Origin of the sequence: Jatrophihabitans cynanchi (assembly GCF_027247405.1) — a bacterium.
In the GTDB taxonomy this organism is placed as follows: domain Bacteria; phylum Actinomycetota; class Actinomycetes; order Mycobacteriales; family Jatrophihabitantaceae; genus Jatrophihabitans_B; species Jatrophihabitans_B cynanchi.
Map to the genome: position 1 here is coordinate 4,081,561 of NZ_CP097463.1, position 57,671 is coordinate 4,139,231.

Sequence of the window (57,671 nt, forward strand, 5' to 3'; positions counted from 1 at the left end):
CCGCCCGCCGATGTGGGCGCCGCGGGTCAGGCCGGCGATCGTCTGGGTCGCCACGCTCTTGCCCGAGCCGGACTCGCCGACGATGCCCAAGGTGCGCCCGGCGTCCACGTCGAAGCTCAGGCCGCGAACCGCCTCCACCACTCCGTCCGGCGTGTCGAAGGCCACCGTCAGGTCGGTTACCTCGAGCAGCGCCATGCGATCACCTCCTGTCCGGTCCTGTCCGGTCCAGCGACGTTGACGGGCCGCCGGTGCCCTGCGCCGGCGGCCCCGCCGCGTCAGCTTCCGGAGAGCCAGACGTTGGTGACGTCGCAGTTCTCGTTGAAGAAGTTGAAGTAGCAGCCCTTGACCCGCGAGGAGTGGAAGACGGCCACCTTCTGCGCGCCGATCGGCACGATCACCGCGTCGGCCATGGCGAGCTTGGCCGCTGCCTGCCAGTCGGCGCTGGCCGCGGAACTGCTCGACTCGGCGAGCGCCTTGTCGATCAGTGCGTTCATCTGCGGGCTGTTGTAGTCGCCGTAGTCGGTCGATCCAGGGCCGTAGCCGCGGCCGTCGAAGAGCGGTTCGATCACCGCACGGCCGTTGTTGCCGAGCCAGTCAGGGATCCACCCCGCCTCGGCGATGTCCCACGCACCGCTGCGCGACGCCGTCGGATTCTGCAGGTACTTCGTGTAGAACGTGTTCGCCGGGTTGACGGCGATCAGCTTGACCTTGAAGCCGGCCGCCTGCAACGCGGCCTGGTCCGTCTGCGCGACCTGCGGGTGCACGGTGGTCGTACGGTACGGCAGCTTCAGCGTGATCTGACCGGGCTGGTAGCCCGCCTGGGCGAGAAGTGACTTGGCCTTGGCCGGGTCGCCGTTGTTGCCGGGCGTCGGGTACGGATCGTAGTTCGGCACGTTGCCGACGCTGCCGCCCGGGATGATCTGGTTGAGCGGTTGCGAGATCAGCTTTCCGCCGTAGACCTGCGACACCGCGGTCTTGTTGAACGCGTACTCGAGCGCCTGGCGCACCTTGAGCTTCTTCAGCGCGCCGTTGTTGTTCGGGCTCTGCAGGTTGATGGCGATATAGGGGTTGATGGTGATGAAGTTGTCGCCCGACGGCCCGATCACCAGCCCCGCGTCGTTGCTTCGCGACAGAGCGGCCAGCTGTGCGGTCGGGACGTTCTCGTCCCAGTCCATGTCCTGCGTCCCGGCCTGGAGCTGTTGCTGGGTGCCCTGTTCGTTCCCGCCCATCGTGACGTCGATGGCGTTGACGTAGGCGTGCCGGATGGGATCGCTGCTCGCGTGCCACGCCGGGTTGCGGACGAGGTGATACGACTTGCCCGGGACGTAGCTGCTGATCGTGTACGGCCCGTCCGAGATCGTGTGCTGTGCCTGCTGCGCGCTTCCCGGCAGATAGTGGAGGTACTCGACCGGGGCCGGCGAGGAGAACGGCAGCGCCAGGATGTTGACGAAGTCCGTCGCCGGCCGCGTCAGGGTGATCCGCAGCGTGGTATCATCGACCGCCTTCAAGCCACTGACGTCATGCTGCGTGATGTAGTTCTTGATGGCGCTCACGCTGCTCGCGGACACCTTGGCGAAGCCCGCGCAGTAGGCCTTCATCCCGGCGATCGTGTTGGTGAAGTAGCCGGGCGCGCCTGTGGGCTGGGCCGGGTTGCACAGCCGCTTCAGGCCGCGGACGGCATCTTCCGCCGTCACCTGGCGGGCCGGCTGGGTGTCCCACTGCGCGCCCTTGCGCAGCTGGATCGTGTACACCGTGCCGTTGTCGCTGATCGTCGGCGCTGAGGTGGCCAGATCGGGCACCGGGTCGATCTGGGCCTGCAAGGTGGTGGCGTTCGGGTAGGTGTAGAGCTGCCGCGTGAAGGCCCGCATCAGGGTGTAGGTCACGTCGTAGTAGCCGTCGGCGGTGTCGAGGTAGTCGACGTCCCCCTCGCCGTACAGCTTCAAGGTGCCGCCCTTGGTCGGCGTGCCCTGGTTCGCGGCCGGCTTGTTGCCGCCACCGCTGCTGCCGCACGCCGAGAGCGTCAGTAGCGCGATCGCGGCCACGCTCACGGCCACGTAGGTGCGGTGGTTTCGGTGTCGCATGAGAAGCCCCTTTCTCGGCAGCTGTTGCTCGGTTTTCGGGCAGCGGGTACCGGCGTGACGGGACTCGACAAACGTGGGCGGAGGCAGCAGCCGTGCACTGGCCGCTGGCGCTTCAGGCGCTTGCCGGTTCTCAGCCGGCTGGTTCGCACGCTAGGAACCGAAGCTGGGAATCGCCGCAGTAGCAGGGCATTGTGGCGATCTTGTGTCGTGATGTTGTCCGGGCCGTGATCGGATTCCTTGCCCGCGCTTACTCTTCTCAGCCGCGCAGCCAGAGCCGGCTGGCCCCGCTACCGGTGGTGGCGAGCAGCAGCCGGTCGCCGAGCCGCGTGAGCGCGGCGTCCTGGGCGCGTTCGGGCACCGGGATCGACCGCCAGCCGGTGCAGTCGCGCGCAACGGTGTCCAGCCGGATCACCCGGTCTACATCACTGAGCACGTAGGCGCGGTCGGTCTGCGCGAGCACCTGGCGCACCTGCACCAAGCCCCGGCCGGGCCCACTGCTGGCCGGCGTCGCCCGCCCGGACGGATCGATCGACCAGCACAGCACGTGCTGCTCGGCGGTCGCGGTGTTACCGGCCACCACGCAACCGGACGCGTCGCACGCGGCGCGGGTGGCCGAGGCCGGGCCGGTGGACGGCAGCCTGCTGCGTGTCCACGCGCGCCCGGTCGCCGACGTCCAGGTGAGCGCGTCGGTACGGACGGTGCCGTCGCCCGCGCGCTGCGTGTTGCCGACCACCAGGAAACCGGACGGCGTCGCGGCGGCGCCGTAGGCCGCGGTCTGCTCGCCGGGTCCGGAGGCGAGGCCGGGCACGTCGGTGTAGCGCGTCCACGCCGCGCCGTCCGGTGACGTCCAGACCGCCGCGCCGTACCCACCGCCGGCCTCGTCCCACGAGCCGGCGAGCAACACCTGCCCGGGGCGCGCCGCCTCGTCGCTCGTCGCTATCGCGTGCTCGCCGCCGAACAGGGTGAACACCTGTTCGTGCTCGGTCAGCCCGCCGGTGCCGCCCTCCCACAGCGTCGGCCGTGCGTTGCTGTGCGCGCCGCCGAAGGCCTGGCCGTACGCGGCGATGTGCGTGCCCGCCACGCCGGCCATGACGAACTCGGCCTGCTGCCCGTAGCCGGTCACCGGGTGCAGCGCGAGACGGCGCCAGCTCCTCGCGTCCGTGGTCGTCCACGCGGCCGGCGCGCGCCCGACCGATGCCGGCACCGAGCCCAGCGCCAGCACGCCGCCGGCGAAGGGCGTCAGCACCATCACCCGCGCGCCGGCCGCCGGCAGGGCGAGCTCGTGCCAGCCGGTACGGGCCGCCGTCGGGGCCGGACGGCTCACCGACGAGGTGCACGCGGCGAGCGACAGCAGCGCGGCGAGCGCGACCACCGCCCGCATCTCAGGGCTCGACGACGAAGATGTGCGCCGGTCGGGTGTGCGGGTCGAGCCGGACGTAGTTGCGCTGACCCCAGCGGTACTCGGCACCGGTGAGCAGGTCGCGCGCCGTGAAACCGGAGTCCCATGTCATGCCGAGCGCGGTGAGGTCGAGCGAGACGGTGGCCTCGCGCCATTCGTGCGGGTTGACGGTGCACACCACCAGCACCGTGTCGCCGGTCGCGTCGTCACGCTTGCTGAACGCGATGAGGTCGGGGTGGTCGACCTCATGGATCACCAGGTTGCGCAGCTGCTGCAGCGCCGGGTGCTCGCGGCGGATCCGGTTCAGCGTCCCGATGAACGGGGCGAGCGATCGCCCGTCGGCGATCGCCGCGGCGAAATCGCGCGGCCGCAGCTGGTACTTCTCCGAGTCCAGGTACTCCTCGCTGCCGGGCCGCAGGTTCAGGTGCTCGTACAGCTCGTAGCCGGAGTAGACGCCCCAGGCCGGGGCCAGCATGGACGCGAGGACTGCCCGGATCGCGAACGCCGCCGGCCCGCCGTGCACCAGGTAGTCGTGCAGGATGTCCGGCGTGTTCACGAAGAAGTTCGGCCGCATGTAGTGCGCGGCGGCGACGAGTTCGCGCGCGTACGTCTCCAGCTCGTCCTTGCTGGTGCGCCAGGTGAAGTAGGTGTAGCTCTGGTGGAAACCCACCTTGGCCAGCTCGTGCATCATCGCGGGGCGGGTGAACGCCTCGGCCAGGAAGAGCACGTCCGGGTCGGTCTTGGTCACCTCGCCGATCAGCCACTGCCAGAAGTTGATCGGCTTGGTGTGCGGGTTGTCGACGCGAAAGATCCGGACACCGGCCGCGATCCAGTGCCGGATGATCCGCAGGCACTCGGCGTACAGGCCGGCCGGGTCGTTGTCGAAGTTCAGCGGGTAGATGTCCTGGTACTTCTTCGGCGGGTTCTCCGCGTAGGCGATCGTGCCGTCCGGCTTGGTCGTGAACCACTCCGGGTGGGACCGGACCCACGGGTGATCAGGTGCGGCCTGCAGGGCGAAGTCCAGCGCGACCTCCATCCCCAGCTCCCGCGCCCGGCTGACGAACGCGGTGAAGTCGTCCAGCGTGCCCAGTTGCGGATGGATCGCGTCGTGGCCGCCGTCGCGCGAGCCGATGGCCCAGGGCGAGCCGACGTCCCAGCTCGCCGCGGCGAGGGTGTTGTTCGGGCCCTTGCGGTTGACCTCGCCGATCGGGTGGATGGGCGGCAGGTACACGACGTCGAAGCCGAGCGACGCGACGTAGTCGAGGTGCGCAGTGGCGTCGGCGAAGGTGCCGTGCCGGGCCGGCTTGGCGGGCGAGACCGGGTCACCGGCCAGCGTCGCGCCGATTGACCGGGGGAAGAACTCGTACCACGACCCGAACAGGGCGCGGGAGCGGTCGATCCAGAGCGGGTAGCGCGGCGAACTGGTGACCAGTTCGCGGATCGGCGTGGCGTAGGCGAGCGCCTGCAGGTACTCGTCGAGCGCCGGCGCCACCCGATGCGCGACGTCCAGGCTGGTGTCACGCAGCGCGCGGGCGGCGGCGAGCGCGCGCGGCCGCTCGGCCTTGCTCAGCAGTTTGGCCAGCCGGTCGAACAGCCGGGCGCCACCCTCGAGGTCGTTCGCGAGGTCGTCGGCGCCCTGGCCGGCGTCGATCTTCGCGGTGATCGCGTGGTGCCACGTCGACATCGGATCGCTCCATGCCTCGATGCAGAAGCTCCACATGCCGGTGCGGTCGGCGCGCACGAGGGCGTGCCAGCGATCCGTGCCCGGTTCGCCCGGCGACATCCGCACCGTGCCGGCCTTGCGGCCGGCCGGGTCGCGCAGCACCACGCTGGCCGCCACCGCGTCGTGCCCCTCACGGAACACGAGTGCGGACACCGGCATCGGTTCGCCCACCACGGCCCTGGCCGGGAACTCCGCCAAGACGGTGGAGCCGACCACGGGCGAGACCCCGCTGAGTCCGAAACGTCCAACCATGAGCTCACCGTACCCAGCCGGTTGGATCGACTGTAAGCGGTTGCGGGAAGAGTGCTAGCGTGCGCCGGGTGAAGGCATTACGACGGCTGACGATTCGCGCTGCCCTGCCGGCGGAGCTGGCCAAGCTCGGCGAGATCGTCGAGAACCTGCGCTGGTCCTGGCATCCCGATTCGCTCGATCTTCTGGAATCGGTCGATCCGGACCTCTGGCAGCAGTCCGGACACGATCCGAACCGGATGCTCGGCGAGGTCAGCGCGGAACGGCTCGGCCAGCTTTCGCGCGAGCGCAAGTTCCTGCGCCGCCTGGAGGACGTCCACGACGACCTCACCGACTACCTCACCCAGCCGCGCTGGTACCAGCAGCTCGCCGACTCCCCGTCCTCGATCGCGTACTTCTCGCCCGAGTTCGGCATCACCGAGGTGCTGCCGCAGTACTCCGGCGGCCTGGGCATCCTCGCCGGCGACCACCTCAAGGCGGCCAGTGACCTCGGCGTGCCGATCATCGGCGTCGGTCTGCTCTATGGCGCGGGGTACTTCCGCCAGTCGCTCTCGCGGGACGGCTGGCAGCTCGAGCACTACCCGCCGCTCGACCCGCAGGGCCTGCCGATCCAGGCGCTGCACGCCGCCGACGGTTCGCCCAGCCGGGTCGCGCTACCGCTGCCGGATTCGCGCACCCTGCACGCTCAGATCTGGGTGGCCAAGGTCGGGCGCGTCCCGCTGCTGCTGCTCGACAGCGACGTCGAGGAGAACGACAACGCGGCGCGGCAGATCACCGACCGGCTCTACGGCGGCGGCGCCGAGCACCGCCTGGAGCAGGAGCTGTTGCTGGGCATCGGCGGCGTCCGGGCGATCCGCGCGTATTGCGAGGTCACCGGCACCCCGGCCCCGCAGGTGTTCCACACCAACGAGGGGCACGCCGGGTTCCTCGGCATCGAGCGCATCCGCGAGATCGTCGACGGCTACCAGCTGACCTTCGACGAGGCGCTGCAGGCGGTCCGGGCCGGCACCGTGTTCACCACGCACACCCCGGTGCCCGCGGGCATCGACCGGTTCTCGCGTGACCTGGTCGCCCGGCACCTGGCCGGGATGCCGGGGTTGCCGACCGAGCGGATTCTCGAGCTCGGCGCGGAGGAGGACCCGACCATCTTCAACATGGCGCACATGGGCCTGCGGCTCGGCCAGCGTGCCAACGGCGTCTCCCGGTTGCACGGTGAGGTGAGCCGGGAGATGTTCGCCGGCTTGTGGCCCGGCTTCGACAGCGCCGAGGTGCCGATCGGCTCGATCACCAACGGCGTGCACGCCCCGACCTGGATGGCGCGCGAGGCGCTGGAGATCGCCGAGCGCGAGGCCGGCAGCATCGCCGTCGGCCAGGGCGACGGGTTCCAGGCCGTGGACCAGGTGAGCGACGGCGAACTGTGGCGGCTGCGCAATGAGCTGCGCGAGCGCCTGGTCGACGAGGTGCGTCGCCGGGTGCACAACTCCTCGCTGCAGCGCGGGATGAGCGAGGCCGAGTTGGGTTGGACCGCCTCGGTGTTCGACCCGGACGTGCTCACCATCGGCTTCGCGCGGCGTGTTCCGTCGTACAAGCGGCTGACGCTGATGCTGCGCGACCCGGACCGGCTGCGTGCCCTGCTGCTCGACCCCGAGCGCCCGGTGCAGATCGTCATCGCGGGCAAGAGCCACCCCGCGGACGACGGCGGCAAGCAGCTCATCGCGCAGATGGTGCGCTTCGCCGACGACCCGGCCGTGCGCCACCGGATCACGTTCCTGCCCGACTACGACATCGGCATGGCGCGCTACCTCTACTGGGGTGTCGACGTGTGGTTGAACAACCCGTTACGTCCGCTGGAGGCGTGCGGGACGTCCGGGATGAAGGCGGCGCTGAACGGCGCGCTGAACCTGTCGATCCGTGACGGCTGGTGGGACGAGTGGTTCGACGGCGAGAACGGCTGGGCGATTCCCACCGCGGACGGCGTTTCCGACCCGGATCGCCGCGACGACATCGAGGCGGGCGCGCTGTACGACCTGGTCGAGAAGAGCGTCGCGCCGCGCTTCTACGACCGCGACTCCAGTGGCGTCCCGACCCGCTGGGTGCAGATGGTCCGGCACACCCTCAAGTCGCTCGGGCCGAAGGTGCTGGCCAGCCGGATGGTGACCGACTACGTCCAGCAGCTGTATGCGCCGGCGGCCGTCTCGTCGGCACAGATGGTGGCTGACCACTTCGCGGCTGCCCGCGAACTGGCCGCCTGGCGCCGCAAGGTGCTGGACGCCTGGCCCGGCGTGCGGGTGCTGTACGTCGACTCGCAGCTCGATGGCGACGCGCAACTCGGCGGGCGGCTCACGCTGCGCGCCGAGGTGGCGCTCAACGGGTTGTCGTCCGAGGACGTCGAGGTGCAGGCCGTGTACGGCGCCGCTGACACCGACGACCGGCTGTCCGACATCTCGACGGTAAGGTTGAAGCCGATCGAGCACCCGGACGGTACTTGCTGGTTCGAGGGCGAGCTGCCGTTGGAGCGGACCGGAGCGTTCGGCTACACGGTGCGGGTGCTGCCGTCGCACGCGAACCTCGCCACGCCGGCTGAACTGGCTGTGGTCGCGGTCGCCTGAGCGCTACGGTCCGGTGCATGGGAGCGCCGCCGGTGCCGACGGCGATGCTCACCGCGGTGATCAGACGGCGCGGATCCGTTGCTGCGTCGCGCGCCAGGTCATGATCGATCAAGTCCGGCGGCCGTCGCCCGGGCCCGGGTAGAGGTCGCGCAGCAGTGCCACCTCCGCGCCGTGGTGGGCGAGTTCGTCGTGGGCGTGCACCACGAGTGCCAGCCACGGGTCGTCGGCAAACGGCCCCCATCCCGGGATGACACGACCGTCGGTGTGCCTTTCACCACGGGCGGAAACGTGACCTGTACGCAGTTGCCGCGTGTCGCCGCTGGTGCGGACCTACGTGTGCCGTTCGGTGGCGGCGAGCGCCAGTTGGTCCAGCGCAGCGCGCGCCTCGTCCGCGATCGCGTTGCAGCCCAAGGCGGTCCGCGCCTCGGCGGTGCGCTGCGAGATGCGCTGCTCGACCTGATCGAGCGCGCCGCTGGACACGATCACCTCGCGTAGTGCGGCGACGCCGTGGTCGTCCATCGAGCGGTCGCCGAGTTCGTGCCGCAACAACTCGGCCTCCACCTGCGACGCCGACTGCATGGCGAGCGCGACCAGCAGGGTGCGCTTGCCCTCGCGCAGATCGTCGCCGGCCGGCTTGCCGGTGACCGCCGGATCACCGAAGACTCCGAGCACGTCATCACGCAGCTGGAACGCCTCGCCGAGCGGCCGGCCATACGCGGACAGCGCGGCGAACACCTCGTCCGGCGCGCCGGCGGCGGCCGCACCGATGTGCAGCGGGCCCTCGACGGTGTACTTGCCGGTCTTGTACTCGGCAACGCGCAGGGCGTCCTCGATGGAGAAGTCGCCGCGCGCCTGGACCAGGATGTCCAGGTACTGCCCGGCCATCACCAGTTCACGCATGTCGTCGTACACGGCCCGCGCGCGGGGCAGCGCCGAGGCGTCGAGTTCGGCCGCGGCGAACATCGTGTCGGCCCAGGCGAGCAGCAGGTCACCGACAAGGATCGCTGCGGCGGCGCCGAACTCGTGCGCAGCGCCGGGCCAGCCCGAGTCCAGGTGCAGCGCCGCGAACGCGGCGTGGGTTGCCGGACGCCCGCGGCGGAAATCGGAGTCGTCCATCACGTCGTCGTGCACGAGTGCGCAGGCGTGCAGCAGCTCCAGGCTGGCCGCCGCGGTGACGAGCGCTTCGTCGTCGTCCGTGCTCTCGCGGACGCTGCGCCAGCCCCAGTACGCGAACCGTGGGCGCAGCCGCTTACCGCCGTCGAGGACGAAGGTGCGGATCGCTTCGGTCACGGCGGCCAACTCGGGGCCTACCCGGGACAGCGACTTGGCGCGCAGGTCGAGGAAACTCGCGAGGGCCGTGTCGACGCGGTGGGTCAGGGCGTCGGCGGGCTCGCTCACCGTTCGGACACTACGCTGGGCGAATGACGCGGACGGTTCGGGAGTGCTTGGCCGAGGGCGGCCCCACGTTCTCCTTCGAGTTCTTCCCGCCGAAGACGATCGAGGACGATCGCCTGCTGTGGCAGACCATTCGCGAGCTCGAGCCGCTGCACCCGTCGTTCGTCTCGGTGACGTACGGTGCCGGCGGCTCAACCCGGACGCGGACCATCGAGATCACCGAGCGGATCGCGTCCGACACCACGCTGCTACCCGTCGCCCACCTGACCGCGGTGAACCATTCGGTCGCCGAATTGCGGGCACTCGTCGGACACTTGGCCGGCGCGGGCGTACGCAACATGCTGGCGCTACGGGGCGATCCGCCCGGTGACCCGATGGGGGAGTGGGTACAGCATCCCGAGGGCCTTTCCTACGCGTCGGATCTCGTCGGCTTGATGCGCGAGCACGGCAACTTCTGCGTGGGCGTCGCCGCGTTCCCCTACAAGCACCCGCGGTCGATGACGATCGAGGACGACACGAAGTGGTTCGTCCAGAAGTGTCGAGCCGGGGCGGACTACGCGATCACGCAGATGTTCTTCGACGCCGACGACTATCTGCGTCTGCGTGACCGCGTGGCGGCGACCGGATGCGACGTCCCGATCCTGGCCGGGGTCATGCCCGTGACGAATATCGGAGTGATCAAACGCTCGGAGCAGCTGTCCGGCGCACCGTTCCCGGCGAAGCTTGCCGCACGCTTCGACGCGGTGGCCCATGATCCCAAGGCGGTTCGCTCGATGGGCATCTACGAGAGTTCGAAGCTGGCCGAGCGACTGCTGGACGAGGGCGTGCCGGGCATCCACTTCATCACCTTCAACCGCTCGAAGGCCACGCGCGAGGTGTGGGCGAACCTCGCGCTGGGCGCGCGCATCTGAGCGCGATGGAACCGCCGGCCGCGGGCTGGTCGGCACTGCATCACGGTCTGGACCCGGCGGCGGTGCCGCTGCTTCGCCCGTGGTTGTCGCTGATCTGGCGACTCGCGCGTCCGCTGGCCGCGTTGCGCGTGCCGCCGACCGCGCTCACTGCGGTGGGGGTGGTGCTCGCAGCCGACGCTGTGCTGTTCGCCGCGCGGCTGCCGTGGATCGCGCTCGCGCTGGTGCTGCTGTCCGCGCTGTGCGACGGGCTGGACGGCGCGGTCGCGATGCTGTCGCGGCGAGTCAGCGCGTTCGGTTCGGTAGCCGACAAGACGGCCGACCGGATCGCGGACTGCGCGTTTGCCGCGGTGCTCTGGAGGTGTGGTGCGCCGTGGCCGCTGGCGCTCGCCGCCGGTGCGCTCTCCCTTGCGCACGAGGGGATTCGGCTAGTGCTGGGCGGTCGGCGGCTGGCGCGGATCACAGTGGCCGAGCGGCCTACCCGGGTGATCTGCGCGGCGCTGGCATGCGCGTGCGCCGGGGTCTCGCCGGCGACCTGGCCGCCGGCCGTCTGTGCAGGGGTGTGGGCGGGTCTCGCCGTGATCGGCCTGGCGCAGCTCGTTGTTCGCTAGGACTGCCCTGCACGAAGGCGGCGGCCGTGATCCGCGCTGCAGCGGCGATCGGTACGCGAGCGCGGTCACCGATGTCAGTCACGGTGCTGCCCGTGGAATCGGCGGCGGCCGATGATCAGCAGCGGCGTTCCTATTGCGAACAGCAGCGCCGCGAGAAGCAGCAGCGGCCCGCTGGGCACGGTCGGCCCGGTGGCGGCCAGTTCCGTTTCGGTTGCTGCCGGAGTTGGCGTGGCGGTTGCCGATGATCGGGCAGCCGCTGCGGCTGCCGCGCGCAAGGCTTCGGCGCTGGACCTTGCGGCCGCCGAGGCAGCGGAGGAGCGGGCGATTGCCGAGGATCGCGCTGCGGCGGAGGAAGCGGCGGCCGCCGAAGACGCGGCTGCGGCAGATGAGGCAGCGGCGGATGATCGGTAGGCCGCGGCCGCCGCGGACGCGGTCGCCGAGGTGGCAGCGCAGCCCGGTGCGCTGAAGGTGTTGTGGTCCAGGGTCACAGCACCGGTTCGGGCCATCGCCTGGCCTTCGACCGTGACGCCGGTGGTGACGGTCACCGAGGCCAGCGCCATGATGGTTCCCTTGAAGGTCGACCCGGTGCCGAGCGTCGCGGAGCTGGCGACCTGCCAGAAGACGTTGCAGGCTTGAGCGCCGTTGCTGACGATGACGCTGCTTGCCGAGTCGGTGACGAGGGTCGATCCGACTTGGAAGATGAACACGGCGTTCGGATCGCCTTCGCCGTTCAGGGTGAGTGGTCCGCCGACCCGAAGGGATGTGCTGGCCTTGTAGACGCCGGCGGTCAGTGTCTTGCCGACCAGCGCCGGCCCGATCAGCCCGCCGGTCGGCGGCCTGCCGGCGGCATCGCCGTAGGCGGCGGTCAGGTCGTTCTGCGCCAGCAGCGCGGCCGCGTTGCCCGCGTTCGTCACTCCTCCGACAATGCCGGGTGGGAAGCCGGTGATCGAACTCGCGGTGTTCGGGCTGAGCCCGAGATCGCCGCCGAGCGTAGTGGTCGGCGCCCCCGTCGTGAGCGTGTTCGTCACCGTGGTCGCGCCCAGGACCGAGTAGGTGCCGGCGGTGCCGAGATCGATCTTCGCGGTAGCCGCGTGGGCGTGGGTGGGAGCTGCCACGAGCACGCCGGCGAGCAGGGCGAGGCAGCCGGCGAGGAGCGCGGCAAGCCCGCCCAGTCGAGCGAGGTTCGAGCGAGATCCGGTGGTCAGTACAGCGCCGTCGGTCATTGTGGGCCTTTCCGTACGCTCAACCGCCCCCGACGGCGTGGTCACTACTGGTCACCCAGAGTGCTGGAACGTCCAGTGGTGTTGGACGTCAACTGCGTTTCAGGCATCGTCACTGCGCTGCGAGCAATGCTCGATGGGGGCGCCGCAGTGCCAGGTGCCCCGGCGCGGGAACCGTTACGGGCAGTCGCCCCGGCCGCCCGTAACCGAAGCCCTGCGCATGCGTGGCTCCCAGCCGTTTGGCGCGGTGTGCGTCCGCGATCGTTTCGATCCCTTCGGCAAGGATGACCGCCCCGGTGCGGGCGGCATACGCGCGTACCGCGGCGGCGATGCTGCGCCCCGTCGCGCGCAGTGGCGACTGGATCAGCGACAGGTCCAGCTTCACGACGTCCGGACGCAGTGACTCCAGCATCGCCAGCGCGTGAGAGTCCGCGCCGACGTCGTCCATCGCGATGCCGCACCCATCGCGGCGAGCCCGCTCGCTTCCGCGCATCAGTGCGCTCATCGACGTGCCGTCGCGCCGCTCGACAACCTCGAACACCACGTGCAGCCGGGCCAGCGTTTCGGTGAACGTGGCCATCAAGGGCGGAGGGCAGGTGGCAGCGAGGCCGGCGTGCTCGACGTTCACGAACCAGGTCAGCTCCGCGGGCAACGCAGCATCCGCCGCCAACTGCAGCGCCTGAACCCGGCACAGCCAGTCGAGTTCGACGCGCCGGCCCACCCGCTCGGCCGCCGCCAGCAACGCGACGGGAGCTTCGAGCTCGGTCCCCGCCGGGCCGCGAGTCAGCGCCTCGAAGCCGATCACGGTCGCCGATTCCAGATGCACGATCGGTTGAAAGACGGTGCGGATCCTGCGCGCGTCGATGATCGCGTCGATGATCCGGTCCTGCGCAGTCGTGCCACGCACCGGAGGTGCGAGAACGTTCAATTGGGTCACGGCCTACGCCGATCCAAGCCCCAGGGGGCTCTGGAAATGATCGCCACAGGAGTAACCGGCAACGGGGAGCCGGTATGCACAAAGGCCCGCAACGTCTCTACATTACGTGAATTTCACGCTCCTGGCCAATGTCGACCATTATGTGCCGTACGCGCACCCGCATGCCGCCTTCCACCGCATCAGCGAAGTGCGCGGCCCTTCCAGCGCAGCGCCCCGCGCCGGTGCTGCACCAGCGACCGCGCGGTCAGGTACCCGAACACGGTGATCGACACCGGATGCGCCAGGGCATCCGGCCATGCGCGCGAGCCGGTGGCGCGGGCGGTGACCACCCGTCCGGCGACCCCGGCGAGGTAACCCGCCAAGCCGGCCCGCGAGCCGCGCAGGGCCGCAACCGCAGGCAGCACGTACACGACGCCGAGCGCACCGACCACAGCGGCCGCGCCCGCCGGTGAGCCGAAGGCCGCCCACAACGACTTGCCGTACCCATCGCGCAGTTCGGCCCATCCGGCGTACATCCGGCAGGAGGCGAGCGCCGTCCCGTCGACCACCCCGCCGCGCCCGCCCGACGTCTTGACCGCCCGCAGCAGGGCGAGATCGTCGAGCACTGCGGCACGTACCGCACCGTGCCCGCCTGCCCGCTCGTACGCTTCGCGGCGCACCAGCAGGAACTGTCCGTTGGCCGCGGCCAGTGACGGCCGCGGCGAGCGCTCGGCGAGCCGCAGCGGCAGCGTCGTCAGGAACGACCACTGCAGCAGGGGCTGGACCAGTCGCTCGGCCCCCGACTCCGCGATCTGGCGCGGATGCGGGGAGATCAGGTCCAGCCCGGAGGTCGCGAGCAGCGCGGCGGCGGTAGTGACCGCGCCCGGTTCCAACACCACGTCCGCGTCGACGAACGCGAGCACCTCCCCGGTTGCGGCCGCGGCCAGCTGCGCGCACGCGTACGGCTTGCCGAGCCAGCCCGTCGGCAGTGGCGCCCCCTCCAGCACGCGCACCCGCGGGTCACCCTCGGCGGCCGCCCGCACGATGCGGGCGGTCCCGTCGGACGACCCGTCGTCCAGCACCAGGATCTCGAGAACGTCCTGTGCTCGCAGGGCAGCCAGGCACTTGCCGATGCGGGCCGCCTCGTCGCGGGCCGGGATGAGCACCGAGACCCGGGCGGCCGCAACCGCTCCCGGCGCCGGACGGCGCAGCAGACGCGCGTTGACCGCCGCGTGCACCGTCGCGGCGACGGCCAGTCCTGCCGCGACGCGCACGGCCGCGCTCACCGCCCGACCACCACCGTGCGCACGAACGGCACGGCCACCAGAGCCATCCCCGCGAAGCCCCACGCTGCCGCGGCGCCCAGGTGCAGAAAGGCGCCGAGCGCCAGCGTCGAGGACAGCCACGTCCAGACGAACAGCGCGTACGGCCAGCGGTCGTCCGGACTCGCGGCCGCGGGGTTCCGGCCGTCGACGACGGCCTGCACGCCCGCCGACACGATGAGCGCCACGAGCAGCCAGCCGAGGTAGTTGGTGAGCGGCACGGTGTCGACGCCGGGCAGGTGCGGTGCGGGGAAGCGCCAGCGCCAATGCCCCGCCGCGACCAGCTGCGGGTCGAGGAACAGGTCCCACGACGCGAGCGCCCAGCCGCCCACGAGCACGCGCGCCCGGTACGTGCGCACGAGGCGGCGCGCCACCAGCGCGGCCGGCCAGGCGAACATCGTCCAGGCGAGAGCGATCACCACGGGCACGCCCCCCAGCCGCACCCCAAGCGCGTCCGTGTACGTGTAGCGGCCGAACGGCACGCCGGTGTGCACGCCGAGCAGCTCGGCGGCGAAACCGGGAACTGCCGTCACCGCGAGCAGGCCTACCGCGAGGCGTACCCCGCGGCTGGTCGCCGCGTGAGCCAGCGACGCCGCCGCGAAGAGCACCACGACGGCGACGGTGAGCCGGTCACGCGTCGCCCCGTGCACCAGCGGATAGCCGATCTGGCCGGCGATGGTGAGCCCGGACAGCAGCGGGACGGACCGGCCGAGCCGCTCCCCGGCATCAACCACCGGTGCCGAGCGGCAGCCGCGCACCCAACACTGCGAACGGCCGGGAGTCGCCGGGGAACAGGTAGTGCCGGCGCAGGTCGAGGAACCCCAGATCGTGATACAGGCGGAACGCGCGGGTGTCGGCGTCCGGCGTCGACAGCAGCATCGCCGCGTGCGGGATAGCCCCGGCGAGCTCGAGCAGCAACCGGCGCCCGACGCCCCCGCCCTGAAACCCCGGCAGCACATGCAGTTCGGACAGCTCGAACGCGTCTGCAAGCCAGTCCTCGGCGGACTCCGGCGTGAGCGCGCGGCGCACCAGGTCGTGCCACCACTGCCCCGGAAGCGTGGTGTAGCCGTAGCCGAAGCCGATCAGCGCGCCCTGTTCCAGAACGGCGGCCCGGCAGGCGAATCCCTCGTGGCTCACGTGCTTTCGCGCGGTGACCGAGCGCTGCGCCGCGGCATGCTGCGGGTACTGCATCGCGCGCGCATAGATGTCCATCGCGTCCTCGACGCGCTCGGCGAACTGCCGCCCCGACCACGCCTCGATGCGCGCGGACGACCCGCTCACCGGCGTGGGCGTCGATCGCATTCACCAGATCCTGCCGCATGGATGCGGCCGCTGCTACGCAACCTGCGCGACCGTTCCGCCGGTGAGCCGCACCAGTTCGGCGAAGGTCGTCGGGAAGACCGCGTGCGGGATCCCGCCCGCTGCCCAGACCTGCGGGTACCCGGTGAGATCCTGGTCGACCAGCGTGCGGATCGGTGCCGGGTGCCCGACCGGGGCCACGCCGCCGATCACCTGGCCGGTCGCGGCGAGCACGAAATCGGGCTTGGCCCGGCGCAGCTCGCTCGTGCCGACGAGCGCGGCGACCTTGGCCGTGTCGACGCGGTGCGCGCCGCTGGTGAGCACCAGCAGTGGTTCGCCCTCGGCGGTGGCGAAGATCAGCGAGTTCGCGATCGCGCCGACGGCGACCCCCAACTGCGCGGCCGCGGCGGCCGCAGTGGGCGCTGCCTCGTCCAGGATCTGGACCCGTCCGGGTGCGCCGGCGGCGGTCAGGACGGCCTGCACGGCCTCGCAGTTCGGATGCACGCGGCGAGCTTACGGCTCGCGTGCTCGTCGGCTCAGCCACCTCGGTACCGCGGCGACGCAGCGCAGCAGATCGGCACGGCAGCGCAGCGCGAAGGGCGCGTCATCAGCGGTGCGAAGCATCCCGTCGGCCGCGCGACCCGGTGCACCTGTCGCTCATCGGGCTCTGCTGGCAAGAGTGCCGGCAGAGCCCGATGCGCCTGCATACCCGCGCCGGAATTCGAGCCGGGCAGTTGCCGCCATCGGGCCTGGCGCGGTGCGTGGCCGGATGCACGCGGCGCGCCGAACCATCGACCGGCGAAGATGTACCGGTGACCGGATACCCGCTGCTGCTCGACGTGACCGGCCGACGCGTGCTCGTGGTCGGGGGCGGCAAGGTCGGCACCCGCCGCACGGTCGCGCTGCGTGAGGCCGGCGCGGACGTCGTGGTCGTCGCGCCGGAGGCGACCGCCGAGATGCTCGCGCTTGGCGTCACCGTGCTGCGCCGCCCGTTCGCCACTCCGGACCTGGACGGCGCGTGGCTGGCGATCGCCTGCACCGACGACGCGGTGGTGAACGCCGCCGTCGCCGCTGCCGCGGAACAGCGCCGGATCTTCTGTGTGCGCTCGGACGCGGCGCCCGGTGGAACGGCGCGAACTCCTGCCGTGCTGCGCCGCGACGGGATGACGGTGGCGATCACCGGGGGCGACGACCCGCGGCGGTCGGTCGCGCTGCGCGAGGCGATCTCCGCCGCCCTCGACCTCGGCACCCTGCCCGCCCGCCGCGTGCGGCCGGCGGCCACCGGGTCGGTCGCGCTGGTCGGCGGGGGCCCCGGCGACCCGGAGCTGATCACCGTACGTGGCCGCCGTCTGGTCGCCTCAGCCGATGTCGTGGTCGTGGACCGGCTGGCGCCGCGCGAGCTCCTGGACGAGTTGCCGGACACCGTCGAGGTGATCGACTGCGGCAAGTCCGCACACCGGCACAACCTGCGGCAGCACGAGATCAACGCGCTGCTCGTCGAGCGGGCGCAGGCAGGCAAGCGGGTGGTCCGGCTCAAGGGCGGCGATCCGTTCGTCTTCGGCCGCGGTGGCGAGGAGTGGCTGGCGTGCGTGGCGGCCGGGGTGCCGGTCACGGTGGTGCCGGGGCTCAGTTCGGCGCTCGCGGCACCGGCGGCGGCCGCCATCCCGCTCACCCACCGCGGGATCGCCGCCGACTTCACGGTGGTGTCCGGCCACCTGGACCCGGGCCGCCCCGAGGACACCGGGGTCGACTGGGCAGCGCTGGCCGTGACACCGGGAACACTCGTGCTGCTGATGTCGATGGAGCGGCTCGACCTGATCGCCGCCGCGCTCATCGCGCACGGCCGGCCGGCGAGCACCCCGGCTGCGGTGGTGCAGCGCGCGACGCTGCCGGGGGAGCGCATCGTCCGGGCGCCGCTCGCCGGGCTCGCCGACGCGGTGCGGGCGGCCGGTGTCGGCGCGCCCGCGGTGATCGTCGTCGGCGACGTCGTGGATGTGCTGGTTGGGGCGCCACAGCCCGCCCGGCCCTGATTCGTTGCGTTCTGTCGGCACCCCGCGATACACTTCGAACGGACATTCGAAATAGCGCGTGGAGGTGCTCGATGACGCTCGGCCGTACTTCACAGCCGGCCCGCTCCCGGCCGGTCCCGGTCGCACCGGGTCAGGCGTTCCTGCTGCTCGCCCGCGCCCGTGCGGTGCTCGGCGAGGCCGCCTGCGCCGACACCGACGACGAACGGTTCCGTCTGGCCCATCTGGGCGCGCTGCGCGTGGCGGCCGCGGTCCTCGCCGAACGCGGCCGCCCGGCGGGCAGCCGGCGCCGGCTGCTCAGCGCGTGGGTGCTCATCGAGTCTGTCGCGCCCGAGCTGGCCGACTGGGCCGCCTACTTCGCCGCGGGCGCCGCGGCCCGGGCGGCGATCGAGGCCGGCGCCAACCATGTCGTCGGCAGCCGCGAGGCCGACGACCAGTTGCGCGCGGCCTGCGAATTCCTGCACGTCGTCGAGACCTCGCTGAGCCTGCTGGCGCCACCGCTGGCGAGCTGAGCACGCGCTGTCGGCCGCCGCTACTAGTGTTCGCAGGGTGCAGGCCCAGACCTCCCGCGACAGTGCCCCGCCCGGCCGGCAGGCGCTGATCTGGCAGCTGCTCTCCGCGGCGCTGTCCGCCGTCACCAGCGGCGCCGCGGCACCCACCGTGCTGGACTGCGGCGGCGGCAGCGGCAGCTTCGCGGTGCCGCTCGCGCAGGCGGGCGCCCAGGTGACGGTCGTCGACATCAGCGTCGACGCGCTGGCCACCCTGCAGCGACGTGCCGACGAGGCAGGCGTGGGCGGGCGGGTGCATGCGGTCCAGGGCGACGTCGAGGCGCTCACCGACGCAGTCGGCAGCGGTGGCTTCGACCTGGTGCTCGCGCACGGCATCCTCGGCGCCGTCGACGACCTGCCTGCGGCGTTCGCCGCCGTGGCCGCCTCGGTCCGCCCGGGCGGACGGCTCAGCGTGCTGGTGGCCAACCCGGTCGCGGGCGTGCTGGCCCGCGCCCTGGCCGCCGACGTGTCCGCGGCACTCGCCGAACTGCGCGCGCTCGACACCGCCTTCGCCCAGCCCGGTCCGGACGCGGTGCGTGCCCTGTGTCGCGCGCACGGCCTGTTGATCGATCAGGTGCACGGCATCGGGGTGTTCACCGAACTCGTCCCCGGCCGCGCCCTCGAGCAGCCCGGCGCGCGCGAGGCGCTGGACGCGCTGGAGTTCGAGAGCGCCACCCGCAGCCCGTTCTGCGACATCGCAGCCAGGGTGCACCTGCTCGCCCGGCGCCCGGCGGGCTGAGCGACGATGCGGCCCGAGCCGGCACATGGGACGTAGCGCCGACGTACCGCGCGCGGCCGACGGGTTCGCCGGCAACGACGCGGGCTGTCACATCCTGCACGTCGACATGGACGCCTTCTTCGCGAGCGTCGAGATCCGCAGGCGTCCCGAACTGCGCAACCGTCCGGTCGTGGTGGGCGGTGGTACGCGCGGTGTGGTCGCCGCCGCCTCGTACGAGGCGCGCAAGTACGGCGTGCGCAGTGCGATGGCGATGACCCAGGCCCTGCGGCTGTGCCCGCGGCTCACCGTGCTGCCGCCGGACCGCGCCGCGTACACGGCCGCCTCCGCCGCGGTCATGACGGTCCTGCGCGAGATCACCCCGCTGGTCGAGCCGCTGTCGCTGGACGAGGCGTTCCTCGACGTCGCGGGCGCCGAACGGCTGCACGGCCGGCCCGGCCGCATCGCCGAACGGATCCGCGAGCGGATTGCCGCCGACCTGGGGCTGACCTGCTCGGTCGGCGTGGCGGCCACCAAGTTCGTCGCCAAGCTGGCGTCCGCGCGCTGCAAGCCGGACGGCCTGCTCGTGGTGCCGGTCGCCAGCACGCTGGAGTTCCTGCACCCGCTGCCGGTCACGGTGCTCTGGGGCGTGGGAGCGCGGACGGGTGAGCAGTTGCACCGACTCGGCGTGCGCACGGTCGCCGACCTCGCGGCCACCCCGTTGCCGGCGCTGCGCCGCGCGATCGGCGCGGCGGTCGCCGACCACCTGCACGAGCTGGCTCACGGCCGTGACCCGCGCACCGTCCAGGTGGGCGAGGTGGAGAAGTCGATCAGCTCCGACCACACGCTGGACACCGACCTGACCGCCGAGGCGGACGTCGGCCGCGAACTGCTCCGGCTCGCCGACGACGTCGGCCGCCGGGTGCGCGAGCGCGGCTTTGTCGCCCGCACGGTCGGCATCAAGATCCGCTTCGCGGATTTTCACACCGTGACCCGGGTGCGCACCCTGCCCGGCCCGACCGATTCGTCCGGAGCGATCTTCCAGACCGCGCTCCAGCTGTACCGCTCGCTGCAACTGGACCGGCCGCGCATCCGGCTGGTCGGTGTCAAGGCCGAGAACCTGCACCTGGCCGGCAGCATGCCCGAACAGCTCAGCTTCGACGACTTGCAGCCGGACGACCCGGCACCGACGGCCCGCTCGGCACCGACGGCCCGCTCGGCCCAGCAGTCACCGGTGGCACCGGACGCGGTGCTCGACGCGGCGCGGGCCAGGTTCGGCGGCGGCGCCATCGGATATGCCGCGCTGCTCGGCGCGCCCGGTCGCAACGACGGCGGCGGGCGGGCTGCCGCGCGGTGAGCCGATCTGAACTGGTTGTGGCTGCAACTTTCGATCCGGCCGAACGGCTCGTATGCTCGAAGGTGACAGCCGCTTCACCCACCGGCGGGGCTGCCGTCGCAAGGTAGGAATCGAGACGACGCCACGGCCGGGACTGCCGTGGAGACGAAGGAGGGCTACGGTGCCGCTCTCCGAGCACGAGCAGAGACTGCTGGACCAGATCGAACAGGCGCTCTACGCCGAGGATCCCAAGTTCGTCTCATCGGTGCGTTCGGTGCGCGCGCGATCTCATCTGCGCCGCTCGATCGTGCTCGCCGTCGTTGGCGTGATCCTCGGATTGGGCCTGGTGCTCATCGGCCTGATCAGCAACCTCATCGTGCTCAGCGTCGTCGGCTTCGTGCTGGTGGTCGGCTCCTGCGGCCTGTGCGTCAAGGCGATCCGGCCGCGCGCCTCGATCAGCGTCGCCTCGGTCGCCGAGGCGGGCCGTCCCGGGAAGGCCCCGCGCCCCACCGGGCTGCGCAGCCGGATGGAAGAGCGGCTGCGCAAGCGCTTCGACGAGAACTGATCCCGCGGACGAGAACTGATCCCGCGGCGGCCGCGGCAACACGGCCGATCAGCGGTGTCGTGCGTTTCCTCGCAGCCCGCGACGCAGCGACGACCAACGGGCCGGCGACCAGTGCAGCGAGGCCGGCCACAGCTGCGAACGCAACCGCGCACCGCGCGTCCGCCCGGCGCGCAGCCGATGCGTGACGGTACGCAACTCGTTGACCAGGTCCGGCCCGGGACGCCCGTCCGCGGATCGGTAGCGATGCTGCTCCACGGCGCGGGCCAGCTGCAGTAGCGCGGGCCGGGCGTCGCCGGCCGGCTCGCCCAGCCAGCGGGCGACCTGTCGCGGCGAGCGGGCGTCGGACCACACGTAGCCCAGGTCGACGGCGGTGTCGCTCAGCTCCGCCCACAACGGGTCGGGGTCACCGGCACGGCCGGCCCGCAGCCGGCGCCGGCGCAGCCTGGCCCGGCTCAGCCACGGGGTGAGCGCGGCGCCGAGCAGGATCAGCAACACCCCGAGGGGCACCGCCCATCCCGTCCAGTCACGTCCACCGGTGCTGCTACCGGCCACCGCGGCCGCGGTCGGCGCGGCGGTCGCGGTGTGCCGGGTGGGCGCGGTCGTGCTCGGCCGGGTGGTCGCGGTGGCCGTCGACGTCGACTGGCTGCCGTCGTGCGGCGCCCACGGCAGCGACGTGGCCCGGCCGCCGTCCGCGCCGGAGAGCGGGGTCGGGTCGAAGGGCACCCACCCGATCCCCGCGAAGTAGGCCTCCACCCAGGCGTGCGCGTCGTTGGTGGTGACGGTGAACGTGCCGTCGGCGTCGGGGGCCTGGTGCGTGTAGCCCAGCACCACCCGGGCGGGCACCTGGGCCAGCCGCAGCATGACCGCCATCGCCGCGGAGAACTGCTGGCAGTAGCCGATCTTGTTGCGCAGGAAGTCGACCAGGTCGTTGCCGGAATCGCCCGCTGCGGTCTGCAGGCTGTAGGTGAAGCCGTTGGCCGGGTCGGCGAAGTAGTCGCTGATCGCCCTGGCCTTCGCGTACGGCCCGGTCCTGCCGCCGATCAGCCCGCTGACCAGGCTGCGTACCTCCTCGGGGATCTGCGGCAGCGTCAGCCACTCGGCCAGCTGCCGGGTGCTGCCGGCCGGGGCGTTCTGCAGGTCCTCGATGCTGGGGTTGGGCTGGCGCACGGTCTCGCGGTAGGTCTGCCCGCGGCGCACCGAGGTGCCGACGAGCAGCTGGTCCTGCGGGGTCCAGCTGCCGCCGCTGAGCCCGTCGATGCGGGTCGGGTTGCCGAACACCGACGGGTTCCCGCTCAGCCCGCTGACCTCGATGCGCGCGGTGTAGGCCTCGTGCGCGACGATCCCGGAGCCCGGCAGGGTGCCGAAGTCGGTGCCGTTGATCGGCTCGCGCGGCCCGTGGTCCGCGGGCGCCCAGCCGTCGCCGGTGAACCGGGTCAGCACGTTCTCGCGCAGGTAGAACGGCCGCACCCCGGGCGGTCCGTCGATGGTGACGGTGGCCAGGTCCTGCGTCGAGGTGCGGGTCAGCTGACCGCGCAGCGCCACGAACGGGTCGATCGAGCCGCCGCCACCGGCCCCGAACCCGGTGTCGGCGTGCTTGTTCTTGCCGCGCAGCAGGTCCGAGACCAGGTTGGACGCGTTGATCGGGGCGAGCATCGGCAGCAGCACCGCGATCAACACCGCCAGCACCGCGATCCGCTGACCCGCGACGGCGGCGGGCGCCCGGGCGCGGAGCGGCTGCGCCCGCGTGACGCGGTGTCCCCAGCTGGCCAGGTCGTCGCGGGCGTCCAGGGCGAGCAGCAGCAAGAACCCGGCCGCCGCGAAGACGAACAGTGGCCAGTGCACGTTGTGCCGGGGGATCGCGCCGGACACGGTGAAGACGACCAGCAGCGGGACCCCGGCGAGCGCGCCGTGCCGTCCGACCACCGCGATCAGGTCGACCAGCGCGGCGAGCAGCCCGAGCATCGCGCTCAAGGCCAGCCGTACCGCCACGGTCGAGTGCACCGGAGCGACGCCGTCGTGCGTGGTGCGGTGCAGGTCGTCCAGCAGCGCGTTGACGTCGTCCCAGGTACGCGGGGTGGGGATGATCCCGAGCAGCGCGTGGTGCGGGACGAACCGGACCGTCAGCCACGGCACGAGCAGTGCGATGCCGGGCCAGATCTGCAGCGCGCCGGGCGGGCGCCACAGCCGCAGGATCAGCGCGGGCGCGAGTGCCACCACCATGCTCAGCCAGACGTCGAGCAGCCAGCCGCGGTCGCTCAGCAGCTGGCACAGCGGGACGGCGCCCAGACCGGACGCGAGCAGCGCGAGCAGGGTCCGCTGCACGCCCAGGTTGACCGCATCGGCGCGGGCCGGCGCTTCGGTGCTCGTTCCGCTCACCGCAACGCCCCGGTGGCGCTCGTGCGCAGCGCCTCCCGCCACACGTCGGCGACGGCGGCGCCGTGCCGGACCACAGCGACCCGCCAGCCGGCCGAGCGCAGCACCCGTACCGCCACCTGGTGGTCCGAGCCGGGCCCGGCGGGCGGACGGCCCGCCCAGGTTCCGGTGTCCAGCACGAAGGCGACCGCGGGCACCGCCGAACCGCGCTGGTGGCAGTCGGCCAGCACGCGCAGGCTCGCCGGATCGACCTCGCCGAGCAGCGCGATGAGGGCGGACTCCCGCGCGGAGATGGTGAGCAGGTTCCGGGCCGGGGCGAGGCTGGCGGCGCGGGCGGGACGCACGGTGGCCAGGTACTCGACCAGCCCCAGCGGGCCGTCCGGACGCAGCCGCTGGCTGGCCTGGACGTCGCAGATCAGCTCGGTCCTGCGCCCCGATGACAGCAGGTGGGTGCCGATGCTCGCCGCGGCGCTGACCGCCCACTCCAGGCTGCTGCGCGCGCGTTCGTCGGTCGCCCCGGCGTCCGGGCCCGCGTCGACGTGCGCCGACTCGCGCAGGTCGAGGACGAGGGTCGCCTGACCCTGCCACGGGCGTTCCTCCTGACGGACCATCAGCGCGCCGATCCGGGCGGACGAACGCCAGTGGATCTTGCGCAGCGCGTCGCCGGTTCGGTACTCGCGGGTCGAGGCGTCGTCCGCGCCGTGCGTGCCGATCGAGTGGCTGCCCGAGTTGTCGCCGATGTCGTGCGAGAGCGGCGGCGAGACCGGCGGCAGCGAGTCGACGACGGGGCGGATCACGAACTCGCTGGTGGCGGTGAACGCGCGACGCACGTCGATCAGGTGGAACGGGTCGGTGAGCCGGATGCGCAGCGGACCGGCCTGGTAGCGGCCGCGCGGCAGCGCGGGCAACCGGTAGGACACCACCCGCGACTCGCGGCTGGCCAGCCCGTCCAGAACGAACCGGGCCCGGCCGGGCAGTTGCGCCGGCATCTGGTCCTCGAGCATCAGCGAGCCGGTGCGCAACCGGGACCGGTTGGTGATGGTGAGCTGCACGACCACCGAGTCGCCCGAGCTGGCGTGCTCGGGCCGCACGCTGCGCCGGTTGCCGATCAGCACTCGCGAGCGGTTCACCGCGAAGGCGGCCAGCACCGGGATCGCGACGGCGAGCACGCCCGCCCGGACCAGATCGACCTCGCCGAGCACCAGCCCGCACAGCACCGCTGTGCCGCCGGCGGCGAGCAGGCAGCTCGCCCGGGTGGTGAGGCCGAGGTCGGAGAACGCCACGGTCAGCGCTGGCCCGCGTTGCTGCCCGGGATCGGGGTGCTCGAGATGATCCGCCCGAGCAGGTCCGCGGCCGAGCGGCCGGCGACGTGCGCTTCGGCCGTGATCAGCAGGCGGTGCGCGAAGACGGGCACGAGCAGGAACTGCAGGTCGTCCGGCACGACGTAGTCGCGACCCTCCAGCGCCGCCCACGCCTTCGCGGCGCGCAACAGGTGCAACGCGGCGCGTGGCGACGCGCCCAGCCGGACCTCGGGGGAGCGGCGGGTGGCCACCGCGAGGTCGACGGCGTAGCCCTTCACCGGGTCGGCGACGTAGACGGTGCGCACGCCCGCGATCAGGCTGCGCACCGCGGTGGCGTCCGAGACCGCGCGCAGCAGCACCAGCGGATCGACCGAAGCGTGCTCGTCCAGCATCGCGATCTCGGCGCGGCGGTCCGGGTACCCCATCGAGATCCGCGCGGTGAACCGGTCCCGCTGCGCCTCCGGCAGCGGGTAGGTGCCCTCCATGTCGATCGGGTTCTGGGTCGCCAGCACCATGAACGGCGCCTCGAGCGGGTAGGTCACGCCGTCGACGGTGACCTGACGCTCCTCCATGCACTCCAGCAACGCCGACTGGGTCTTCGGCGAGGCCCGGTTGATCTCGTCGCCGACCACGATGTTCGCGAACACCGGGCCCGGCTTGAACTCGAAGTCGCGGTCCTCGGCGTTGTACACGCTGACGCCGGTGACGTCGCTCGGCAGCAGGTCGGGCGTGAACTGCACGCGGCGCACCGAGCAGTCGATGGAGCGGGCCAGTGCCTTGGCGTAGGTCGTCTTGCCGACGCCGGGTACGTCCTCGATGAGCAGGTGACCCTCGGCGAGCAGCACGGCCAGGCCCAGGCGCACCTCGGCGCTCTTGCCCTCGATGACCTTCTCGATGTTCGCGGCGATGCGATCGGCCGCGTCCCGAACCTCGGTGACCGAGGCGATGCGCGGGCTGCCGGAGTCCGACGCGCTACCGGCGGCATGCGCGCCCCCTGGTCGGAGCTCACTGGCGAGGTCGTCCACAGGTGCCGCCCTTTCGTCCCGTCCGCGCGCTCCGGTGCGCGCGTCAGCGTCGAGTATCGCTGATCACGGACCCACCCGGCAGGACGCGTTCGGGGGCGGTTCGGTTCGCGACGCGCCGGTGATTGATAGGCGAGTGGAGGATAGTGGGTTAGAGTGGGGCGCAGTGGGGATGATGTGAGCACAGTCCCTGATCCCGGCCGGAGGTGTCGCGGTGTTGTTCCTCGGCACGCACAGCCCGCGCCTGGACGACAAGGGCCGGCTCGCGCTTCCGGCAAAGTTCCGGCCGGACCTGGAGGGAGGACTGGTGATCTGCAAGGGGCAGGAGCGGTGCCTGTACGTGTTCCCCACCGCGCAGTTCGCCACGTTCACCCAGGGACTGGCCGACGCGCCGATCACCGACGCCCGCGCGCGCCACTACGGCCGCACCCTGTTCGCCAGCGCGTCCAACGAGATCCCGGACGCCCAGGGCCGCATCACCGTCCCGCCGCCGCTGCGCAGCTACGCCGGGCTGAGCAAGGACTGCGTCGTCATCGGCGCCAACAACCGCGTCGAGATCTGGGACGCCCAGGCCTGGCAGCAGTGGTCCGAGCAGGCCGACGAGGCCTTCGCGCAGGTCGCCGAGGAGGTGCTGCCCGGCATCTTCTAGGGCCCGACCCGGCTACCGGACCGCTCCGGTCCGGCCTCCTCCCGTCCACCTCCTGGCGCACCTTCCCCGGTGCCAGGCGGATCACCCGCACAGCACGCGCCGTCGCGCGGGCCGGGTGAGACGGGCGGGGACCAGGCAGGAGCGATCGTCATTCGCCCGTCCATCCCCACACCCACCCACCGACCCGACGGCCCGGAAACGAGCGCTCGCGCGTAGACCGAGCAACCCGACGACCGACAGCACGGCACGAGCACCGAAGGCGAGGACAGCAGCGCGATGGACGCACCGGATCGGACGGCGCACACCGTGTCGTCGGCCGCGCACGTCCCGGTGTTGCTGGAACGCACCCTCGCGCTGCTCGCACCCGCGCTCGCCGACCGGCCGGCCGTCGCCGTGGACGCGACGCTGGGACTGGGCGGGCACGCCGAAGCGCTGCTGGCCGCGCACCCGCAACTCACCCTGGTCGGGCTGGATCGCGATCCGGCCGCGCTGTCGCGCAGCCGCGAGCGGCTCGCCCCGTTCGCCCGCAGGGTGCACCTGGTCCATGCCGTCTATGACCGGATGCCCGAGGTGCTCGACGAACTCGGGATGGGCGGGGTGGACGGCGTGCTGTTCGACCTCGGCGTGTCCTCGATGCAGCTGGACGTCGCCGAGCGCGGGTTCGCGTACGCGCAGGACGCGCCGCTGGACATGCGGATGGACGCCTCGCAGGGCATCACCGCGGCCGAGGTGGTCAACAGCTACCCGGTGCCCAGGCTCGCCAAGGTGCTGCGCGACTACGGGGAGGAGCACTTCGCGCTGCGCATCGCCCAGGCGATCGCGCGGGCCAGGCGCACCGCCCCGCTTCGCTCCACCGCCGAGCTCGCCGAACTGGTCCGTTCCGCGATTCCCGCGGCCACCCGCCGGCACGGCGGGCACCCGGCCAAGCGCACCTTCCAGGCGCTGCGGATCGAGGTGAACGGCGAGCTGGAGGCACTGCGCGCGGCGATGCCGGCGGCGCTCGCGGCGCTGCAGGTGGGAGGTCGCGTCGTCGTGCTGTCCTACCAGTCGCTGGAGGACCGGATCGTGAAGCAGGCGCTGGCCGCGCTCGCCACCGATCGCACCCCGGTCGGCCTGCCGGTCAGCCTGGCCGACCGCGGCCCTGAGCTGCGCCTGCTCACCCGGGGCAGCGAACCGGCCACGGACGCCGAGATCGCGGACAACCCGCGGGCAGCGTCCGTCCGGCTGCGCGCCGCCGAGCGGATCAGGAAGGCGTCCTGATGAGCCGGCCCGTGCCCAAGCACGCCCCGCGCGTGCCGTTCGCGTTGCTGGTGCTCGGCCTGCTGGTCGGCGGTCTGGTGCTGCTGCTCATGCTGAACACCGCCTCGGCCGCCAACGAGCTGCGCCGGCACGACCTCGCCGCCCAGGACGCGAGCGTTGCCGCGCAGGTGGAGCAGTTGCACAACGAGGTTGCGGCCAGCGCGGCGCCGGGAAACCTGGCCAGGATCGCCGGGCAACTCGGCATGGTGCCGGCCGGCAATCCGGCATTCCTGCAGATCGAGCCGGACGGGCGCGTGCGGGTGCTCGGCAGCGCGGCGCCGGTCACGGCCGCGCCGGTGGCGCCGACCAAGACGGCGACCAAGACGGCTGCCAGGACGGGGACCAAGACGGCGGCAAAGACGCCTGGCCACAACGCGACGAGCACCGGGATCAAGAGCACCGGGATCAAGAGCACCGGGACGGCCGCGACCAAGAGCACCAAGACCGGCACGGCACCGTCCACACCCACACCGCAGCCCACCACCACGCTGCCCGGAGGCACCCGATGACGTACCGGCCCGATCCGCGCCGCGGCCGGCCCGTCCCACGCCAGAGCCAGCAGGGACGCCAGCCGGGAGCGCGGTCGGGAGCGCGCTCCACCCCGGCGCCGCCGCGATCCAGCTCCGTCCCGCGGCCGTCCGGCCCGGTCCGGGCTACCACTCGCGCGACCCCGCGCGCCGGGGCGGCTCGTCCCGATCCCCGCTCCGCAGCCGCGGCGCGCCCGAGCCGCCCGAGCCGCCCGAGCCGCCCGAGCCGCCCGCCCCGCCCGAGCCGCCCGCCCCGCCCGCGCCGGCGGGTACGCCACCTGCGCCTGGGCCGGCTGCAGGGCCGGCTGCGCTACGGCTTCGCCGCGGTGTGCACGCTGCTGCTGGTCATCGGCGGCCGGCTGGTCCAACTTCAGGGCATCGACCACGGCGACTACGCCAGCGCCGCGAAGGCACAGCGCGTGGACACCATCGCGCTGCACGCGTTGCGCGGCTCGATCGTGGATCGCGACGGCACGGTCCTGGCCTACACGTCGGCCGCGCAGGACGTCACCGCCGACCCGCACCAGATCGACGTGGCGCACCGGGCCGACTACGCCGCCCAGCTCGCGCCGCTGCTGGGCGTGGATCAGGACACGATCGCGAGCGAACTCGCCAAGCCCGGCCGCTACGCGCTGCTCGCCGAGGCGCTCTCTCCGGTCGCAGCGGCGAAGGTCGACGAGCTGGCATTGCGCGGCATCTACACCCAACCCACCACGCAGCGGCTCTATCCGGGCCGCACCACCGCGGCGAACGTCATCGGCACGGTGCACTCGGACGGCACGGGAGCCGCCGGCATCGAGTCGCAGTTCAACTCGGTGCTGGCCGGGCACGACGGGAGCTTGACGTACAGCGTCGACAACGTCGGCAACATCAACCCGAGCAGCCGGACGGTGCGCGACGCGGCGCGCAACGGCGGCACGATCGCGCTCACGATCGACCAGAGCCTGCAGTTCATCGCCCAGCAGTACCTGGACAAGGCCGTCCCCGAGTCGCGGGCGCGCGGCGCGCAACTCGCGGTGCTGGACGCCCACACCGGGCAGGTGCTCGCGCTGGCGTCCTCGGGCACGTTCGACGCGAGCGACCCGAACACCATCGACCCGAACACGCCGATCAATCCGCCGATCATGAGCGCGTTCGAGCCCGGCTCGGTGCAGAAGGCGATCACCTTCGCCGCGGCGATCGAGGAGAACAAGATCACGCCCCGGACGGTGCTGTCGGTCCCCGCCCGGATGACGATGGGCGGCGTCACGATCAGCGACGCCTGGTGGCATCCGACCGAGAAGTTCACGGCGACCGGCGTGCTGGCCGAGTCCTCCAACGTCGGCACGCTACTGATCGCGCAGAAGTTGGGGCCGGCCGTCTGGGACTCGTACGAGCAAAAGTTCGGCGTCGGGACCAAGACCGGCATCGAACTGCCCGGCGAGAGCGCCGGCTACCTTCCGCCGATGGACAAGTGGACCGCGTCCACGTTCGCGAACCTGCCGTTCGGCCAGGGCGAGAGCATGACCGTGCTGCAACTCGCCTCGATCTACCAGACGCTGGCCAACGACGGGGTGCGCATCCCGCCGCGGATCGTGAAGTCGATCACCGCATCCGACGGCAGCACCACCACGACCTCGCAGCCGGCCGGGATCCGCGTGGTCAGCCCGCAGACGGCGCAGACCGTGCGCACCATGCTCGAGTCAGTGACGCTGCCCGGCGGCACCGGGGTCAAGGCGGCGATCCCCGGCTACCGGGTGGCGGGCAAGACGGGCACCGCCCAGCAGCCGGACCCGAACCATGGCGGGCGCTACTCCAGCACCATGAACTGGGACACCTTCGCCGGCGTGGTTCCGGCCGACGACCCGCAGTTCGTGGTCGCGATCATGGTCGACAACCCGGCGCACGGACTTGAGGGCGGCGACGTCGCGGCCCCGCTGTTCAACCAGATCGCGAGCTACGAGTTGCAGCACGCGCACATCCCGCCGACCGGCTCGACGTCCAAGCACGTGCCGCTGCAGGTGTGCGACGCGACGACCCGGATGAGCGCACCAAGTACCGTTTGCTGACGTGCCGGACGCTCTCATCGACGCTGCCGGGGAGATCCCCCGCCCAGCCCAGGTCGAACCGGTGCGCCTGCGGGCACTGCGGCTCGGTACGGGCCGGGTAGACGGCGCGGGCAGCGCGGATGTCGCGGTGTCGGGGGTCACCGCGACGAGCGCCGCGGTGCGGCCGGGTGACCTGTTCGCAGCGCTGCCCGGGCGCACCGCGCACGGCGCCGCCTACGTGCCGCAGGCGCTGGCGTCCGGTGCGGTGGCGGTGCTCACCGATCCGGCGGGCCGGTCCGCCGTGCCCGACGCGGTCCCCACTGTCGTCGTCGAGGACGTGCGTGCCGTGCTCGGCGCGCTGGCCGCCCAGGTGTACGGCGACCCGAGCCGTCGCCTGCGCGTACAGGCCGTGACCGGAACGAGCGGCAAGACCACCACGACGTACTTCCTGCGTGCCGGCCTGCGCGCCGCCGGCCGCACGACCGGGCTGATCGGGACGGTCGCGACCCTGATCGGCGACCGCGAGGTGAAGACCGGCTTCACCACACCCGAGGCGCCGGAGGTCCATGCGCTGCTCGCGGTCATGGCCGAGGCGGGGGTGGGCGATGTCGCGATGGAGGTGTCCAGCCACGCGCTCGCGATGGGCCGCGTCGACGGGGTGCGGTTCGAGACCGCCGCGTTCACGAACCTGTCGCAGGACCACCTGGACTTCCACGCGGACATGGCGGACTACTTCGCGGCCAAGGCCAGGCTGTTCGACGGCCGGGCGCGCAACGCGGTCGTCGTGACCGACGACGAATGGGGCGTGCGGATGGCCGCGATCGCCGGGCCGGAGGTGGTGACGGTGAACACCGGCGGCGACGCGGCGACGTGGCGGGCGAGCGAGGTGCGGGCGAGCGCGGACGGCCACACCCGATTCCGGGTGCTCGGCCCGCACGCGGACGTCGAGACCGCCTGCGCGGTGCCCGGCCGGTACAACGTCGCGAACGCGCTGCTCGCGATCGCGATGCTCGAGCAGGTGGGCGTGCCGGTCGAGGTGGCCGCGCCGGCGGTCGCGGTCGCGACAGTGCCCGGGCGCATGGAACGCATCGACGCCGGGCAGCCGTTCCTCGCGATCGTCGACTACAGCCACAAGCCGGCTGCCGTGGACGGGGCGTTGCGGGCACTGCGCCCGCTCACCCGGGGGCGGCTGATCATCGTGCTCGGCTGCGGCGGCGACCGCGACCGTGGCAAGCGGCCGCACATGGGCGCGATCGCAGCGCGCGCCGCTGACCTGCTGGTGATCACCGACGACAACCCGCGCTCCGAGGACCCCGCCGCAATCCGCGGCGCGATGCGCGACGGCGCGCTCGCGGTCCCGGCCGCAGAGCGCGGCGAAGTGATCGAGATCGGTGACCGCGCCGCGGCCATCGCACACGCCGTCGACCTTGCCCGCGTAGGTGACACGGTTCTCGTCGCGGGCAAGGGCCACGAGGCGGGGCAGGAGATCGCCGGCACGGTGCACCCGTTCGACGACAGGAGCGTGTTGCGGCACGCGCTGGAGGCCGCCCGGTGATCGCGATGACGCTCGCCGAGATCGCCGAGGCGCTGGGTGGCCGGCTGCACGCGGCGGACCCGGACGCGCTGGTCACCCGGCCGCTCGAATTCGACTCGCGACACTGCGAGCCGGGCGGGCTGTTCCTCGCGCTGACCGGCGAACACGTCGACGGTCACGACTTCGTCGACACGGCCATCGCGAACGGAGCGGTGGCCGCGATCGTCACCCGCGAGGTGGACGCGGCGTGCATCGTGGTCGCCGACGGCCTCGCCGCGCTCGCCACACTGGCGACGGTCGTGTCACGCCGCCTGCAGGCGCGGATCGTCGGCATCACCGGCTCGTCCGGCAAGACGTCGACGAAGGATCTGGTCGCGCAGCTGCTGAGCCGGCTCGGCCCGACCGTCGCGCCGCCCGGATCGTTCAACAACGAGCTCGGGCATCCGTACACGGTGTTGCTCGCCGACGAGCAGACCCGCTTCCTGGTGCTGGAGAACAGCGCCCGCGGCATCGGCCACATCCGGTACCTGACCGGGATCGCCCGGCCCGGTATCGCGGTCGAACTCAACGTCGGTTCCGCGCACCTGGGCGAGTTCGGTTCGCGGCAGGCGATCGCGCAGGCCAAGGGCGAGCTGGTCGAGGCACTGCCGGCGGCGGCCGACGGCGGGGTCGCGATCCTGAACGCCGACGACCCGTTCGTCGCCGCGATGGCCGAGCGGACCGCGGCGCGCGTGGTGACGTACGGCGAGAGCAACGACGTCGACGTCCGCGCCGACCACGTCGTGCTGGACGACCTCGGCCGCGCCGCGTTCATGCTCAACTACGCGCAGCAGTCCGCACCCGTCGTGCTGCGGCTCGTCGGCGGACACCATGTCGGCAACGCACTGGCGGCGGCGGCGGTCGCACTCGAGTGCGGCATGCCGTTTCCCGCCGTCGCCGAGGCGCTGAGCGAGGCACGTGCGATCTCGCGCTGGCGGATGGAACTCACCGAGCGCGACGACGGCGTGCTGATCATCAACGACGCGTACAACGCCAACCCGGAGTCGATGCGCGCCGCGCTGAAGGCGCTCGCGTCCGTCGCCCGGGCCCGGCGCGCGACGGGTGGGCGATCCTTCGCCGTGCTCGGACCGATGGCCGAACTCGGCGCGGACGGCCCGGCCGAGCACGACGCGATCGGACGGCTCGCGGTCCGGCTGGACGTCTCGCAACTCATCGCGGTGGGGGAGCAGGCCCGGCCGATCCAACACGGGGCCGCCCTGGAAGGCTCATGGGACGGCGAGTCGCGGTGGGTGCCGGACGTCGCGGCCGCGATCGCCCTGCTGCGCGAGCTGTTACGGCCGGGCGATGTGGTGCTCGTCAAGGCATCCCGCGCGGCGAGCCTGGAACGGGTGGCGCTGGCGATCGCCGAAGATGCAACGGGACTGCCGACGAGCGACGGTGAGGAGGGCACGGCGTGAAGACGATTCTCATCGCCGCGCTCGTCTCGCTCGTCACCTCCATCTTGTGCACGCCGGTCGTGGTCGCCTGGTTCCGGCGCCGCGGCTTCGGCCAGGAGATCCGCAGCGACGGCCCGCAGAGCCACCTGATCAAGCGCGGCACCCCGACGATGGGCGGCGTCGCGATCGTCGGCTCGACTGTTCTCGGCTACGCGGTCGCGCACGTGATCATCGCGCTCCGCGGTGGCGGCGGCCCGGAGGCCTCCGGGGTGTTGCTGCTGTTCCTCATGGTGGGCATCGGGGTCGTCGGCTTCCTCGACGACTTCATCAAGATCCGCAAGCAGCGCAGCCTGGGCCTGCGCGCGCGTGCCAAGTTCGGCGGCCAGCTCCTCGTCGGCGTCGTGTTCGGCGTGCTCGCGCTGCAGTTCCGCGATTCATTGGGCATCACACCCGCGTCGACCCACCTGTCGTACGTGCGCGACCTCAGCGCGATCAGCGTCGGATCGGTCGGCTTCGTCGTGCTCGCCTACGTCATCGTCACCGCCACCTCCAACGCGGTGAACCTGACCGATGGCCTGGACGGGCTGGTGGCCGGCGCGTCGGCGATGGTGTTCGGCGCGTTCACGCTGATCTCCTTCCTGCAGTACCGCAACACCTGCGGGTCGAACCCGGCCGCCGGCTGCTACCAGGTGCGCGACCCGCTCGACGTCGCCCTGGTCGCGGCCGCGGCGATGGCCGCCTGCTTCGGCTTCCTGTGGTGGAACGCCTCGCCCGCGCAGATCTTCATGGGTGACACCGGCTCGATGGCGCTCGGCGGCCTGATGGCCGGGCTGGCGATCGTGACGCACACCGAGCTGCTGCTGGTCGTCCTCGGTGGCCTGTTCGCGATGGTCACGCTGTCTGACGTCATCCAGATCGGCTGGTTCAAGTTCACCCGCATCCGCACCGGCACCGGTAGACGGGTGTTCCGGATGGCCCCGCTGCACCACCACTTCGAGCTGGGCGGCTGGGAGGAGATGACGATCATCGTCCGGTTCTGGATCGTCGGCGGGCTCGCGGTGGCCTTCGGAATGGGGCTGTTCTACGCGGACTTCATCGGCAATGGCTGACGGCGGTGCCGCGTTCACCGGCGCGACGGTGCTGGTGTGCGGCGCCGGGCTGGCCGGGCGGAGCGCGGTCGAGGCGCTGCTGCGCCGCAGGGCGCGGGTGCTGCTCACCGACCGGGACCGCGGTGCCGCGGTCGACACGCTGGTGGCGGCCGGCGCGCGGTTCGTCGGCGCGCCCGAGGTCGTCCCGCCCGGCGTGGACGTGCTGGTCACCTCGCCCGGCTGGCGCCCGGACCACCCGCTGCTACACGACGCGGTGACCCGCGGGATCGGCGTGCTGGGCGAGGTCGAGTTCGCCTGGCAGCTGAGGCGATCCGGCGCCGCCCCATGGCTGGCGGTGACCGGCACGAACGGCAAGACGACGACCGTCCGCATGCTCGAGTCCGTGCTGCGCGCGGCCGGCGAACACGCACTCGCGGTCGGCAACGTCGGGGTCCCGGTGATCGATGCGGTGGACGCCGACTGGGACGTCCTCGCGGTCGAGGTGTCCAGCTTCCAGCTGCACTGGTCCGCGACCTTCGCGCCGGATGCCGCAGCGGTGCTCAACCTGGCACCCGATCACCTGGACTGGCACGGCTCCATGTCCGCCTACGCACGGGCCAAGGCGATGATCTGGCGCGGCCCGGTCGCGATCGGCAACGCGGACGACCCGGTGGTGGCCGACTTGCTGGCGGCGTCCGGCGCGAGCACGAAGGTGTCGTTCACGCTGGGTGATCCGGTGCCCGGTCAGCTCGGCGTGCGCGACGGGCTGCTGGTCGACCGTGCGTTCGGCGACGGTGTCGAGCTGATACCGCTGGCCGAGGTGCGCCCGTCCGGGGCGCACAACGTCGCCAACGCGCTGGCGGCCGCTGCGCTGGCCCGCTCGCACGGCGTCGCGCCCGCCGCCGTCGCCGCCGGGCTGCGGGCGTTCGTCCCCGATCCGCACCGCAACCAGCTGGTCCTCGAGCGCGGCGGCATCGTCTGGATCGACGACAGCAAGGCGACCAATCCGCACGCTGCCCGGGCCTCGCTCACCGCGTACCCGCGCGTGGTGTGGATCGCCGGCGGCCAGCTCAAGGACGCCCCGGTCGACGACCTGGTCGCCGAGATCGCCCCGCGGCTGCGCGGCGTGGTGTTGCTCGGCGCCGACCGGGCCGTGGTCGCGGCCGCATTGCGCCGACACGCGCCGGATGTGCAGGTGATCGAGGTCGGCACAGTTGACGATGGAGCGATGACCGAGGTGGTGCACGCCGCGGCCGGGCTGGCGCGTCCCGGCGACACCGTGCTGCTCGCACCCGCGGCCGCCTCGTACGACATGTTCACCGGCTATGCGGCGCGCGGCGACGCGTTCGCAGCCGCCGCACACGCGCTCGGCACGGGCGCCGCACGATGAAGGATCTGCTCTCGTCGGTGAGCGGCGCCGTCTCGGCCCAGTGGCGCGCACTGGCGCACCACCCGGACGAGGAGCCGGCCGAGCGCGGACGCTTCCTGGACCGCCCCTACGCATCGGTCCAGCTGCTCCTGCTGGCGGTCCTGGGCCTGCTCGGCTTCGGCGTGCTGATGGCGGTGTCGACCACCATCGCGGCCTCGCACGACTCGGCCTCCGGCGCGACCTCGCAGCTGTGGTCGCAGGTCGTCAAGGAGATCGAGTTCGTCGCTGTCGGCGTGCCACTGTTCTGGGTGGCGATGCGGCTGCCGCCGCGCGCGTTCCGCATGCTCGCCTACCCCGCGCTCGCCCTCGCGCTGGTGGCGCTGTTCGCGGTGCTCATCCCCGGCATCGGCGTCGGCGTGTACGGCGCCCGGCGCTGGATCGACCTCGGCCCGATGCAGCTGCAGCCGTCGGAATTCGCCAAGGTCGCGCTGCTGCTGTGGGGTGGGGACCTGCTCGCCCGCAAGCAGCAACTCGGCACGCTGCGCCGCGCCCGGCACCTGTTCCTGCCGCTGGTTCCCGGCTTCGCGCTGGTCACCGCACTGATCATGCTCGAGCCGGACCTGGGCACCACGCTGTGCTTCATGCTGATCCTGCTCGGCCTGCTCTGGATGATCGGGATGCCGGCGCGGTACTTCGTCGCGGTGGTCGGCGTCGTGGTCGGCGCGGTCACGCTGCTCGCCGTCACCGCTCCGTACCGGCTGGAGCGGCTGACCACCTTCTTGCACCCGTTCAAGGACGCGCAGAACTCCGGCTTTCACACCGTCGAGGGGCTCTATGCGCTGGCGTCCGGCGGGCTGTGGGGCGTCGGTCTCGGACAGGGGACGTCCAAGTACGGCTGGGTCCCGAACGCCAACTCGGACTACGTGTTCGCGATCATCGGCGAGGAGCTCGGCCTGATCGGCTGCCTCACCGTGCTCGGCCTGTTCGGCCTGTTCGCCTATACCGGCATGCGGGTAGCGCGGCGCAATGCCGACCCCTTCGTGCGGCTGGTCGCCGGTGCCGCGACCGTGTGGCTGTGCGGCCAGGCCGTGATCAACATCGGCTACGTCACCGGACTGCTGCCGGTCACCGGCATCCCGTTGCCGTTCATCTCGGCGGGCGGCACTTCGCTGCTCGCCTCGTTCTTCGTGCTCGGCATGATGGTCTCCTTCGCCCGGCACGAGGCTCCGGCGGTCACGTACGCGCGCCGCGCCGAGCGACTCGGCCGGCGGTCCCGGATGGAGCGCTGGCTGCGGGTGCCCGTCCCGCGCGTGTACGCCCCGCCCAAGCGCCGCGCCCGTACCCCAGCCGCCAACCACCCTGCCCGCGCAGCACAATCGGCCCGCGGCGCCGCCGCGACCAGCCGCGCGGCGCCCACGCCACGACCCGCACGAGCCGCTGCCGCACCGGCGCCCCGCCGGGCCGGGCCCGTGACGCCGCTGCGCGCCACCGGCACGGACGGGCCACGGAGGGCCCGGTGACCTCACGTCACGCCGCGCACGGCGGGGAGAGGATCGTGGTGGCGGGCGGTGGCACGGCCGGGCACATCGAGCCGGCGATGAACCTGGCCGATGCGATCCGCAGGCTCGAGCCGGCTGCGGTGATCACCGCGATCGGCAGCACCAAGGGACTGGACACCACGTTGATCCCGGCGCGCGGCTATCCGCTCGAACTCGTCCCGCCGGTGCCACTGCCGCGCCGGCCCGGACGCGACCTGCTGGCCACCCCGGCGCGGGTGCGTGCCGCGGTCGCGGCGGCCGGGGAGATCCTGGATCGGGTACGCGCCGAGGTGGTCGTCGGCTTCGGCGGGTATGTCGCGGTGCCCGCCTACCTCGCGGCGAAGCGGCGCAACCTGCCGATCGTCGTGCACGAGGCCAACGCCAAGCCCGGGCTGGCCAACCGCAGCGCCGCGCGGCTCACCAAGCACGTGTTCACCGCAAGCGCCCGCGCCGCGCTGCCGCACGCCACCGCGATCGGGATCCCACTGCGGCCGGACATCTCGCAACTGGACCGGCCGGCGCTGCGCGGCGAGGCGCGAGCGCGCTTCGGGCTCGACGCCGACCGGCCGACGTTGCTCGTCACCGGCGGCTCGCAGGGGGCCCGCACGATCAACTGGGCGGCGTCCGGCGCGGCCGCCGGGCTGCGTGCCGCCGGTATCCAGGTGTTGCACGTGATCGGGCCGAAGAACGTCCTAAACGTGCCGGCCGAACCGGGTGCGCCGCCGTACGTGGTCGTGCCGTACGTCGAACAGATGAAGTACGCCTACGCGGCCGCGGACTTCGTGCTGTGCCGGTGTGGCGCGATGACCTGCGCGGAGCTGTCCGCGGTCGGGCTGCCCGCGGCATACGTCCCCTATCCGGTCGGCAACGGCGAGCAGCGATTCAACGCCGAACCGATCGTCGCGGCCGGCGGCGGGTTGCTCCTCGACGACGCCGACCTCACCCCGGACTGGGTGCTCGCGAACGTCGTGCCGCGCATCACCGACGCGGCAGTGCTGGAGGCGATGTCGCGCGCCGCGGCGCATGCTGGATCGAGGGACGCCGACGTCGTGCTGGCCCGGCACGTGCTCAACGTCGTCGCCGAATACCGGCATCTCACCGGAGGGAAACCGTGACCGACCGCACCACCCAGGACGCGAGCGAGGGCCGGCCGCAGGACTGGGCCGCGCCCGGCGCCGCGCTGGTGCGCAGCGCCGCCACCGACGTCATCCCGGCGCTGGCCGACCTGGGCCGGGTGCACATCATGGGCATCGCCGGCGCAGGCATGAGCGGGCTGGCCCGGATCCTGATCGAGCGCGGGGTGCCGGTGAGCGGCTGCGAGGCGCGGATGTCGACGACGGTGGACGGGTTGCGGGCGCTCGGCGCCACCGTGCACGTCGGGCACTCGGTCGAGCACCTGCTGGACGCGGACACCTTCGTGTACACGACCGCGATCAACCCCAAGCACGAGGAGATGCTCGCCGCCCGGGCGAGCGGCAAGCCGGTGCTGCGCCGGGCGGCGGCGCTGGCGGCCGCACTCGAGGACAAGCGCTCGGTGGCCATCGCCGGCACGCACGGCAAGACCTCGACCACCTCGCTGCTCACCGTCGGCGCGCAGGCGTGCGGTGTCGACCCGTCGTTCGCGATCGGCGGCAACCTCTACGAGGGCGGCCGCAACGCGCACCTGGGCACCGGCACGCTCGCGATCGTCGAGGCGGACGAGAGTGACGGCTCGTTCCTGCTCACCCGTCCGGTCGCCGCGATCGTGACGAACGTGGAGGCCGATCACCTGGAGAACCACGGCGACCTCGAGGGGATCTTCCGCGCCTTCGAGCAGTTCGTCGACCGCATCGAGGAGCGGGGGCTGTTGCTCGCGTGCGCCGACGATGCGGGCGCGCAACGCATCGCCGAGTACGCCCGCCGCACCGGGCGACGGGTGCAGACCTACGGCGAGAGCCCGGGAGCGGACGTCCTGGTCAGCGACATCCTCCTGCTTCCGGACGGCGTCGAGTTCACCGCGCACGACGCGCACATCGGCACCAGGCGGGTGCGGGTGGGCGCGCTGATCGGCCGCCACATGGCGCTCAACGCCGCGGCGGCGCTGGCGATGGCGGGCGAGCTGGGGCTGGACCTGGACGCGGTCACCCGGGCCTGGGCCGGCTTCGGCGGGGTGCACCGGCGGTTCGAGTCGCACGGCACCGGCGGTGGCGTGCGGGTCTATGACGACTATGCGCACCACCCGACCGAGATCGTCGCCTCGCTCACCGCGGCGCGTCCGGCGGCCGGCGAGGGCCGGCTCATCGCGGTGTTCCAGCCCGGCACCTACAGCCGCACCCAGACCTTCGCCCGCGAGTTCGCCGACGCCATGGCGCTCGCGGACATCGCGGTGGTGATGGACATCTTCCCGGCCCGCGAGGAGCCGATCCCGGGCATCACCGGCGCGACGATCACCGAGCTGATCGAGCTTCCCGCCGAGCGGGTCGTGTACGAACCGCGCTACGGCGCGGTGCCGGCGCGGATCGCCGCGCTGGCCCGGCCGGGCGACCTGGTGCTCACGATGGGGATCGGCAACGTCTACCTGCTGTGCGACGAGATCCGCGACGCCTGCCGCGCGGCGTTCCGGTCCGCGTCCGGGCCGGTCCCCGCCTCGGAGCCACAGCCGTGAGCCTCACCGCGCTGCGCGGCGAGCGTTCCGAGCAGCGCTCGACCGGTGGCACGCTGCCACACCGCAGGCTGATCCTGGCCGCGTTCGCGCTGTTCGTGGTGGCCGCCGTGCTCACCTGGCTGGTCGCGTTCAGCTCGGTGCTCGGGGTGCGCACCGTGACCGTGCGCGGCACCCACGCCCTGACGGCGGAGCAGGTGCGCGCCGCGGCCCGGATCGCGCACGGGACGCCGCTGGTGCGGCTGGACAAGGCGGCCGTGCTGCACCGCGTCGAGGCGCTGCCGGACGTCGCGTCCGCGACCGTCACCACGTCCTTCCCGTCGACCGTCGTCATCACCGTCACCGAGCGGGTCGCGGTCGGCTATGTCCGCTCCGGCGGTGCCGTGCGACTGGTCGACCGCACCGGTGATCAGTACCGCTCCGCGCCGTCCGCGCCGAAGCAGTTGCCCCGGTTCGTCGTGTCCGCGGGGCCGAACGCGCGGGCCACCGGCGCCGCCGTCGCCACCGTGGCCGCCGCCCTGCCGGAGCAGGTCCGCCGCGCCGTCGACTCGATCCAGGCGCTGGACCCGGACGCGATCACGTTGCTGCTGGCCGACGGTCGGGTGGTGCGGTGGGGAAGCGCGGACCACAGCACCGACAAGGCCCGCATCCTGCCTGCCCTGCTCCGGCGCGACGGCACCCAGTTCGATGTCACCGACCCGGACCTCCCGTTCGCGCGCTGAGCGGCGGGATCGGCGCGGACCGGCTCGGACCGGCTCGGACCGGCTCGGACCGGCTCGGGAAAAACCGGGCGTGTCCTCGGCGCGCCTGCCCGGTGCGTCCCAGCGCCCGACTTACCTTGGGCAACAACATCCCAGGCTGACATAACATTAAGGGTCTACTTGAGGGTGAGGGTTGACGGGCAGCCCGCAGCGACAACCGAACCGGACGATCAGCAACAGGAGCCAGAGCCATGACAGCACCGCACAACTACCTCGCGGTCATCAAGGTCGTCGGTGTCGGCGGCGGCGGCGTCAATGCCGTCAACCGGATGATCGAGGTCGGACTCAAGGGCGTCGAGTTCATCGCCGTCAACACCGACGCGCAGGCGCTGCTGATGAGCGATGCCGACGTCAAGCTCGACGTCGGCCGCGAGCTCACCCGCGGCCTCGGCGCGGGCGCGCAGCCCGAGGTCGGCCGCAAGGCCGCCGAGGATCATCGCGACGAGATCGAAGAGGTGATCAAGGGCGCCGACATGGTCTTCGTGACCGCAGGCGAGGGCGGCGGCACCGGCACCGGCGGCGCCCCGGTCATCGCCAGCATCGCCCGCAAGCTCGGCGCGCTCACCATCGGCGTGGTCACCAGGCCGTTCTCCTTCGAGGGCAAGAAGCGGGCGACGCAGGCCGAGGACGGCATCGAGCAACTGCGCGCCGAGTGCGACACGCTGATCGTGATTCCCAACGACCGGTTGCTGCAGATCAGCGAGCGCAACGTCAGCGTGATGGACGCATTCCGCAGCGCCGACCAGGTGCTGCTGTCCGGCGTGCAGGGCATCACCGACCTGATCACGACGCCCGGCCTGATCAACCTGGACTTCGCCGACGTCAAGAGCGTGATGAGCGGCGCCGGCTCGGCGCTGATGGGCATCGGCGCGGCGCGCGGCGACAACCGGGCGCGGCAGGCGGCCGAGATCGCGATCGCCAGCCCGCTGCTCGAGGCCAGCATGGAGGGAGCGCACGGCGTGCTGCTGTCCATCTACGGCGGCTCGGACCTCGGCCTGTTCGAGATCAACGAGGCGGCCTCGTTGGTCGCCGAGGCGGCGCACCCCGAGGCGAACATCATCTTCGGTGCGGTCATCGACGACACCCTGGGCGACGAGGTGAAGGTCACCGTCATCGCGGCCGGCTTCGACAGCGGGCAGTTGCCGTACAAGAAGGTGGACGTGCGGCGCGAGCCGGCGGCCGGCCAGCCGGCGGCGAACGGCCATCCGGCCCAGCCGGCCGGCCCGGCCGCGGTGCCGGCCCGGGCGGATGACGCCGTGGCCAGCGAGTATTCGACGCCCACGCGCAGCGGCGCCCGGACCCGGGTGAGCCTGGACGACGAGCTGGACGTGCCCGACTTCCTCAAGTCCTGACCGCCGTGAGCGACGACGACGGCCGCCGCTCCGAGCTGGTCACCTCGCTGGGAGCAGTGCGCAGCCGGATCGCCGAGGTGTGCGCGGCGTGCGGTCGGAACGCGCGCGAGATCACGCTGATCGCCGTCACGAAGACCTATCCGGCCGTCGACGTCGTCACGCTCGCTCGGCTCGGTGTCCGCGACGTGGGGGAGAGCCGGGACCAGGAGGCGACGGCCAAGGTGGCCGAGGTCGCGGCGCTGCTCGCCGAGCCCGGCGAGCAGCCGGCGCCACCTGACTGGCACTTCCTCGGCCAGATCCAGTCGCGCAAGTGCCGCTCGATCGCCCGGTACGCCCACGCGGTGCACTCGCTGGACCGGGCGGAGCTGGCGACCCGGCTCGCCGATGCGGTGGCCGAGCTGGGCCGGTCCCCGATCGAGGTGTTCGTCCAACTCAGCCTGGACGGCGATCCCGAGCGCGGCGGGGTGGTCGCGGATGAACTGGCGACGCTGGCCGACGCCGTTGCGGCCCGCCCCGAGTTGGCGCTGCGCGGCGTGATGGCGGTGGCACCACTGGGCGCCGACCCGGAGGCGGCCTTCGCCGAGGTGCAGCGGGTGTCGGCTCGGCTGCGCGGCCAGCATCCCGGGGCCGGGTCGATCTCGGCCGGGATGAGCGCCGACCTCGACGCGGCGTTGCGGCACGGCGCGACACACGTGCGGATCGGTACGGCGTTGCTCGGCCGCCGAGCACCGGTTATCGGCTAGCGTTCCTGAGGAAGCCAAGTCACACCAGCACCAGCCGTCACGACCGCACCGAATCACTGGAGGACTCGATGCCCGGAGCTATGCACCGGATGGGCGTATACCTCGGCCTCGTCGAAGACGAGGACTACGCCGAGACCGACCAGGGCGTCGGCGCTTACGCACACGCCGGCGACCGCGGGCGCCGCGAGGACTACGCGGAGGCGCGCTATCCGCGCGAGCCGCAGCACGGTCGTGGTGCCGAGGTGGTCCGCCGCGAGTACCCGGACGACGTCGAGGCGTACGCGAACGGCTACGGCTACGCCGACGACCAGCCCACGTACCAGATAACGGCGCTGCACCCGCGCACCTACAACGAGGCACGCACCATCGGTGAGCACTTCCGCAAGAACACGCCGGTGATCATGAACCTGTCCGAGATGGACGACGCCGACGCGAAACGGCTGGTCGACTTCGCCGCGGGACTGACCTTCGGCCTGCACGGGCGCATCGAGCGGGTCACCGCGAAGGTGTTCCTGCTCAGCCCGCACAACGTCACCGTGACGGCACAGGACAAGGCGCGGATGGTTGAGAACACATTCTTCAACCAGTCCTGACTGCGACCTGCCGCGGCGGCCTGGCACCATGGAGGTGCCGGCCGTCGACGGGGCCGGTACGGCGCTACCGACGGGACGGGTGAACGGTGATGACGATGTTCTGGGACATCGTCGGCTATGTGCTGTACGTGTACCTGCTGGTGATCCTGGCCCGCTTCGTGGTCGAGATCACCCGGCAGTTCGCGCGGGCCTGGCGGCCGGCGGGCATCGCGGCGGTCGGCGTGGAACTGGTGTACGTCGCGACCGACCCGCCGATCCGGCTGCTGCGGCGGCTCATCCCGCCCTTGCAGCTGGGTTCGCTACGCCTGGATCTGAGCATCATGGTTCTGCTGCTCGGTATCCTTGCGGCCTACTGGGTAGTGCTGTCCCTGGGCTGACCGCGGCGCATAAGATCGGACCGCCCGAGCACATGCCACGCCTACCGCACAGCGACCGAACAGCTAGGAACGATGATCTGCACCGGAGCGCCCGGCTCGCAGCGACACACGAGGTGATCGAATGCCGTTGACGCCCGCTGAAGTCCACAACGTTGCGTTCAAGAAGCCCCCGATCGGCAAGCGTGGGTACGACGAGGAAGAGGTCGACGCCTTCCTCGACATCGTCGAGGTCGAACTGTCGCGGCTGATCGAGGAGAACAACGACCTGCGCGCCCGCATGGGCAGTGGTGCACCGGCTCCCGCGTCGGCCGCCGACGCGCCCGCCGACACGGCGAGCGCGGCCGAGCTCGCCTCGGCGCGCGAGGAGAACCAGCGCCTGCAGGCGCACGTCGCCGAGCTCGAGCGGGCCATGACGCAGGGCAAGAACGGCGCGCAGCAGCAGGTCGTCCAGCTGCAGCAGCAGCTCGCGCAGACCGAGCAGCAGCTGGCCGAGAACCGTCGGCAGCTCGAGCAGATGCAGCAGGCCCTCGCCGAGGCACAGCAGCGCGCGGCGCAAGCGCCCGCCGAAACCCCCGGCGCGCCGTCCGAGCATCACGCCCAGGCGGTGCAGATGCTCGCGCTCGCCCAGCAGACTGCCGACCAGCACCTGGCGCAGTCCAAGGCCGAGGCCGACCGGCTGCTGTCCGAGGCGCGCGCGAGCGCGCAGAGTTCGCTCGCCGATGCACAGAGCAAGTCCGCCCAGCACGTCGGCGAGGCCGAGATGCGCGCCCGCAAGCTGGACGAGGAGAGCACCGCTCGTGCCGAGCAGACGGTGCGCGACGCCGAGCAGCGGGCCGCCACCATCACCGCGCAGTTCGAGCAGCGCAAGGCGGCGCTCGAACGGCGGGTGGAGGAGCTGCGGGTGTACGAGCGCGAGTACCGCACCCGGCTGCGCGGCTACCTGGAGTCGCAGCTGCGTGACCTGGACGCCAGCGGGCGGGCCGAGCCGAGCGGGCAGCCGGACGAGCAGGCGGACGCGCAGCGCAGTTGAGATATAGCGCAGCTGAGTTACAGCGCAGCTGAATCTCACTGCACGTGCGCAGCCGGGCGTAGCGGCGGGAGTAGGGCGTCATGGTGCTGATCGGGCTTCTTCTGCTCGCCCTGGCGTGCCTCATCCTGGGCCTGGTACTGGCCAGCGCGGCCTGGCTGATCGGCTCGCTCGTCGCGAGCGTGGCCGCCGCCTTCGCCCTCTGGCAGACCCGGGAGCGGATCGGCTCGGGCGCGGCGTCCGCTGCGCACACCGCGAGGGCGGCGCCGGCTGCGTCAGCTCCGCCGACGGCGCCCGCCAAGGCCGAAGCTGCCTCGGCCGCGGACGAGACGGGGCTCGATCAGGACTACCTCGCCCGGCGCGCCGCCTGGTTCGCCGAGGGCACCCGCTCCGGCGACGTGTGGGTGATCGACGGCCGCCCGGACTATCACCGCGCCGGCTGCGGCCTGCTCGGCGGGACGGACGCCGAGCCGATCCCGCGCAGCCAAGCGGTCGAGGACGGCTTCACCCCGTGCGGCACGTGCACGCCGGACGCGGTCGCCGAACCGCCTCCCGACGCGGTCTGGGTGGTGGACGGCCGGCCGCGCTATCACCGCTCCGACTGCATGATCATCAGCGGTCAGCAGGCCGAGGCCGTCCCCTACGCGCAGGCGAGCGCCGACGGGTTCATGCCGTGCGCCCTGTGCGAGCCGGACGCCGCGCGCGCCTGAGCCGGGTCAGCAGGCGCGGCGCAGCCAGATCGTCAGTCCCAGGTCCTCATCGGTCACCCGGAACGTCTCGACGCCCTCGCCGGGCACCCCCTCGTGCACGCCAGTCGCGAGTACTTCGGCCGCCAGCTGGTCGGCGTGGCTGCGGATCGCCTCGGCGGGTTCGGGCGAGCCGCCCACCTGCCACCACAGCTCGATCCGGTCGGTCACGTCGAGGTCGGCGGCCTTGCGGGCGTCCTGCACCACCCTGACGATGTCGCGCAGCAGCCCGGCCAGGCGCAGCTCGTGTGTCAGCTCCAGATCGAGGGCCACCGTCTCCGCGCCGGCGGAGGCGACCGCCCAGCCCGAGCGCGGCGTCTCGGTGATGGTCACCTCCTCGCCGGTGAGCGGCACGTCCGCACCGGCCACCTGCACCGTGGCGGTGCCGGCGGCGAGCGCGATCGCCAGTTCGCGGGCATCGGCAGACGCGATCGCCTTGGCCACCGCCTGGGTGCCGTTGCCGAACCGCTTGCCCAGTGCGCGGAAGTTCGCCTTCGCGGTGACGTCGACCAGTTCGCCCGCGGTCGACTCGGCCAGGGCGGCCAGTTCGATCACGTTCAGCTCGGCCGCGACCTCCTGCCGCAGTCCCTCGGGCAGCCGGGCCCAGCCCGGCGCCGAGACGAGCGCCCGGGCCAGCGGCTGGCGGGTCTTCACGCCGGACTCGGCCCGCGCGGCCCGGCCCAGCTCGACCAGGCGCCGCACCTGCGCGACGTGTTCGCCGAGCGCGACGTCGACCAAGGACTCGTCCGCGATCGGCCACGCCGCGAGGTGCACCGAGTCGATCGTGCCGCCGAGAACCTCGGGGGAGAACAGCGACTGCCACACCCGCTCGGTCACGAACGGGACGAACGGGGCCAGCAGCCGGGTCAGCACGTGCAGGCACTCGTGCAGCGTGGTCAGCGCGGCCGGGTCACCGTCCCAGAACCGCCGGCGCGAGCGGCGCACGTACCAGTTGGACAGGTCGTCGATGTAGCCGGCGAGCGCGCGGCCGGCGCGGGCGGTGTCGAAGTCCTCCAACGCGGCGTCGACCTCGGCGCTCACCCGGTGCATCTCGGACAGCGCCCACCGGTCCAGCTCGGTGGGGGTACCGGCGTCGGTCCCCCCGGCCGGGGCCCAGCCGTTCGCCCGCGCGTACAGCGACTGGAACGAGGCCACCGACCAGTACGTGCGGATGACCTTGGACGCAATCTCCTCGAGCGCCTTGTGCCCGACGCGCCGCGCGGACCACGGCGAGCCGCTGCACAGCATGAACCAGCGCAGCGCGTCCGCGCCGTGCTGATCCATCAGCGGGATCGGCTCGAGGATGTTGCCCAGGTGCTTGCTCATCTTGCGGCCGTCCTCGGCGAGGATGTGGCCCAGGCACAGCACGGTGCGGTACGAGCTCTGGTCGAACACCAGGGTGCCGACCGCCATCAGCGAGTAGAACCAGCCGCGGGTCTGGTCGATGGCCTCGCAGATGTAGTCCGCGGGGTAAGCGGCCCGAGCGGCGTCGGCGTTGCGCCACGGCGCGCCGAACTGCGCGAACGGCATGGAGCCGGAGTCGAACCACGCGTCGATCACCTGCGGCACGCGGCGGTACGTCCCGTCCTCGCCGTCGACCGTGAAGGTGACGTCGTCGACGAACGGCCGGTGCGGGTCGTCGAGGTCGACGCCGGAGCGGTCGCGCAACTCGGCCAGCGATCCGATGCAGACCAGCCGCGTCGGGTCGGCATCGTTGCGCCATACCGGCAGCGGCGTGCCCCAGTAGCGATCGCGCGAGAGCGACCAGTCGATGTTGTTGGTGAGCCAGTCGCCGTAGCGCCCGTGCTTGATCGTCGCCGGGTACCAGGTCGTCGCCTCGTTCTCGGCGAGCAGCCGGTCCTTCACCTCGGTAGTGCGGATGTACCAGGCGGGCAGGGCGTAGTACATCAGCGGCGTGTGGCAGCGCCAGCAGTGCGGGTAGCTGTGCGTGTACGGCACGTGCCGGAACAGCAGGCCGCGCTCGCGCAGGTTCGCGACCAGTTGCTCGTCGGCGTCCTTGAAGAACACGCCGCCGACCGGGCCTACTCCGGGCAGGAAGTGGCCGTTGCTCGCGATCGGGTTCACCACGATCAGCCCGTAGGCGCGGCTGACCGCCAGGTCGTCGGCACCGAAGGCCGGCGCCTGGTGCACCAGGCCGGTGCCGTCCTCGGTGGTGACGTAGTCGGCGAGGACGACGAAGTGCGCGTCGGTGCTCTTCGGCTCGGCGGCAGGAACGGCGATCTCGCCCGATGACTCGGGAAAGGCCACGTAGTGGAACGGCCGCTCGTAGTGCCAGTACTCCATCTCGCGTCCGGTCACGGCGGCCAGCTCGACGGCGTCCTCGCCGAGCACGTCGCGCCACAGCGGTTCGGCGACCACGAACGTCCCGTTGGCGGTTCGGGCCACCACGTACTGCACGTCCGGGTGCACCGCGACGGCAGTGTTGGACACCAGCGTCCACGGCGTCGTGGTCCAGACCAGCAGGTCGGCCTGGCCGGCCCACGGGCCGGACGTCAGCGGGAAGCGCACGTAGACCGACGGATCGGTGACGTCCTCGTAGCCCTGGGCGACCTCGTGGTCGGACAGCCCGGTGCCGCAGCGCGGGCAGTACGGCGCGACGCGATAGTCCTCGACGAGCAGCCCCTTGTCGAAGATCTGCTTGAGCGCCCACCAGACCGACTCGACGTAGTCCGGGCGCATCGTCCAGTAGGCGTTCTCGTAGTCGGCCCAGTAGCCCATCCGCTCGCTCATCGCCTCGAACGCGTCGACGTGGCGCTGCACGTTCTCGCGGCACTTGGCGTTGAACTCGGCGATGCCGTACGCCTCGATGTCCGGCTTGCCGGTGAAGCCGAGCTCCTTCTCCACGGCGAGCTCGACCGGCAGGCCGTGGCAGTCCCAGCCCGCCATCCGCGGGACGTGGTAGCCCTTCATCGTCTTGAACCGCGGGAAGATGTCCTTGAACACGCGGGCCTCGACGTGGTGCGTGCCGGGCATGCCGTTCGCGGTCGGCGGTCCCTCGTAGAAGGTCCAGCCCGGGCCGTGCTCGGTCTGCTCCAGGCTGCGCGCGAACACGCGCAGCTCGCGCCAGCGGTCGATCACCTCGTGGTCGAGCGCGGCGAGGTCGACGTGCGGCGGGAGCGGCTGGTAGCCGGAGCCTTCGGTCATCGCGGTGGTGTCCCTTCGAGTCGTGCGGACCCGAGGGACGACCCGAGTGCCGGTTTGCCCGGCCCGCGTGCCGCGGTACCACCCTCGTTGGCGCGTCGTGCCGTGCGCCCACTTCGTTCACTGGCCCGGTTCTACTGGGCGGACGGCCGCCGTTCTTCCGGTGCTCGGAGGTGATTTCGCGCGCGCTCCTGGCACCCGGGCTCGCACCGTCCCCGGGTCGCTACCTGCTGGCCTGCGTGGCTACTCGTCCTCGTCGTTGCCGGTCCATCCTAGCGGCGCGCGAGGATGGATAGTTGTGGACGGCGAATCGGCGGGGCTGCGCGTGTCGGTGCGGGTGCGTACCGGCGCCTCGCGCCCTGCCGTCGGCGGCCGATACCGTGCGGACGCGCTGGTGGTGGCGGTTGCCGCCCGGCCTGTCGCCGGCGCGGCCAATGTTGCCGTCACCGAGGCGGTGGCCCGGGCGTTCGCAGTGCCCCGCAGCCGGGTGGAGCTGGTCGCCGCCCGCACCGGCCGCGACAAGGTGGTCCGGATCGCCGGTGATCCGGCCACGCTACGTGCCCGATTGGCGCAGCTTCTAGCGCTTTGATCGGCGTGGCCACTAGCGGTGCGGTTGCCGGGACCATATAGTTGCCGCCTTTGCGGGCCATGGAATGCCACGGGCCGCCCAGGAGAGGGGATCAGCCGATGGCTGCCGTAGGACGGATCGGGCGCGCGCTGCGCCGTGTCGGCGGTAGCTCGTCCGCAGCTGGCGCGACACAGGGGGCAGCCGCGAAGAAGGCTCCCGCGAAGAAGGTTCCCGCGAAGAAGGCCCCGCGAAGAAGGCTGCGCCCGCGAAGAAGGCGCCCGCGAAGAAGGCGCCCGCGAAGAAGGCGCCCGCGAAGAAGGCGCCCGCCAAGAAGGCGCCCGCCAAGAAGGCGCCCGCCAAGAAGGCGCCCGCGAAGAAGGCTGCGCCCGCGAAGAAGGCCCCCGCGAAGAAGGCCCCCGCGAAGAAGGCCCCCGCGAAGGCAACGATGCCCGCCACGCCGACGCCCTCGACCCCCGCCGTACCCAAGGGTTCGGAGTGGACCCGGGCCGAGCTCAAGGCCGTGCGCAAGCAGCTCACCGACGAGCTCGCCCAGATGCGCAGCGCGTACGACCGGTCGATCCGCGACCTCAACGACCTGCAGCAGGCCGGGACGGACGGCGCGGGCGACGACCAGGCCGACGCCGGTAGCAAGACCTTCGAACGCGAGCAGGAGCAGTCGATCGCCGCCAACCGGCTCGACCTGCTCACCCAGATCCAGCGCGCCGTCGAGCGGATCGACGACGGCAGCTACGGGTTCTGCGAGAGCTGCGGCAAGCCGATTCCGAAGGCCCGGCTCAAGGCGTTCCCGGCCGCGACCCTCGACGTGAACTGCAAGCAGCGCGAGGAGCGCCGCTGAGCCGCTGCGATCCCGCCTCGGTCCGCGCGGCCGGCTGTCGCCGCGATGCGGGACAATGTCCGGGTGAGCACTCCGGAACGGGCCGAGACGCAGCGCGAGCCGGTGCCTGATCGCCCGCAGCAGCCCCGTCCTCGCCGCATCGGCGTGTTCCTCGCGGTGGCGCTCGTCGCCCTCGTTCTCGACGTCGTGAGCAAGGTGCTCGTGGTGGGGCAGCTGAGCGGCGAAGCGCCGAAGCGCACGCTCGGCGGGCTCGTCTATCTCGATCTGGCACGCAACTCCGGCGCGGCGTTCTCGCTCGGTACCGGCTTCACCGTCATCCTCACCGCCGTCGCGGCCGCGGTCGTGGTGATCATTCTGCGCACGGCGAGCCGGATGCGCTCGGTCGGCTGGGCGGTGTCGCTCGGCCTGATCCTCGGTGGCGCGCTGGGCAACCTCGCCGATCGCATCTTCCGCGCACCGGGCGTCGGTCGCGGGCACGTGGTCGACTGGATCAGCGTGTTCGGCCCTAACGGGGAGCACTGGCCGATCTTCAACATCGCCGACTCGGCAATCTGCTGTGGCGCCGTCCTCGCGGCTGTCCTCGCGCTGCGTGGCATCGATCTCGACGGCGGCGCCGGCGCTCGTGACTGACACCCGGTTGTTGCCGGTCCCGGACGGCCTGCAGGGACTGCGGCTGGACGTGGCGATGTCCCGGCTGTTCGGCTTCTCGCGCACCGCGGCCGCGGACCTGATCGACGCGGGCCAGGTCACCCTCGACGGCACCGCGGTGCCGCGCTCGGCGAAGGTGCGCGGCGGCGAGTGGCTGGAGGTGAGCCTGCCCGCGGCCGAGGTGGCCGCCGTCGAGCCCGAGCCGGTCGACGGGCTGGTCGTGCTGCACGACGACGCGGACATCGTGGTGGTCGACAAGCCGGTAGGCGTGGCCGCGCACCCGAGTCCCGGCTGGACCGGGCCGACAGTGCTCTCCGGGCTGGCCGCGATGGGCTACCGGCTCGCCACGTCCGGCGCCGCCGAGCGGCAGGGCATCGTGCACCGTCTCGACGCCGGGACGACCGGGGCGATGGTGGTGGCCAAGAGCGAGCGCGCCTACTCGCTGCTCAAGCTCGCGTTCAAGGAACGCACCGTCGACAAGCGCTATTCGGCTCTGGTGCAGGGGCATCCGGATCCCAGCCGCGGCACCATCGATGCGCCGATCGGCCGGCATCTGTCAGCCGACTACAAGTTCGCGGTCGTCTCCGTTGCCAGCGGCGGCCGGCCGAGCGTCACGCACTACGAAACCGACGAGGCGTTCCGGGGGGCGACCCTGCTCGACGTCCACCTCGAGACCGGGCGTACCCACCAGATCCGGGTGCACACGGCAGCCGTGCGGCACCCGTGCGTCGGCGACCTCACCTACGGCGCCGACCCGACGCTGGCCAGGCGCCTCGGGCTCACCCGGCAGTGGCTGCACGCGCGCGAACTCGGCTTCACGCACCCCGGCAGCGGCGAGCAGGTCCGTTATCGCTCGCCCTATCCGGCCGACCTGCAGCATGCACTGGACGTGCTGCGGGGCGAGTCGTGACGCACGGGTACGTCCGCGGCGATCGGGGTAGTGATGGGTCATGACTGATCCCGGCTCGGCCCCGCTGCTCGTCGCGTCCAATCGAGGCCCGCTGTCGGTGGTGTCGGTCGAGGACGGCGATGATGAGATCCGGCGCGGCAGCGGCGGTCTGGTGTCCGGGATGCAGGCGGCGCTGGCCAGCACGCCGGACGCGGTGTGGGTGTGCGCGGCGATGAACGAGCGGGAGCGGACGCTTTCGCGGCAGGCTCCGCGCGGGCGGCTCTCGCAACTGGACTTCGCCGCCAACGCCCTGCACGGCGACTTCGACGTGCGGATGCTGCCGATCGACGCGCAGACGTTTCGCGCCGCCTACAACGGGGTGGCCAACTCGACGCTGTGGTTCGTGCTGCACATGCTGTACGAGTTGCCGAAGGCACCGAACTTCGACGCGTCCTGGCGGCGGCAGTGGCTGTCGTACGTGCGCTACAACCAGGCGTTCGCCGAGGCGCTGGCCGAGGAGGCCGCGCCGAACGCCCGGGTGATGGTCCAGGACTATCACCTGTTCCTCGTGCCGCGCATGGTTCGCACGCTGCGCCCGGACGTCCGGATCGGGCACTTCACGCACACCCCGTGGGTGTCGCCGGACTACTTCACGATGCTTCCGGACGATGTCGCACACGCGGTCGTCGACGGTGTCCTGGGTGCTGACGTCGTCGGCTTCCACACCCAGCGCTGGGCGGACCTGTTCACGGCGTGCTGCCGGACGGTTTTGGGTCGCGAGCCGGAGGGCGTGCGGGTGTTCCCGCTCGGCACCGATCCGGACGAGATGAAGAAGGTCGCGTGGCGTCGTGATGTCGAGAGTGCGCTGAAGACGCTGGACGCTGAAGTGGGCGACTGCCGGGTGATCGGCCGGGTCGACCGTACCGAGCTGTCGAAGAACGTGTGGCGCGGGCTGCTGGCCTACCGCGAGTTGCTTCGGCGCTACCCACAGTGGCGCGGTCGGGTGGTGCACGCGGTGTTCAACAACCCGTCCCGCGAGGACTTGCCGGCGTACCGCGAGTACACGGCGTCGATCGAGCGACTCACGAGTGACATCGAGGAGGAGTTCGCGACCGACGACTGGACGCCTGTCCTGCTCGAGATCGCCGACGACTATCCGGCTGCGTTGGCAGCGCTGCGCCGCAGCGACGTGGTGTTCATCAACTCGGTGCGTGACGGGATGAATCTCGTCGTCCTCGAGGCGCTGGTGATATCCGAACACAGCCCGGCGGTCGTGTTGTCGCGTGAGGCCGGTGCGGCCGACGTGCTCGGCGGCGACGCCCTGGTGGTGAACCCGTTCGACGTGTCGGCCACTGCTGACGCGCTGCACGCCGCGTTGAGCATGCGGCGCGACGACCGTACCGCCCGCGCCGAGCGGATGCGGCGCGCTGCGACCGCGTTGCCGCCGACCGAGTGGTTCCGCGCGCAGCTGGATGCCCTCGACTGACGTCGGCTGCGACGATGGTGCGATGACGACCGGGCTCGGCAGCGCTGTGCCATGGTTCGCGGTGCGCTGCATCTTCGCGATCGGGCGTGGCGATGACGACGAGGTTCACACCTACGAGGAGCGGATCACGCTCTGGCGGGCGTCGCACTTCGACGAGGCGATCGCCCTCGCCGAGGCTGAAGCAACCGAGTACGCGACGGCGATCGAGGGGGGCCGGATGCCTACCTGGGCCTTGCCCAGTGTTACCAGCTCGCGGACGTGGTGGGCCAAGGTGCTGAGGTGTTCTCGTTGATGCGAGACAGTCGCCTGGCGCCGGCCGAGTATCTGAATACGTTCTTCGACTCCGGTGACGAGCGGCAGCAGATGTGGTCATCTCCGACGTAGCAGCAGCGCTCGTCGACCGTCGGTGCCGGTGTCGGTGAGTGCGGGTCAGGTTCGGATCGGCGGGTGTACCGCTCGGGCCAGGTCGGGATCGATGTCGAAGGTGATCTCGACGTGGTGGGCGGTGTTGCGTCGGGGTCTCTGGTCGGGGTCGATCCAGGGTGGTGGGATCCAGTTGGGGATCTTGTTGATCATCTGGCAGGTCCAGCCGGCCTGCTCGTGGTTGTCGTGGTGGAAGTCGCAGACGAGGGTGGTTTCGTCGAGGTCGGTGCGGCCGCCGTCGTTCCAGGGTGTGACGTGGTGGACCTCGGTCCAGGCGGGTGGGATGGTGCAGCCGGGGAAGGAGCAGCCTCGGTCGCGGGCGGCTAGGGGGCGGCGTTGTGCCGGGGTGGCGTATCGGCGGGTGCGGCCGTAGGCGAGAACCCCGCCCGCGTCGTCCAGCACTACCGGGATGATCTCGGCCTCGGCGGCGAGGTGCAGCAGTTCGGCGATGCTGATGGTGTCGCCGTGTGCGGTGTCGGCCAGGCCGGTGCGGTTGCGCAGGTCTTCGGCGCGGACGGTGACCTGGACGGTGACCGGGGTGCCACCGCAGTCGGGCAGGGTGCCGGTGCGCAGTAGTCGCAGTCCGGCGTCGTGCAGGGCGTCGTGTCGGCGTTGTGCCGCGCTGCGGTCGTCTCGGCCGTGTTCCGTGCTGGGTCGTGGTGCCGCGAGCGAGTCGAAGATCGCCTGCCAGATCGCGGTGGTCGCAGCGGTCAGGTGTCCTCGCAGTTCGCCAGTGCCGTCCGGGTTGGGGCTGATCGTGACGCCGCGGCGGCGCTGGTTCTCGCGGTCGCGGGATTCGGGTCCGTCCGGGTCGAGCCGGGCTTTGAGCCGGGTGACGGCGCGGGCCAGTTGCAGCGGGTCCAGCTGGGCGGCGTGCTCGACGAGGCACTGTTCCAGCTCGGCGCCGAAGGCGCGGTCGTGTTCGGCGGCGAGCCAGTGCATCAGCTCGCCGATCACCTTCGCGTGTGCGGGGGAGATGGTTCCGGCGCGTTGTGCCGCGGCCACAGCCGGGCACACCGGCGGCAGAATGTCCCCGGACAGCGCGTGCCGCTCGGTCAGCTCACGCGCCGCCGTCACGCGGGCCTTCGCCTCGCGCGGGTGCAGCTGCAGCAGATCGTGCAACAGGGTCGCGGTGTTCGCGCAGGCCAGCTCACCGGCCAGGTTCCGTTCGTCCAGTTCGGCGACCACCCGGTGATCGACCGCCGGGATCCGGCGGGCCTGCCGCTCCAACTCCCGGGTCAGCTCCAACAACCCATCACGAGACAGCGCCGTCAAGTCCGAGGCCAGCAGCGCATCGACCCCGGCACGGATCGACGCAACCGCGCCCACCGGATCCGCTGCCTCGAACATGTATTGGAATGTAGCCCGAAGGTACGACAAAAACGGCGGAGTGCACCGTGGGTCGGCCGCAATCGGTGGGCCCTCACCCGCGAAGTGCGCGTACTCACGCAGGCGTGCGATCGTCGCCGCGACCGGCAGCGCCGCTGTCTCGATCGGAAGGTCGACGAACTGCGCGTCTGCTAGTAGGGCGTCCTCCGCCACAGCTTCGTCAGCGTCAGCCTGACTCCACCCGCGTTCAAGAATCCGCAGCCTCAGGACGGTGGGGCCTGGGGACAGCAGACATGGAGGCAGGTCGGTATTCGGCGGCAACTGCCGCCTGGGCCCACCCGCGGGTCCATGACGCCAGAGACGACGAGGAGTCGCGCCTCCGCGGCGACGTATCCGGGCAGCACCGCCCCAGAGCCTCGCCCTTGAATGCGTGATGCCATCCGACGTCGTCGTCTGCCTCGGGGTAGAGCATTCCGAGTTGGTCGATGTCAACGTATGCCACGCGTGTGTCAGCGGCAGCGAACTCGGCGAACAGTTCCCACGCTGCGACGGACTTGCCCGCACCGGCGGCGCCGCAGATCCACATCACGTGCTACCCCACCAGCGCGGTCAGCAGCTCCAGAACCCCGCCCGGCCCGTCGACGAGGACGTCCGCGGAGTCCGCAAGCTCGGGAACCTCCGACGACCGCACGCCGACCCCGTACGCGGCCGCTCCGGATGAACGCATCGACCGCACCGCAGCGAACGCCGGCAGGTCACCGACGTCGTCACCGGCGAACAGCACCGACGACGGCCGGACGAGGTCGACCAGCCGGCGCAGCGCCCCCGCTTTGTCGAATCCGGGCAGCCGCAACTCGATGACGCCCCGTCCGTCGTGCACCTCGAACCCGAGCTCGGCGGCCAACGCGAGGACCGGGGCCCGCAGCGGTGCAAGCGCGGCGTCCGGGTCGCGCGCCAACCGGCCGTGGACGACGAGCGAGAGCCGCTTGTCCTCGATCCACACGTTCTTGTCGCCCGTGGCAACGATGCCCGGCAGTCGCTGTCGCAACTGCTCGATCGCTTCCGGGGTCGGGGGAGAGGTGAGTTCGCCGTCGCGCCAGCTCTCCGCGCCGTACAGGCCCTCCACGATCAGGCCGGGCACCACGGCCAGGCCGCTCAGCTCGAGCACCGTGTGCGCGTCCCGGCCGGTGATGATCGCGACCTGCGCCCCGCGGCCGGCGAGTGCGCTGAGCGCGCCCACCGTCCCGTCGACAGGTCGTGAGTCGGCCGGGTCGGGAACGATGGGCGCGAGCGTGCCGTCGAAGTCGAGTGCGACCAGCGCGTGCGACAGGTCGGCGCGGACAGCGGCGGTCAACTCGGAGAGATCCACCTGCCCATCCTGCCAACATGCCCGGGCCGGCTCGGCGGTGACTGAGCGCGAGCCGGTGACTGAGCGCGAGGCGGTGACTGAGTGCGAGGCGGTGCAAATGCACTGGTCCAGCGCGCGGGCGCGGCCGGCCGCGAATCGTTTTGAATGCGGCCGAGGAGGGCAAGCTGGTGCACGAGCGGTGTGGGTTCGTGCCGGTGGGCGAGGGCATCACCTGGTGGTTGCACCGCGGGCCGCGACCAGGCGGCGCCTGATCGAAATCAGCTAACGTCGGTGCCCTGCGCGCCGACTGTGTGGAGGTGCGGACGGTGGCGAAATGGCTCGGCGCGGTCGCTGTGCTGGCCGCAGCGCTTGCGGCAGGGTGCGCCACCGGTCACGTCGCACGCCATGTGACGAACGCCGGCGGCAACGCGGCAGCGAACAGCCCGGTGGCCGACAGCACGCTGCACACCGTCCCGGGCGCGCCGGCCAGCGCCGAGCGACCGGCTCCCACCAAGGCACCGGAGCCGAATCACTGTGCCCGAAACAAGGCGCGCCAACTCGTCCTGGTCAGCATCCGCGCCCAGCACGCCTGGCTCTGCGCGCGCAGCAGGACGGTCTACAGCACCGCCGTCACCACCGGCATGAGCGGCCCCGACACGCGCACCCCCACCGGCAAGTACACGATCCAGAGCCGCAACAAGAACTCGGTGCTCACGCTCAGCAACGGCGACCGGTACAACGTCAAGTACTGGATCCCGTTCGACGCCCCGCTGTTCGGGTTCCACGACTCGAGCTGGCAGCACTTCCCGTACGGCAGCGCGCAGTACAAGACGGACGGCTCGCACGGCTGCGTGCACATGCCGCTGGCCGCGATGAAGTTCCTGTACGGCTGGGCGCGGGTCGGCGCGAACGTCGACATCCGCGCCTGAACCTGAACCTCAGGTCGAGAGTCTGCCGCCGACACACCCGCGGTCCCAACCGCGGGCTGTCGTCCCCGTCTGTGACAATCGATCGGTCACGGCGAGAGACGGACGGGAGCCAGGGCGACAGTGGGAACAGGCACCGATTCGTTCGTGCACCTGCACGTGCACACCGAGTACTCGATGCTCGACGGTGCCGCCCGGCTCACCGAACTGTTCGCCGAGACCGCGCGGCAGCAGATGTCCGCGCTGGCGATGACCGACCACGGCAACGTGTTCGGCGCGTACGACTTCTACAGCAAGGCCAAGAGTGCGGGCATCAAACCGATCATCGGCATGGAGGCCTACCTCACCCCGAACACCAGCCGCTACGAACGCACCCGGGTGCGTTGGAACAACGGCGGCAGCGACGACGTCAGTGGCGGCGGCGCGTTCACGCACATGACCCTGCTGGCCGAGTCGACCGCGGGCATGCACAACCTGTTCCGGCTCTCGTCGCGTTCGTCGCTGGAAGGCTTCTTCTACAAGCCGCGTGCCGATCGCGAACTGCTTGCCGAATACGCGAACGGGTTGATCGGGACCACCGGCTGCCCGTCCGGTGAGATCCAAACCTGGCTGCGTATCGGCGACTACGAGAAGGCCCGGGCCAGTGCCGCCGAGTTCCAGGACATCTTCGGCAAGGGCAACTTCTACCTCGAGCTGATGGACCACGGGCT

Annotated in this window: 50 protein-coding genes and 2 pseudogenes (2 of these 52 only partly in view); 35 read left to right on the forward strand and 17 right to left on the reverse strand. The window is 71.9% G+C overall.

Annotated elements, in window-relative coordinates:
- The 4 genes from M6B22_RS19870 to M6B22_RS19885 form a co-directional block, all read right to left on the reverse strand.
- On the reverse strand, positions 1-195 hold the start of the coding sequence (locus M6B22_RS19870) for an ABC transporter ATP-binding protein (RefSeq protein ID WP_269443305.1). 873 nt of this gene lie to the left of the window's left edge; 195 of the gene's 1,068 nt are visible here — the first part of the coding sequence; the start codon lies at positions 193-195; the stop codon falls past the left edge of the window.
- A gap of 80 nt (positions 196-275) precedes the next feature.
- The gene (locus M6B22_RS19875; protein ID WP_269443306.1) at positions 276-2,081 is read right to left on the reverse strand and encodes an ABC transporter substrate-binding protein; all 1,806 of its coding nucleotides are present in this window, start codon (positions 2,079-2,081) and stop codon (positions 276-278) included.
- Positions 2,082-2,337: 256 nt separating this feature from the next.
- A complete protein-coding gene (locus M6B22_RS19880) occupies positions 2,338-3,462 on the reverse strand; it encodes a hypothetical protein (protein WP_269443307.1) in 1,125 nt (374 codons plus the stop codon).
- A gap of 1 nt (position 3,463) precedes the next feature.
- On the reverse strand, positions 3,464-5,455 hold the full coding sequence (locus M6B22_RS19885; protein ID WP_269443308.1) for an alpha-1,4-glucan--maltose-1-phosphate maltosyltransferase: 1,992 nt from the start codon (positions 5,453-5,455) through the stop codon (positions 3,464-3,466).
- Positions 5,456-5,523: 68 nt separating this feature from the next.
- On the opposite strand from M6B22_RS19885, the gene glgP reads away from it, so the two are divergent.
- Positions 5,524-8,061 (forward strand): alpha-glucan family phosphorylase, encoded by a 2,538-nt coding sequence (gene glgP / locus M6B22_RS19890; RefSeq protein WP_269443309.1) that lies wholly within the window; start codon positions 5,524-5,526, stop codon positions 8,059-8,061.
- A gap of 330 nt (positions 8,062-8,391) precedes the next feature.
- Here the strand turns inward: glgP and M6B22_RS19895 are convergent, their stop codons facing one another.
- Positions 8,392-9,459 carry a polyprenyl synthetase family protein gene (locus M6B22_RS19895; RefSeq protein ID WP_269443310.1) on the reverse strand — a complete coding sequence of 356 codons (1,068 nt, stop codon included), beginning with the start codon at positions 9,457-9,459 and terminating at the stop codon, positions 8,392-8,394.
- Between the two features lie 23 nt (positions 9,460-9,482).
- Between M6B22_RS19895 and metF the strand changes: the two genes are divergently transcribed.
- Together metF and M6B22_RS19905 are read left to right on the forward strand one after the other, a co-directional pair.
- Entirely contained in the window at positions 9,483-10,367 is an 885-nt protein-coding gene (gene metF, locus M6B22_RS19900; RefSeq protein ID WP_269443311.1) for a methylenetetrahydrofolate reductase [NAD(P)H], read from the forward strand.
- Between the two features lie 5 nt (positions 10,368-10,372).
- Positions 10,373-10,975, forward strand: a complete 603-nt coding sequence (locus M6B22_RS19905) for a CDP-alcohol phosphatidyltransferase family protein (RefSeq protein WP_269443312.1) — start codon at positions 10,373-10,375, stop codon at positions 10,973-10,975.
- Between the two features lie 74 nt (positions 10,976-11,049).
- Here M6B22_RS19905 and M6B22_RS19910 read toward each other — a convergent pair whose 3' ends face one another.
- The 6 genes from M6B22_RS19910 to M6B22_RS19935 all read right to left on the reverse strand — a co-directional run bounded on the left by M6B22_RS19910 (position 11,050) and on the right by M6B22_RS19935 (position 16,236).
- Positions 11,050-12,198 (reverse strand): ice-binding family protein, encoded by a 1,149-nt coding sequence (locus M6B22_RS19910; RefSeq protein ID WP_269443313.1) that lies wholly within the window; start codon positions 12,196-12,198, stop codon positions 11,050-11,052.
- A gap of 109 nt (positions 12,199-12,307) precedes the next feature.
- Positions 12,308-13,132 carry an EAL domain-containing protein gene (locus M6B22_RS19915; protein WP_269443314.1) on the reverse strand — a complete coding sequence of 275 codons (825 nt, stop codon included), beginning with the start codon at positions 13,130-13,132 and terminating at the stop codon, positions 12,308-12,310.
- Between the two features lie 179 nt (positions 13,133-13,311).
- Complete coding sequence (locus M6B22_RS19920) at positions 13,312-14,397, reverse strand: glycosyltransferase (RefSeq protein WP_269443315.1); 1,086 nt, start codon at positions 14,395-14,397, stop codon at positions 13,312-13,314.
- Entirely contained in the window at positions 14,394-15,167 is a 774-nt protein-coding gene (locus M6B22_RS19925; protein WP_269443316.1) for a carotenoid biosynthesis protein, read from the reverse strand. Before M6B22_RS19925 ends, M6B22_RS19920 begins: the two co-directional genes overlap by 4 nt.
- Positions 15,160-15,735, reverse strand: coding sequence for a GNAT family N-acetyltransferase (locus M6B22_RS19930; protein ID WP_269443317.1), 576 nt, complete (start codon positions 15,733-15,735; stop codon positions 15,160-15,162). The genes M6B22_RS19925 and M6B22_RS19930 overlap by 8 nt, the downstream gene beginning before the upstream one ends.
- 33 nt (positions 15,736-15,768) lie before the next feature.
- On the reverse strand, positions 15,769-16,236 hold the full coding sequence (locus M6B22_RS19935; RefSeq protein ID WP_269443318.1) for a YbaK/EbsC family protein: 468 nt from the start codon (positions 16,234-16,236) through the stop codon (positions 15,769-15,771).
- Between the two features lie 308 nt (positions 16,237-16,544).
- On the opposite strand from M6B22_RS19935, the gene cobA reads away from it, so the two are divergent.
- The 5 genes from cobA (at position 16,545) to M6B22_RS19960 (ending at position 20,923) form a co-directional block, all read left to right on the forward strand.
- The gene (gene cobA / locus M6B22_RS19940) at positions 16,545-17,762 is read left to right on the forward strand and encodes a uroporphyrinogen-III C-methyltransferase (protein WP_269443319.1); all 1,218 of its coding nucleotides are present in this window, start codon (positions 16,545-16,547) and stop codon (positions 17,760-17,762) included.
- Between the two features lie 71 nt (positions 17,763-17,833).
- The gene (locus tag M6B22_RS19945) at positions 17,834-18,271 is read left to right on the forward strand and encodes an SAV_6107 family HEPN domain-containing protein (protein ID WP_269443320.1); all 438 of its coding nucleotides are present in this window, start codon (positions 17,834-17,836) and stop codon (positions 18,269-18,271) included.
- A gap of 37 nt (positions 18,272-18,308) precedes the next feature.
- Positions 18,309-19,046: a methyltransferase domain-containing protein gene (locus M6B22_RS19950; protein ID WP_269443321.1), complete on the forward strand. Its 738-nt coding sequence runs from the start codon at positions 18,309-18,311 to the stop codon at positions 19,044-19,046.
- 25 nt (positions 19,047-19,071) lie between these two features.
- Complete coding sequence (gene dinB / locus M6B22_RS19955; protein ID WP_269443322.1) at positions 19,072-20,379, forward strand: DNA polymerase IV; 1,308 nt, start codon at positions 19,072-19,074, stop codon at positions 20,377-20,379.
- Between the two features lie 160 nt (positions 20,380-20,539).
- Positions 20,540-20,923 (forward strand): DUF3040 domain-containing protein, encoded by a 384-nt coding sequence (locus tag M6B22_RS19960; RefSeq protein WP_269443323.1) that lies wholly within the window; start codon positions 20,540-20,542, stop codon positions 20,921-20,923.
- A 48-nt stretch (positions 20,924-20,971) separates the two neighbouring features.
- Here the strand turns inward: M6B22_RS19960 and M6B22_RS19965 are convergent, their stop codons facing one another.
- From M6B22_RS19965 to M6B22_RS19975, 3 genes are read right to left on the reverse strand one after another with little or no spacing between them, the layout of a single operon-like run.
- Positions 20,972-23,299: a transglutaminase family protein gene (locus tag M6B22_RS19965; protein WP_269443324.1), complete on the reverse strand. Its 2,328-nt coding sequence runs from the start codon at positions 23,297-23,299 to the stop codon at positions 20,972-20,974.
- Complete coding sequence (locus M6B22_RS19970; protein ID WP_269443325.1) at positions 23,296-24,579, reverse strand: DUF58 domain-containing protein; 1,284 nt, start codon at positions 24,577-24,579, stop codon at positions 23,296-23,298. The genes M6B22_RS19965 and M6B22_RS19970 overlap by 4 nt, the downstream gene beginning before the upstream one ends.
- A 2-nt stretch (positions 24,580-24,581) precedes the next feature.
- The gene (locus tag M6B22_RS19975) at positions 24,582-25,544 is read right to left on the reverse strand and encodes an AAA family ATPase (protein WP_407935746.1); all 963 of its coding nucleotides are present in this window, start codon (positions 25,542-25,544) and stop codon (positions 24,582-24,584) included.
- A gap of 292 nt (positions 25,545-25,836) precedes the next feature.
- On the opposite strand from M6B22_RS19975, the gene mraZ reads away from it, so the two are divergent.
- The 18 genes and pseudogenes from mraZ to M6B22_RS20065 all read left to right on the forward strand — a co-directional run bounded on the left by mraZ (position 25,837) and on the right by M6B22_RS20065 (position 45,290).
- A complete protein-coding gene (mraZ, locus tag M6B22_RS19980) occupies positions 25,837-26,268 on the forward strand; it encodes a division/cell wall cluster transcriptional repressor MraZ (RefSeq protein WP_407935747.1) in 432 nt (143 codons plus the stop codon).
- Between the two features lie 276 nt (positions 26,269-26,544).
- Positions 26,545-27,528, forward strand: coding sequence for a 16S rRNA (cytosine(1402)-N(4))-methyltransferase RsmH (gene rsmH / locus M6B22_RS19985; protein ID WP_269443328.1), 984 nt, complete (start codon positions 26,545-26,547; stop codon positions 27,526-27,528).
- A complete protein-coding gene (locus M6B22_RS19990) occupies positions 27,528-28,076 on the forward strand; it encodes a hypothetical protein (RefSeq protein WP_269443329.1) in 549 nt (182 codons plus the stop codon). The genes rsmH and M6B22_RS19990 overlap by 1 nt, the downstream gene beginning before the upstream one ends.
- Positions 28,073-30,142, forward strand: a complete 2,070-nt coding sequence (locus M6B22_RS19995) for a peptidoglycan D,D-transpeptidase FtsI family protein (protein ID WP_269443330.1) — start codon at positions 28,073-28,075, stop codon at positions 30,140-30,142. The genes M6B22_RS19990 and M6B22_RS19995 overlap by 4 nt, the downstream gene beginning before the upstream one ends.
- 1 nt (position 30,143) lies before the next feature.
- On the forward strand, positions 30,144-31,676 hold the full coding sequence (locus M6B22_RS20000; protein WP_269443331.1) for a UDP-N-acetylmuramoyl-L-alanyl-D-glutamate--2,6-diaminopimelate ligase: 1,533 nt from the start codon (positions 30,144-30,146) through the stop codon (positions 31,674-31,676).
- Entirely contained in the window at positions 31,673-33,112 is a 1,440-nt protein-coding gene (locus tag M6B22_RS20005; protein ID WP_407935561.1) for a UDP-N-acetylmuramoyl-tripeptide--D-alanyl-D-alanine ligase, read from the forward strand. The genes M6B22_RS20000 and M6B22_RS20005 overlap by 4 nt, the downstream gene beginning before the upstream one ends.
- Entirely contained in the window at positions 33,109-34,200 is a 1,092-nt protein-coding gene (gene mraY / locus M6B22_RS20010; protein ID WP_269443332.1) for a phospho-N-acetylmuramoyl-pentapeptide-transferase, read from the forward strand. Before M6B22_RS20005 ends, mraY begins: the two co-directional genes overlap by 4 nt.
- Positions 34,193-35,569: a UDP-N-acetylmuramoyl-L-alanine--D-glutamate ligase gene (murD, locus tag M6B22_RS20015; RefSeq protein ID WP_269443333.1), complete on the forward strand. Its 1,377-nt coding sequence runs from the start codon at positions 34,193-34,195 to the stop codon at positions 35,567-35,569. Before mraY ends, murD begins: the two co-directional genes overlap by 8 nt.
- Positions 35,566-37,068 (forward strand): putative lipid II flippase FtsW, encoded by a 1,503-nt coding sequence (gene ftsW, locus M6B22_RS20020; protein ID WP_269443334.1) that lies wholly within the window; start codon positions 35,566-35,568, stop codon positions 37,066-37,068. The genes murD and ftsW overlap by 4 nt, the downstream gene beginning before the upstream one ends.
- A gap of 77 nt (positions 37,069-37,145) precedes the next feature.
- On the forward strand, positions 37,146-38,201 hold the full coding sequence (locus tag M6B22_RS20025) for a UDP-N-acetylglucosamine--N-acetylmuramyl-(pentapeptide) pyrophosphoryl-undecaprenol N-acetylglucosamine transferase (protein ID WP_407935748.1): 1,056 nt from the start codon (positions 37,146-37,148) through the stop codon (positions 38,199-38,201).
- 128 nt (positions 38,202-38,329) lie between these two features.
- Positions 38,330-39,730, forward strand: coding sequence for a UDP-N-acetylmuramate--L-alanine ligase (murC, locus tag M6B22_RS20030; protein WP_407935749.1), 1,401 nt, complete (start codon positions 38,330-38,332; stop codon positions 39,728-39,730).
- Positions 39,727-40,449, forward strand: coding sequence for a cell division protein FtsQ/DivIB (locus M6B22_RS20035; protein ID WP_269443337.1), 723 nt, complete (start codon positions 39,727-39,729; stop codon positions 40,447-40,449). Before murC ends, M6B22_RS20035 begins: the two co-directional genes overlap by 4 nt.
- A 230-nt stretch (positions 40,450-40,679) precedes the next feature.
- Positions 40,680-41,718: pseudogene (gene ftsZ, locus M6B22_RS20040) on the forward strand (cell division protein FtsZ); the annotation flags it as partial.
- A gap of 127 nt (positions 41,719-41,845) precedes the next feature.
- Positions 41,846-42,583 (forward strand): YggS family pyridoxal phosphate-dependent enzyme, encoded by a 738-nt coding sequence (locus tag M6B22_RS20045; RefSeq protein ID WP_269443339.1) that lies wholly within the window; start codon positions 41,846-41,848, stop codon positions 42,581-42,583.
- A gap of 68 nt (positions 42,584-42,651) precedes the next feature.
- Positions 42,652-43,176, forward strand: a complete 525-nt coding sequence (locus M6B22_RS22315) for a cell division protein SepF (protein ID WP_269443340.1) — start codon at positions 42,652-42,654, stop codon at positions 43,174-43,176.
- 89 nt (positions 43,177-43,265) lie between these two features.
- Positions 43,266-43,553, forward strand: coding sequence for a YggT family protein (locus M6B22_RS20055; protein WP_269443341.1), 288 nt, complete (start codon positions 43,266-43,268; stop codon positions 43,551-43,553).
- A gap of 121 nt (positions 43,554-43,674) precedes the next feature.
- A complete protein-coding gene (locus M6B22_RS20060; protein WP_269443342.1) occupies positions 43,675-44,583 on the forward strand; it encodes a DivIVA domain-containing protein in 909 nt (302 codons plus the stop codon).
- A gap of 80 nt (positions 44,584-44,663) precedes the next feature.
- On the forward strand, positions 44,664-45,290 hold the full coding sequence (locus M6B22_RS20065; RefSeq protein ID WP_269443343.1) for a hypothetical protein: 627 nt from the start codon (positions 44,664-44,666) through the stop codon (positions 45,288-45,290).
- A 6-nt stretch (positions 45,291-45,296) separates the two neighbouring features.
- On the opposite strand, the gene ileS is transcribed toward M6B22_RS20065, so the two are convergent.
- Positions 45,297-48,491, reverse strand: a complete 3,195-nt coding sequence (gene ileS / locus M6B22_RS20070) for an isoleucine--tRNA ligase (protein ID WP_269443344.1) — start codon at positions 48,489-48,491, stop codon at positions 45,297-45,299.
- Between the two features lie 295 nt (positions 48,492-48,786).
- Between ileS and M6B22_RS20075 the strand changes: the two genes are divergently transcribed.
- From M6B22_RS20075 to M6B22_RS20100, 7 genes and pseudogenes are all read left to right on the forward strand, one after another.
- A complete protein-coding gene (locus tag M6B22_RS20075; RefSeq protein ID WP_269443345.1) occupies positions 48,787-49,077 on the forward strand; it encodes a DUF167 domain-containing protein in 291 nt (96 codons plus the stop codon).
- A 286-nt stretch (positions 49,078-49,363) separates the two neighbouring features.
- A pseudogene (locus M6B22_RS22320) lies at positions 49,364-49,444 on the forward strand (hypothetical protein); the annotation flags it as partial.
- A gap of 57 nt (positions 49,445-49,501) precedes the next feature.
- On the forward strand, positions 49,502-49,912 hold the full coding sequence (locus M6B22_RS20080; RefSeq protein WP_269443346.1) for a TraR/DksA family transcriptional regulator: 411 nt from the start codon (positions 49,502-49,504) through the stop codon (positions 49,910-49,912).
- Between the two features lie 63 nt (positions 49,913-49,975).
- The gene (lspA, locus tag M6B22_RS20085; protein ID WP_269443347.1) at positions 49,976-50,542 is read left to right on the forward strand and encodes a signal peptidase II; all 567 of its coding nucleotides are present in this window, start codon (positions 49,976-49,978) and stop codon (positions 50,540-50,542) included.
- Positions 50,535-51,470 (forward strand): RluA family pseudouridine synthase, encoded by a 936-nt coding sequence (locus M6B22_RS20090; protein ID WP_269443348.1) that lies wholly within the window; start codon positions 50,535-50,537, stop codon positions 51,468-51,470. The genes lspA and M6B22_RS20090 overlap by 8 nt, the downstream gene beginning before the upstream one ends.
- 40 nt (positions 51,471-51,510) lie before the next feature.
- Complete coding sequence (locus tag M6B22_RS20095) at positions 51,511-52,935, forward strand: alpha,alpha-trehalose-phosphate synthase (UDP-forming) (RefSeq protein WP_269443349.1); 1,425 nt, start codon at positions 51,511-51,513, stop codon at positions 52,933-52,935.
- A 22-nt stretch (positions 52,936-52,957) separates the two neighbouring features.
- Entirely contained in the window at positions 52,958-53,227 is a 270-nt protein-coding gene (locus tag M6B22_RS20100; RefSeq protein ID WP_269443350.1) for a DUF4288 domain-containing protein, read from the forward strand.
- A gap of 137 nt (positions 53,228-53,364) precedes the next feature.
- Here M6B22_RS20100 and M6B22_RS20105 read toward each other — a convergent pair whose 3' ends face one another.
- Positions 53,365-54,900: an HNH endonuclease signature motif containing protein gene (locus tag M6B22_RS20105; RefSeq protein ID WP_269443351.1), complete on the reverse strand. Its 1,536-nt coding sequence runs from the start codon at positions 54,898-54,900 to the stop codon at positions 53,365-53,367.
- A 379-nt stretch (positions 54,901-55,279) separates the two neighbouring features.
- Entirely contained in the window at positions 55,280-56,056 is a 777-nt protein-coding gene (gene otsB, locus M6B22_RS20110) for a trehalose-phosphatase (protein WP_269443352.1), read from the reverse strand.
- Between the two features lie 305 nt (positions 56,057-56,361).
- Here otsB and M6B22_RS20115 point away from each other — a divergent pair, with 305 nt between their 5' ends.
- Both M6B22_RS20115 and dnaE read left to right on the forward strand, forming a co-directional pair.
- Positions 56,362-56,964, forward strand: coding sequence for a L,D-transpeptidase (locus tag M6B22_RS20115; protein WP_269443353.1), 603 nt, complete (start codon positions 56,362-56,364; stop codon positions 56,962-56,964).
- Between the two features lie 174 nt (positions 56,965-57,138).
- Positions 57,139-57,671: the start of a DNA polymerase III subunit alpha gene (gene dnaE, locus M6B22_RS20120; protein ID WP_407935750.1), read on the forward strand. It continues 2,941 nt past the right edge of the window; the window shows 533 of its 3,474 coding nt (coding positions 1-533); the start codon lies at positions 57,139-57,141; its stop codon lies off the right edge, out of view.

Coding starts and splice junctions, on each gene's coding strand:
- M6B22_RS19995 (WP_269443330.1), top strand. CDS start 28,073: ATGACGTACCGGCCCGATCCGCGCCGCGGCCGGCCCGTCCCACGCCAG.
- metF (WP_269443311.1), top strand. CDS start 9,483: ATGACGCGGACGGTTCGGGAGTGCTTGGCCGAGGGCGGCCCCACGTTC.
- M6B22_RS20095 (WP_269443349.1), top strand. CDS start 51,511: ATGACTGATCCCGGCTCGGCCCCGCTGCTCGTCGCGTCCAATCGAGGC.
- ileS (WP_269443344.1), bottom strand. CDS start 48,491: ATGACCGAAGGCTCCGGCTACCAGCCGCTCCCGCCGCACGTCGACCTC.
- M6B22_RS20060 (WP_269443342.1), top strand. CDS start 43,675: ATGCCGTTGACGCCCGCTGAAGTCCACAACGTTGCGTTCAAGAAGCCC.
- M6B22_RS22315 (WP_269443340.1), top strand. CDS start 42,652: ATGCCCGGAGCTATGCACCGGATGGGCGTATACCTCGGCCTCGTCGAA.
- M6B22_RS19885 (WP_269443308.1), bottom strand. CDS start 5,455: ATGGTTGGACGTTTCGGACTCAGCGGGGTCTCGCCCGTGGTCGGCTCC.
- M6B22_RS20025 (WP_407935748.1), top strand. CDS start 37,146: ATGAACCTGGCCGATGCGATCCGCAGGCTCGAGCCGGCTGCGGTGATC.
- dinB (WP_269443322.1), top strand. CDS start 19,072: ATGGGACGTAGCGCCGACGTACCGCGCGCGGCCGACGGGTTCGCCGGC.
- rsmH (WP_269443328.1), top strand. CDS start 26,545: ATGGACGCACCGGATCGGACGGCGCACACCGTGTCGTCGGCCGCGCAC.
- M6B22_RS20080 (WP_269443346.1), top strand. CDS start 49,502: ATGCCCGCCACGCCGACGCCCTCGACCCCCGCCGTACCCAAGGGTTCG.
- murD (WP_269443333.1), top strand. CDS start 34,193: ATGGCTGACGGCGGTGCCGCGTTCACCGGCGCGACGGTGCTGGTGTGC.
- M6B22_RS19990 (WP_269443329.1), top strand. CDS start 27,528: ATGAGCCGGCCCGTGCCCAAGCACGCCCCGCGCGTGCCGTTCGCGTTG.
- M6B22_RS19880 (WP_269443307.1), bottom strand. CDS start 3,462: ATGCGGGCGGTGGTCGCGCTCGCCGCGCTGCTGTCGCTCGCCGCGTGC.
- M6B22_RS19945 (WP_269443320.1), top strand. CDS start 17,834: ATGACGCTCGGCCGTACTTCACAGCCGGCCCGCTCCCGGCCGGTCCCG.
- murC (WP_407935749.1), top strand. CDS start 38,330: ATGGGCATCGCCGGCGCAGGCATGAGCGGGCTGGCCCGGATCCTGATC.
- M6B22_RS19875 (WP_269443306.1), bottom strand. CDS start 2,081: ATGCGACACCGAAACCACCGCACCTACGTGGCCGTGAGCGTGGCCGCG.
- M6B22_RS20100 (WP_269443350.1), top strand. CDS start 52,958: ATGACGACCGGGCTCGGCAGCGCTGTGCCATGGTTCGCGGTGCGCTGC.
- M6B22_RS19905 (WP_269443312.1), top strand. CDS start 10,373: ATGGAACCGCCGGCCGCGGGCTGGTCGGCACTGCATCACGGTCTGGAC.
- ftsW (WP_269443334.1), top strand. CDS start 35,566: ATGAAGGATCTGCTCTCGTCGGTGAGCGGCGCCGTCTCGGCCCAGTGG.
- M6B22_RS19930 (WP_269443317.1), bottom strand. CDS start 15,735: ATGCGATCGACGCCCACGCCGGTGAGCGGGTCGTCCGCGCGCATCGAG.
- M6B22_RS19910 (WP_269443313.1), bottom strand. CDS start 12,198: ATGACCGACGGCGCTGTACTGACCACCGGATCTCGCTCGAACCTCGCT.
- M6B22_RS20065 (WP_269443343.1), top strand. CDS start 44,664: ATGGTGCTGATCGGGCTTCTTCTGCTCGCCCTGGCGTGCCTCATCCTG.
- M6B22_RS20055 (WP_269443341.1), top strand. CDS start 43,266: ATGACGATGTTCTGGGACATCGTCGGCTATGTGCTGTACGTGTACCTG.